The sequence below is a fragment of the Agromyces sp. P2_B3 genome, from assembly GCF_056404815.1.
Map to the genome: position 1 here is coordinate 56210 of NZ_JBFUDH010000001.1, position 55361 is coordinate 111570.

The window sequence follows — 55361 nt, forward strand, 5'->3', positions numbered from 1 at the left end:
CGCGACCTCCGAATCGCTGATGCGCTCCTTGAGGAGCGTCACCGACTGGTTGTCGCAGACCGCGTCGCGACCGTCGCGCTGCCGCAGGACCGTGCCGTCCGCGCCGTACACCGTGACGACGGCCGGCACGCTCACCCACGTCGGGCAGAGGTCGGCGGAGAAGATCGGCGAGGCCTGTTCGTCGCTCGGCATCGGGTAGTACGGGGTGTCGCCGAAGCATCCGACACCCGTGTCGTAGTCGCCGTCGGCGTCCAGCTCGACCTCGGACGCCGAGATGAGGCAGTCCGAGTAGTCGGTGACCGTGCGCACGTCGTCGGCGTCGGTCTCGAGCTCGCCCTGGTCGAGCTGCTCGAGCACGTTGCCGAGGCCGTCGTAGGTGAAGCTCACGCGCGTCTCGTTGCCGGCTCCGATGCCATCGGGGGTGAAGTAGCGCTCCTCGCTGTCGACCACGAGCGGCGCGTACGACCAGGTGAGCGACTCGGTTCCGGTGAGCGCGGGGATCGCCGTCTGCACGTCGACCAGGTCGGCCTCGGCGAGCGGGTCGAAGCCGGCGGGGACGCCCTGCACGTCGCGGATGCCCCAGTCCAGGCTCGCCGCACGGAGCGCCTTGCCGTTCAGGGCGTCACGGACGACCATCGACGTCTGCAGGCCCGCGACGAACACGTCGTCGTTGAGGTACTCGGTCTCGGTCGTGCGCTTGGCGATGCCCTGCGGGTCGAGCTCCTGCTCGGTGACCTTCGCGAAGCCGAGCGACTGGCGGAACAGCCGGTCGAACCGCAGGTCGTCGTACGAGAACGTCGACACCGAGACGTCCGCGCCGTCGCCGGGCCTGCCGTCGTCGACGGCGACGCGGCTGAGCGCCCAGGCCGAGCCGGGGTGGGCGACCGTGTTGCCGTAGCGCTCGTAGTCGAGGCTGACGTTGCCGCCGAGCGGGTTCGTGTACGAAGAGAGCAAGTTGGTCCGGCCCGTCGTGTTGCGCTGCACCCGCACCTCGTCGTCGTCGGTCGAGGCGAGCGAGTCGACGAATCCGTCGCCGTCGATGTCCTCGAGCGTGACCTCGGAGAAGCTCACCGAGTTCTGGTACGAGGCGCCCGGGTTGATGACGAGGTAGCACGCGACGAGGCACAGCGGCCCGGCGTAGACGGTGAAGTCGACGCCCCCGCCGATGCCCTGCGAACGGTCGTACGACACCTGCGGCGCGTTGCCGAGGTTGGCCGCGCCGACGCCCGCGGCCGTCGCGAAGTCGCCGAAGTGGACGGCCGGGGCCAGGCCCGAGCCGGTGCCGAACTCGACCGTGGGCTGCTCGCCCGCGGACGGCTTGTGCAGGCGGTCGGGGATCCCGTCGCCGTTCACGTCGACCCAGGCGAAGCGGGCCATGTCGTAGTTCCAGTTGAACGAGAGGCCGCCCGAGAACTCGCCCCACGGGGTGGCGAAGCCGGCCGAGGCGTGGCCGCCGATCGACTCCTGGGTGTTGAAGCCGCCGGTCGCGAGCGGCAGCACCGCCTCGGCGAACGCGTAGCCGAGGTTGTAGCGCACGAAGACCCCGCTCGGGTTCGTGTACACGACGTCGGGCAGGCCGTCGCCGTTGACGTCGGCGAGCTCCTGCGACATCTGCGCCGTGTCGCCGCCGCTCGTCGGCACGTCGGAGAGCTCGTCGGGCGGGCCGTAGTCGGCCGAGAGCGGTCCGCCCGACGGACCGGACTCGTTCGGGTTCGTGAACGACAGGTCGAACCCGCCGCCGATGCTCACGCCGAAGCCGGCGCCGAGGCCCGGGTCGCTGTCGGCGGCCTTGCCGCCCTTCGATGCCGCATTGCCCTGCGTCGTGTTCGTCTTGCCCTTGTTGTTCGCGGCGATGTCCACGAGGCCGGCGTCGAGGCCGCCCGAGGCGTTCACCGTGAAGTCCTGGTTGACGAGCCCCTTCCTCGGATCCGGATCGTCGACGGTCTTCTGGAAGATGCCGCGCTGGCTCGTGTACTGCACGTCGCCGGGGGTGATCACGTCGGGGTAGCCGTCGCCGTTGAGGTCTTCGTAGTCGACGAGGCTCCAGCTCGGGCCGACGCCGACCGAGCCGCCGAGGGGGCCGAAGCCGAAGGCGAGCGAGAGGCTCGGGCCGGTGACCGAGATGCGGGTCACGCCGCTCTTCGAGGCGCCGTCGTCGATGCCGAGCGAGACCGTGTCGCTCGAGAGGCGCGACGAGCGCATCCGTTCGGCCGACGCGGCGAGGTTGTCGCGCGTGCCGCGCCACTGCGGGGCGTCGAGCGGCGACGCCTCGGCGCCGAGCGAGTCGGGGTCGAGCAGCGGCACGTACGCGTAGGCGGGGTCGATGTCGGGCTCGGCCTCGCATTCGGTCACCGGACCGGTGCACAGGTCGTCGAAGCCGTCGGCGGGCTCCGCGGCCTGCGCGGCGGCCTCGTCGATCACGAACGCGTCCTCGTCGATGGGCGCGGTCGCCTTGTCGCCGCTCGCCGTGTAGCCGGCGACGCCCCAGCCGCGGTACGCGAGCGGGTAGATGCCCTGCCGGCCCGTCCAGGTGCGCACGACCGGGGGCGTGACCTCCTCGGGCACGGCCTCGGCGGTGCGGAGGGTCACCGAGAAGTCGTCGGACGAGAGCGCGTCGGCGAGCGCCGGCTCGCGCACGCTGAGCTCGAACCAGTACTCCTCGCCGTCGACGAGGCCGAACGACTGGTCGGGCGGCGTCGCGGTCGGATCGGTGAGGTCCACCGAGGTCTGGTCGACCGAGGCGCCGAGCGTCACCTGCTTCTTCCAGACCAGGCCGTCACGGCTCTTGATGCTGAGCATGACGTCGCGATTCGGCAGTTCGTCGGCGATCGACGAGAGCACGGCGTGCTCGATCCGCAGCTCGCCGTAATCCTCCGTGTCGTCGGCCGTCCACGGCTCGAGCGCCTCGGCGGTCGAGCGGTTCGGGTACTGCTCGATCTCGGGCGTGAGGTCGACGCGCTTGGTGTCGGTGAGCACGCCGTCGATCTCCTGCTGCACCTCGATCGGGTCGCCGTTCACGTCGGTCGCGTCGGTGTAGTGGATCGCCGGGTTCCACGAGATCGCGGTGAGGTCGATCGACGAGTCCACCGCCAGGTGCGCGTGCAGCGTGTCGGTCTCGGGCTGGTCGTCTGCGACGTCCGGGTCGGCCGCCACCGGACCCGACACCGGCACCTCCGCCGCGAAGGCGATGGTGCCGACGAAGTCCCCGGGGATCACCCCGTCGGTGATCGTGACGTCGGCCGAGCCGTCGTCGGGCGTGCCGATCGTGTCGGGGATCGCAACGGGCAGCACGGTCTCGGGGTCGGCATCCGTGCGGTCCAGCGCGACCCGCAGGTCGTCGCTCGTCGCCCGCGACTTCACGACGGTCGCGGTGAAGCGCACGGTGCCGTCGTACGGCATCACGACGCGCGTGTTCGGGCGGCCGGCGAGCGTGAAGTCGTCGGCGATCGCGTAGATCGTCTGCGAGAGTCCGTTGACGTCGAGCGGCACCTCGGTGGTGTCGTCGGGCACGGGGTCGACCGAACCCTCGTCGACGACCGCGTCGCCGCCGATCGCGGTGTAGGTGACGGTCGGCGACCAGGCGACCTCGTCGTGCGCGCCGTCGTCGATCGAGCCGACGCGGAAGTAGACGCGGTCGCCCGCGTGCACCTCGAGCACGGTGGGCGCGTCGAACGCGACCGACTCGTCGTCGGGCGTGGCCGGGACGTCGGCGACGAGGGCTTCGAAGACCTCGCTCGCCTCGTTCAGCTGGATCGCGACGCGCACGCCGTCGTCACTCGCGGCGGCCTCAGGGGAGTCGAGCCGGGCCGCGCCCTCGATCGAGACGGTGCCGTCGAACGGGGCGATCCAGCGCCTGACCGTGTCGACCGGCGGCGAGGCCGACTGCAGGCGCTGCTGTAGCGCATCGAGTTCGGTGCTGTCGACCTGCGGGGTCTGCCCGCCCGTCGCGAGCGGCACCGGGGTGCCGGTGCTTCCGGCCTCGAAGCTCGGCACGCCGGCCTTCAGACGGTTGAAGTACACGTTCCCCTCGTGCACGAGGTCGGGCAGGCCGTCGGCGTTCACGTCGGTGAAGTACACATCGCTCCAGGCCACGGCGCCGCCGACGCCGAACGAGGCGGTGACGACGATGTGCGATTCGGCGGCGATCTGCAGTTGGAACTCGTGGTCGCGCGAGAGCCCCTTGCCGCTGAGGGTGGTGAGCTCGATCCGCTCGCCGAACTTCGGCTCGCCGCGGGGTCCGCCGAGGTTCAGGCGGTACGAGACCGTGCTCGCGGTCGCCTGCCCGTCCTTCTTGAAGACCTTGTCGGGCAGGCCGTCGCCGTTGAGGTCGATGAACTCGGCGATGCCATCGGTCTGGCCGCCGCCGATCTGGATCGAACCGCCGAACGAGCCGACCTTCTGGGGAATCGCCGGGTTGAAGCCGATGTACACGTGGCCCTCGCCCGAGTTCGACTCCGCGCCGCCGAGCGCGCCCGCCGTGACGTTCTCGTCCAGGAACGCACGGTCGCCCATGTCGTCCTCGTTGATGAGGGACGTGGACGGGTCGTCGACGTCGCCCGAGTCCCAGGTCGGATCGGTCGCGAACCCGGCGTAGCCGGTGCCGGAGTAGTCGACGTCGTTGTAGTACTCGAACGTGTGGGTGACGGCCGCCGCCGTGCCCGCGCCCTGGGTGACGCTCGACAGCAGGGTCTTGCCGAACGGTCCGGTCGCGTAGTCGAGGTCGTACTGCGTCGCGAGCCGGTCGTAGACGCGTCCGCCGTCCACCTCGAGGTCGCCGTACCAGACCTCGACGCTCGCGAGCTGCTCGGCCAGCAGGTCGAGGTAACGTCCGGTTCCGTCGAGGGTGCTGTCGGCGCGCAGCCCGTAGAGCGCGTTGGTCGCGGGATCGACGCGTTCGGTCCGCCGCACGAAGCGGATCTCGTAGGGCGGCTGCTCGTGGTAGCCCGGGACCGGGTGGTTCTCGTCGGAGGCCTCGGCGGCCTCGGTGTAGAAGATGCTGCGCAGGTAGGTGTGGCGCGAGCAGAGCGTGTCGGCGTCGTCCTGGCACGTGGCGTCTGCGACCCAACCGCCGTCGACCGAGGGGTCGTAGCGGTACCGCAGGGTGTCGTACTCGTACCGGAACATGTTGACGCCGACGTCGCGCTGGGCGGAGAGCAGCCACTTGACGATGTTGCCGTCATCGTCCTTGACGATCGAGTCCGGGTCGAGCGCGCCGGTGTTCGGACCCGGCTCCACGAAGCCGCGGGTGACCCCGAGCGGCCCCCCCATCGGCCCGCCCGCGTCGGGCTTGGCGCCGTACCAGCGGATGGCCCCCATCTTGTCGCGGACCTCCCACCAGTAGTTCTTCGGGCTGTCGCCGTGGCGGATGATCTGCTCGTACTCGGTCTCGACCTGGCGCGTGAAGTCCTGCCGGTCGGCGATGCGGTCCTGCCACACGTCGCCGAGCGCGTTCGGCACGAGCATCGCTCCGTCGAGCGAGTACGACTCCGACTCCTTCGTGGCGTCGAAGTACGGCACGCCGTAGCTCGTGTCGACCTCGACGGTGCCGACGCCGAGATCCCAGCCGAGACCCGCCCAGCTCGATTCGGTCGCCGAGGTGTACTCGAGCGAGATCTCGGGCGTCATGCCCCGCCCCTGCGGGACGATGATCGGGTACGACAACTGGGCACTGCCGTCGCTGGATGCCTCGGGCGCGTCGATGAGCGCGAGGCCCTCGGCCGGGTCGGCGTACTGGAGCCCGTCGAAGGAGCCGTCGCCGAGATCGTCTGGCGTGAGCAGCGATTCGCGCGCCAGCACCTCGCCGGGATCCACGCTGGGACCGAACCCACCCGTCACCGCAACGGCGCCGGTGGCGATGAGCCCGAGCGCGGCCACGACCGCGGTCGTCTGCAGGATGATCCGCCGCTTCGACATGGTGCCTCCGTCGTTGGGGGCCTCGTCGACTCGCCGATCCTCGTCGATGCGAAGGCGCCACGCCCATCCGACCCCAGAACGGGTGCCGTGTCCTGACGGAGTTCTTCAAATATCCTTCAAGCACCCGGCCCCTCACGGGGCAGCACCGTGCGGCGATTACCCGAGCCGATGAACGGATGGCGCATGTTCGGTCAACCGAGCGATTTCGTGCCGTTCCCCCTGCCCGCGGCCTACTACTTCGACGGCGGCCGTTTCGAGCCGCACACGGGCATCCTCGCCGTCGGCGGAGGGCAGCTTCGCCTGCGCCCGAAGACCGCCGGCGTGCTGTCGGCGCTGCTCGATCGAGCGGGCGACCTGGTGACGAAGGCGGAGCTCGTCGACCTGGTCTGGGGCGGCGCGGCCGGCGATGATTCGCTCGCGGTCTGCGTCGCGGAACTCCGCCGCGCGCTGCATGACGATCCCAGAAGGCCGCGGCTCCTCGCCACGGTCCACCGCCGGGGGTACTGCTTCATCGCCGCGGTGTCGACCTCGCCGCAGCCGGCGGAGCCGCCACCACCGCCCGACCTCATCGGCAGGGAGGCCGATCTCGCAGAGCTGACGGAATGGTGGCGGTCCGCCCGATCCGGCTCGCGCACGCTCGGCTTCGTGGCCGCTGAGGCCGGGGCCGGCCGCACGGCACTCGTGCGGACGTTCCTCGCCGACGTGCAGCGGGGGGAACCGGCCGCGATCGGAGAGGGCCGCTGCGTCGAGCGCGACGGCGGCGAGCCCGACCTCCCGATCCTGGACGTGCTCGTCTCGCTGTGTCGCGGACGCAACGGCGGCTCCCGGTTCCGCGAGCTGCTCAGGGACCTCGCGCCGTCCTGGCTGGTTCGGCTCCCCGGGCTCGTCGACGGCGCGATGGCCGAGGAATTGCAGCGGCGATCGGACCGCTTCCCGGACCGGAGGCTGCACGAGCTGGCCGATGCGCTGGACGCGCTCTCGTCGGCGATGCCCGTGCTGGTGGTGCTCGAGGACCTTCACGTCGCCGACCCCGCGACGGCGGAGATGCTCGCCTACCTCGCGCAGCGTCCCACCTCTGCCCGTCTTCTCGTCCTGGCCACCTACCGGCGCGGCGATGTCCGCTGGCCGGGCCGCGGACTCGGCGATGTCGTCGGCGATCTCCGCGCGCTCCGCCGATGCGAGCACCGCGAGCTGGCTCCGCTCGACGAGGTCGCGATCGCGGCGCTGCTCGAACTGCGGTTGGCCCCGGCGGTGCCCGAGGGGCAGCTGGTTCGGCAGGTGCTCGAGCGCACCGAGGGGAACGCGCTGTTCGCGACGGCATTGATCGACGGCCTGATCGCCGATGACGCGCTCGCCGTGGTCGAGGGCTCGGTCCGGCCGCGCCTGCCGATCGCCGAATCCGCGATTCCTCGCGACGTCCGGCAGCTCGTCGCGCAGCAGGTGGCCGCCTTCGACGAGGCGGACCGCGTGCTCCTGCTCGCCGCGGCCGCCGCCGGTGTGGAGTTCACCGCCGTGGAGGCGGCCGCCGGAGTCGGCCCCCTGACGGAATCCGTCGGTCGCCCCGACGACCTCGGGAATGTCGAACGACGACTGTCCGCGCTCGCGATGCGGTCCGGCCTCCTCGCCGAGGTCGAGCCGGCCCCGTCGGCCGATGGGCGGGTCTCCACGAGATTCAGGTTCCGGCATGTCCTCGTCCGCGAGGTGCTCCACGAGCAGCTGGGGGGCGCGAAGCGCGTGCTGGTGCATCGCGCGATCGGAGCCATGCTCGAGGCGGCCGCACCGGATGCCCGCGCGGCCGCGAGCATCGCGACGCACTTCGAGCTGGGTCACGATCCCGCTCGTGCGGCGGTCAACTACGCCCGTGCGGCGGCCGTGGCGTGGAACGGCCTCGCGCCGTCGGAGGCGCTCGACCTCGCTCGCCGCGGGGTGGCGCTCGCCGCCGCGTCGCCCTCCGCGGTCGGCCCCGATGTGCGGTTGGGCCTGCAGCTCAGCCTCGTGGGCGCGACGCTCGCGGTGCACGGGGTCGGCTCGAGCGAGCTCGCGGCGGCGGTCGATGACGCCGAGGATGCCGTCGACGCGGCAGCCGGTGCGGACCCCGGCCTGGTCGGCCAGGCGCGGTACCTCTTCTGGAGCATCGCGTTCATGGCCGGTGAGATCTCGGTCGCCGGTGCTCGCATCCGCCCCCTCGAGGCCGCGGTGGCGACCGCCGGCGGAGGCCTGCTCGCGCACCAGCTCGCGAGCGCCAGGTCGGTGACGAGTTTCGCGTCGGGGGCGCCAGTGGTGGCGCTCGAGCAGGCGTCGCCGCTGCACGAGCTGGAGGCCGGCTTCGAGGCGCCCGGCGACGCCAGCCGCACGTGGCGCGAGATCGCGATGCTCAACCGGTGGAGCGTGGCACTGGCGAGCTGGCTCGTCGGCCGTCCCGACGACGCCCGTCGCCTCGCCCACGACGGCCTGCGGATCGCCCGCGAACTCGGCGAGGCGCGACTGCTCTGCGCGAGCCTGTGGCCGGTCGCCGCGGTCCACCAGCTGCGTGGTGAACGGCGACGGGTGACGTGGACGGTCGAGGAGATCCGTCGTGCAGCGGAGCCGGACGGCCGCTCGCATTGGCGTCTCGTCGGTGGCGTGTTCGAGGGGTGGGCCTCGGCCACCGGCGACGACGCCGACGGCCGGTCGCACGCGCTCCAGGTGCGCGCGTGCCTCGACGGCCTGGTCGGCAGCCTGGGTTTCGGCACGCCGTACCACCTCGCGCTGCTCGCTGAGGCCGCGACGGCGGGCGGCGACGGCGAGGCCGCGCGCGCCGCGATCGACGAGGGCCTGCAGGCCGTCGAGGCGACCGGCGACCGGTGGTACCTCGCCGAGCTCCTGCGCCTGCTGGGGGAGTCGATGCTCCACTCCGCCATCGGCGAGTCGATGGCGCACCGCGGTGCGTTGCGGAGGGCGGCCGCGGAGGTCTTCACCGAGGCTGTGACGGTCGCTCGGACGCAGGGCGCCACGGCACTCGAGCTTCGGGCCATCGCCTCGCGAGAGCGAGCGAGCCGGGGGATCGCCGACGTGGGGAACGTGCTGCAACGGGTCTGAGCCCTGCCGACCGGCACCGCGTGTTGTTTTGACTCATTCAAAACAACTGTTACGGTCGAGGACATGAGCAGCGCATCCGACCGTGAGCAGGCCGAGGCGCACCTGCGCACGGCGGGGCTCAAGGTCACGGTGCCACGCATCGCGGTGCTCGACGCGGTCACGGGACATGGCCACCTCGATGCCGACGCCGTGCACGCGCGCGTCGCCGCCGATCACCCGAGCGTGTCGCTGCAATCGATCTACAACGTGCTCGGAGACCTCTCGAACGCCGGGCTGCTGCGCCGCATCGCGCCCGCGGGCTCGCCCGCGCTCTACGAGAGCCGCATCGGCGACAACCACCACCACGTCGTCTGCACCCGCTGCCACGCCGTGGCCGACGTCGACTGCGTGATCGGCGAGCCGCCCTGCCTCGTGCCGGCCGACACCGGCGGCTTCGCCATCCACACGGCGGAGGTCACCTTCTGGGGGCTCTGCGCCGACTGCCGGCAGGCCGTCGCCGAGCTCGAGCGACACGCTCCGGCCGAGTCCGGCTAGCCCGCGGCATCCGCACGGCCCTCACCGCCCGCCGAGCCGGCAGCGCCCTCGCCTCGTCGAGGCGGAGTTCGGCGCGCCTTCCCCGACCCCGCGCCACGACCCCCGCACCACCGATCCCGCACCACCACCTCAGAGAGAGAAGGACGACACATGTCGGAACCCACGACGACGCAGACCGGAACCCCGGTCGCGAGCGACGCGCACTCCCTCACGGCCGGCGCCGACGGCGCCACCGTGCTGCACGACCGGTACCTGGTCGAGAAGCTCGCCCAGTTCAACCGCGAGCGCATCCCCGAGCGCATCGTGCACGCGAAGGGCGGCGGCGCCTTCGGCCGCTTCGAGGTCACGGCGGATGTCACCGCGTACACGCGGGCCGCGGTGTTCCAGCCGGGCGTCGAGTCCGAGACCCTCCTGCGCTTCTCCAGCGTCGCCGGCGAGCAGGGTTCGCCCGACACCTGGCGCGACGTGCGCGGCTTCTCGGTGAAGTTCTACACGACCGAGGGCAACTACGACATCGTCGGCAACAACACGCCGGTGTTCTTCATCCGCGACGCGATCAAGTTCCCCGACTTCATCCACTCGCAGAAGCGCCTGCCCGGCTCGGGCCTGCGCGACGCGGACATGCAGTGGGACTTCTGGACCCTGTCGCCCGAGTCCGCGCACCAGGTCACGTACCTCATGGGTGACCGCGGCCTGCCGAAGTCGTGGCGCGAGATGCACGGCTTCGGTTCGCACACGTACCAGTGGATCAACGCCGAGGGCGAGCGCTTCTGGGTGAAGTACCACTTCCGTTCGCGACAGGGCGACCTGCACCTCGACGCCGAGACGGCCGAGGCGATCGCCGGCGCCGACGCCGACCACTACCGCCGCGACCTCTTCGACGCGATCGAGCGGGGCGAGTTCCCCAAGTGGGACCTGCACGTGCAGGTCATGCCCTACGAGGACGCGAAGACCTACCGCTTCAACCCGTTCGACCTCACCAAGGTGTGGCCGCACGCGGACTACCCGCTGATCCCGGTGGGCACGCTCACCCTGGACCGCAACCCGCAGAACTTCTTCGCCGAGATCGAGCAGGCCGCGTTCTCGCCGGCGAACACGGTGCCGGGCATCGGCATCAGCCCCGACAAGATGCTCATGGCCCGCGTCTTCAGCTATCCCGACGCGCAGCGCTACCGGGTCGGCACGAACTACAACCAGATTCCCGTGAACGCGCCGCACGCGGCATCCGTGCAGAACTACTCGCAGGACGGCGCCCAGCGCCACGCGTACAACGCGCCGACGACGCCGGTGTACGCGCCGAACTCGTTCGGCGGTCCGGTCGCCGATGCGGCGGCGGCGGGCGAGGGTAGCTGGGAGAGCGACGGCGAGCTGGTGCGGTCGGCGGCGACGCTGCACGCCGATGACAGCGACTTCGGCCAGGCCGGCACCCTCTACCGTGACGTGTTCTCGGCCGCGGCGAAGGAGCGGCTCGTCCAGACGCTCGCCGGCCAGGCGGCCGCGATCACGGTCGACGAGATCCGGGCGCGGTTCTTCGCGTACTGGACCAACGTCGACGCGGGACTCGGCGCGCAGCTGATCGCCGCCGCCTCCGTCGACGACGCCGCTGCATGACCCACGACGGCCGGGGTGCGTGGTGCGCCCCGGCCGTCGCGAGTAGAGTCCGTCGCACGCAGGATCCCCTGCGCCCGGTGGAAGGAACCGCCATGCACGCCGTGTGGACTCCCGTGCGGAGGGCGCTCTCGGCCTACCGCACGGAGTACGCGATCTACGGCACCGTGCTCGTCAGTTCCGTGATCGCCGTGGGGTGGGAGGACGACACCGACCTCGAGGTGCTGCTGTTCGTGCTCGGATCGGTCGGCGTGTTCTGGCTCGCGCACATCTACTCGGGCGTGCTCGCGCGTGAGGACGACACGGAGCCGCGGCTGCGCGCCGTCCTGATCGCCGCTCGCGATGCCATCCGGCACACCGCCGGACTGCTGTTGGCCATGGTGCTGCCCGCCGTGTTCCTGCTGCTCGCCGTCGTCGGGTGGGTCGACGAGTACGTGGCGTACTACGCCGCGCTCTGGGTCGGCGTGGCCGTGCTCGCGGTGCTCGGCTACCTCGCCTCCGCCCGCCGGGGCAGCCCCTGGTACCTGCGCGTCGTCAGCGCCGTGGTCACCGGGAGCCTCGGGCTGCTCGTCATCTGGCTCGGCTCGCTCGTGCACTGAGCGCGGCGCGCCCGGCCGCCCGGCCGCCCGGCACGACCGCCGCCCGGCACGCCCGCTGCCCGAGAGCGGATGCCGCCAGCCGCCCCTACTCCGCCCGCGAGAACGCCGACGCCCGCTCCACCTGATCGCGGGTGAGCGGCACGCCGGTGTAGCGCTCGAACTGCCGCGCGGCCTGCAGCGCGATCACCTCGGCTCCCGAGATCACGCGCTTCCCGGCCGCGCGGCCGGCCGCCACGAGCGGCGTCTCGGCGGGGAACGCCACCACGTCGAACACCGTGGTCGCCCGTTCGATGAACGCGGGCGGGAACGCCAGCGCCGCGGCATCCGCCCCGTGCATGCCGAGCGGAGTGACGTTCACGATGACGTCGAACGCGGGCGCGGGGTCCTCCGCCACCCAGGCGTAGCCGTACTTCGCGGCGAGCGCCGAGCCCGCGGCCTCGTTGCGCGCCACGACTGTGACCTCGCCGAAGCCGGCCCCGCGGAACGCCGCCACGACCGCCTTCGCCATGCCGCCCGAGCCGCGCACGAGCACCCGCTCGCCGGGGTCGATGCCGTACTCGGCGATGAGCATCGCGATGGCCTCGTAGTCGGTGTTCGACGCGGTGAGCACGCCGCCGTCGTTCACGATCGTGTTCACCGACTCGATCGCCGCGGCCGACTCCTCGAGCACGTCGACGAGGGGGATCACCGCCTCCTTGAACGGCATCGACACCGAGCACCCGCGGATGCCGAGGGCACGGATGCCGCGTACGGCGCCCTCGATGTCGTCGGTCGTGAAGGCCTTGTAGATGAAGTTGAGGCCCAGCTCGTCGTAGAGGAAGTTGTGGAAGCGCGTGCCGAGGTTCGACGGCCGGGCCGCGAGCGAGATGCAGACCGACATGTCCTTGTTGAGGATGGGCATGCCCTCAATGGTGCCGGATGCCGCGCGCGGGCGCTCGCGCGGAGCCGACTGCCGCGCAGGCCGCGGCCGCAGCCGGCTCAGGCCTCGCGGCCTCCGGGCGGCCCGACCACCAGCAGGGCCGCGAACACCGCGGCCACGCCGACGACGGCGAGCCCGGTGAGCAGCACCGGTCGCGCGAGGAACCAGCGCAGCATCCGGTTCACCCAGCTGCCGTCGGCCGGGTGCTCGCTCGACTCGCGGCGCCAGTCGCCGTCGAGGCGTCCGTGCCGCATGAGCCACATCTCGAACGGGACGGTGGCGTACGGCACGATCGCGGTGACCACGGCCAACGCGATGAGCCCGATGCTCCAGCGCTGGTTCACGCCGACGAGCACCGCCTGGAACGCGTAGGCCAGGAACACGAACCCGTGGATCGACCCGCCGACGAGCACGGCCGCCTCGATGCCGCCCGCGTACTTCAGGATCATGGCGACGATGAGGATCGTCCAGGTCACCGCCTCGGCGAAGGCGAGCGTGCGGAAGAGGCGTTTCGGTGACACGGGGGAGGCTCCAAGGGTCGGGATGCTTCCATGCTCGCAGTCGCAGCAGCGGGGACGCATCGAACGAACGGATGAACGCGGGTAGCCTGTTGCGGGTGACCGAGCCGACCGAGCCCACCGAGCCATCCGCCCGCGAGCTCGTCTCGAGCCTCATCCGATCGATCCCCGACTTCCCCGAGCCGGGCGTCACGTTCCGCGACCTCACGCCCGTCTTCGCCAGCGGTCCGGCGCTGCACGCGCTCGGCACCAGCCTCACCGAGCCCTTCGCCGGCCGGTTCGACGACATCGGCGGGGTGGAGGCGCGCGGGTTCCTCATCGCCGGTGCTGCGTCGGCCATCTGCGGCGCCGGCGTGCTGACCGTCCGCAAGGCCGGCAAGCTCCCGCGCGCGGTCCTGCGCGAGGAGTACTCCCTCGAATACGGCAGCGCCGCGCTCGAGGTGCACGAAGGCGAGCTCCCGCCCGGCGCGAGGGTGCTCATCGTCGACGACGTGCTCGCGACGGGCGGCACGGTCGGTGCCGCGGCACGCCTCGTGGAACGTGCCGGCTGGCAGGTCGCGGGCATCGCGGTCGCCCTCGAGCTCGAGGGGCTCGGCGGCCGCGAGGCGCTCGGCGACCGCTACGAGGTCTTCTCGCTGCTGCAGTACTGAGCGGATGCCGCGGGCGGCCCGCAGCGGGCAGGGGCCCGCCGCGGCATCCGACCCCCCGTCAGTCGCGGCTCGAGCCCGCGGTCATCCGCCACTCGGCGTCGAGGCCCGTGAGGTAGGCCGCGTTCCCCCGCAGCGCCGCTTCGTAGCGCACCACGTCGGCGGTGCGCACCGCGTCCGCCACCAGCGCGAGCAGCTCGCCGACGGCGCCGTCGCTCCGACCGGCTGCATGGAGGCCGAGCGCGTGGAACGCCCGCACCGACGGCGACTCCGGCCAGCCGGCGAGGGCCCGGTCGAGCACCGCGACGGATTCGTCGAGCCGGCCCAGCAGGCGAAGCGTGCTGCCGTACTGCAGCAGGCACTTGCGCAGCGTGTCCCCGCCGAGCCCGGCGGCGAGCGCGGACTCGTAGTAGCCGGCGGCGGTCTCCTCCTCGCCCGCGGTGTCGTAGGCGCCGCCGACTTCGTAGAGCACCTCGGGCTGGTCGGGATGCTCGGCCAGCAGGGCGAGGAACGCGTCGATCGTCGGCTGCATGTGCTCGCGATCGCGAGCCGCGAAGATCTCGGCGATGGTCGCCTCGAGCTCGGGGGTCAGTGGTTCGGGTCGATGCGCGTCGGTCATCGTCCCATCCTGCCGCGCTGTGCGGCCCGGAGTCAGCCCTGCTGCGAGCCGGAGTCGCCATCGCCGGGCATGAGCGGGAATCCCCCGTCGCCCCGCGAACCGTCGCCCGGCCGGAAGCCGTCGTCGGGGAAGCCCCGCCCGTCCTGCACCATGCCGCGGCCGGGGCCGCCGCCGAACCCGTCGAAGAGCGCCGCCGCGGTCCCGGCGACGAACCCGCTCGCGAAGCACAGCAGGGCGAGCAGCACCGCGCCGACGGCGAGCACCCACGCGCGCCGGTACCACGGCACGTGGTGGGCGTCCGCGGAGGGCGCGTTCGGCGGCACGCTCGCGGAGCCGGCGGGAGGCGGCGTACCGGGTTCGAAGGGCCGAGGTGCGACGGGCTGCGTTGGGGCGGTGGCACTCATGGGGAATCCTCCGTGACGAGGCGGGGCGTGGTCCCCGCACCTCACCGCAGGATGCGACCCGAGCCTATGCGGGTCCGCTCAGCAGTCCATGAATCCGCTCGGAATCGCGCCCGGGGCCACCCGCCCGCGAGCCGCGACTACGCCTCGACGAGTGCCCGGCGCACGACGCTGGTGAAGAACCCGAGGCCGTCGACCCCCGACCGCATCGCGGCGGCGGTGTCGGGGCCGAACCCGGGCTCGACCGCGTGCTCGGGGTGCGGCATGAGGCCGACCACGTTGCCGCGAGCGTTCGAGATGCCCGCGATGTCACGGAGCGAGCCGTTCGGGTTGACGTCGACGTAGCGGAACACCACGCGACCCTCGCCCTCGAGCCGGTCGAGGGTGTCGTCGTCGGCGATGAAGCCGCCCTCGCCGTTCTTCAGGGGGATGGTGATCTCCTGGCCTGCGTCGAAGCCGCTCGTCCAGTCGGTGGAGGTGTTCTCGACGCGCAGCACCTGGTCGCGGCAGATGAACGCGCCGTGGTCGTTGCGGATCAGGCCGCCCTCGAGCAGGTGCGCCTCGGTGAGCATCTGGAAGCCGTTGCAGATGCCGAGCACGGGCATGCCGGCGTTCGCGGCATCCACGACCTCGGTCATGATCGGGCTGAGCGAGGCGATCGCGCCGCAGCGCAGGTAGTCGCCGTAGCTGAAGCCGCCGGGCAGGATGAGCGCGTCGACGCCGTCGAGGTCGTGGGAGCCGTGCCAGAGGGCGACGGGCTCGGCGCCCGCGAGCCGCACGGCGCGCTGCGCGTCGCGGTCGTCGAGCGAGCCGGGGAACGTGATGACGCCGATGCGCATGTCAGCCCGCCTCAGTGCGTCTCGCCCGCGGGGGCGACGTATCCCGAGTCGGAGTGCTCGGCGGACTCGTGCGCGGCCTCCTCGGCGAGCTCGGCGTTGGACTGCTCGTAGTGGATGCCCACGACGTCCTCGATGACCGAGTTCGAGAGGATCTCCTCCGCGATCTGCTGCACGCTGGCCTTGAGGGCGTCGTCGACGGGGCCGTCGACGGTGAGCTCGAAGCGCTTGCCGATGCGCACGCCCGAGAACCCGCTGCGGCCCGTGCGGGCGAGGGCGCCGGCGACGGCCTTCCCCTGGGGGTCGAGCAACTCGGCCTTGGGCATCACTTCGACGACGATGGTGGGCACCGCGGTTCTCCGTCCGGTGTCGAGGGTGTGGATGCCTCGATTCTATCGGGAGACCGCGGATGCCCCTCGCCGGGCGTCAGCCCGGACGATCAGCGCCGTGCCGTCGCCGGGTGGTCAGGCGCCGTGTCAGCGTCGCGAGATCGCCCGCACGATGATGCCGACGGCCACGAGCGCGGCCACGGCCACGCCGATGACGAGGCCGGGGTTCTCGCGGTAGCGCGCCTTCACGTAGCCGACGCCCTCGTCCGCGGCGCTCCTGGCGTTCGCGTAGGCGTCCTTGGCCTGTGCGGTGACGGTCTCGGCGGCGTCGGCGGCCTTCTCCGCGACATCCGCGGCCTTGGCCTTGGCGCTGTCGATCACGTCGTTGACGGCGCCGGCCACCTGCTCCTTCGCGTCGTCAGCCGCCTCCGCGGCGTCGCGCGTGGTGTCGCGCACGCCGCCGGCGAGGTCCTCCGCCGTGCCGGCCGCCAGGTTGGCCGTGTGGTCTGCTGCGCTGCCTGCCGTCGTCGCGTCGGCGATGTTGCGGTCCGTGTCAGTCATGGTTCCACCTTCCGTCGTTGCGATGCCGTCATGCTACGCGCGCCACCTCGGGGCGGGCCGAAAGGGGGGCCGGGGTTGCAACGCGGCGAGGCGGGTGCTACTGGCTGGTGGCCTCCGCCGTCGCGTGCACGGATGCCCCGGGCCGAGGTTGCGGGCATGGAATTCCGCGCGTACTATTCCGCACGGAATATGTGCCGCGATCGAGCGAAGGGAGCGCGGATGTCTCGACTCACCCCATTGGCGCTCTCGACACTCGCGCTGCTCACCGAGCGCCCGATGCACCCCTACGAGATGTACCAGCTGATGCTCCAGCGTCGGGAGGACCGCGTCGTGAAGGTGAGCGCCGGTTCGCTCTACCGGGCCGTGGAACGCCTCGCGGCTGACGGGTACATCGCCGAGACCGGCGTGGAGCGCGAGGGCAACCGCCCCGAGCGCACGGTCTACGCCATCACCGACGCCGGACGCGACGCCGTGCGCTCGACCCTCGAGCAGATGCTCGGCGAGTTCGTCAACGAGTTCCCCGAGTTCCCCGTGGCGGTCGGCGAGGCCCACAACCTGCCGCCCGAGCGGGTCGCCGAGCTGCTCGCCGAACGCGCCGCGCGCATCCGGGAGTTCACCGCGTTCATCGACGCCGGCCTCGCGCACATCGCCGAGAAGGGCGTCGCGCGGCACTACGTGCTCAACGTGCACTACACCCGCGCCATGCTCACGGCCGAGCTCGACTGGCTCGAGCACACGATCGACGAGCTCCGCAGCGGCCGGCTGCACTGGACCGCCTCGACCGACTGACCCGCGCGCCGCCTGACGGCCGCGACCGACTGACGACAACTGAACGGAAACGAAGACACGATGGAACCGCAACGCAAGCCCTGGCCCGCCCTCTGGGCGCTCGTCATCGGCTTCTTCATGATCCTCGTCGACTCGACGATCGTCTCGATCGCCAACCCGGCGATCCTGCGCGACCTCGACGCCGACATCACCGCCGTGCTCTGGGTCACGAGCGCCTACCTGCTCGCCTACGCAGTGCCCCTGCTCATCACCGGCCGCCTCGGCGACCGGTTCGGGCCCAAGCGCGTCTACATGATCGGCCTCGTGGTCTTCACGCTGGCGTCGCTCTGGTGCGGGTTCTCGGGCGACATCACCATGCTCATCGCGGCCCGGGCCGTGCAGGGCCTCGGCGCGGCGCTCATGACGCCGCAGACGATGGCCGTGATCACCCGGATCTTCCCGCCCAACCAGCGCGGCGCCGCCATGGGCCTCTGGGGTGCCGTGGCGGGCGTGGCGACGCTCGTCGGGCCGATCCTCGGCGGCGTGCTCGTCGACTCGCTCGGCTGGGAGTGGATCTTCTTCGTCAACGTGCCCGTCGGCATCATCGCGTTCGTGCTCGCCTGGCGGCTCGTGCCGAACCTCGAGACCCATTCGCACCGCTTCGATTGGCTGGGCGTCGCGCTCAGCGCGGTCGGCATGTTCCTCGTCGTCTTCGGCATCCAGGAGGGCGAGACCTACGACTGGGGCACGATCGTCGGCCCCATCACGGTGTGGGGCCTCATCATCACCGGCATCGTCGTGCTCGTCGGGTTCGTGGTGTGGCAGAGGTTCAACCCCGCCGAGCCGCTGCTGCCGCTGCCGCTGTTCCGCGACCGCAACTTCTCGCTCTCCAACGTCGCGATCTCGCTCGTCGGCTTCGCCATCGTGGCCATGCCCCTGCCGCTCGCCTTCTACTACCAGGTCGCCCGTGGGCTCACGCCGACGCAGGCCGCGCTGATGCTGGTGCCGATGGCCCTCGTGACCGGTGTCGCCGCCCCCTTCGTCGGCCGCCTCATCGACCGCGTCGACCCCAAGTGGATCGCGTTCAGCGGGTTCGTGGTCACCGCGCTCGCGCTCTGGTGGACGTCGACGCTCCTCACCCCCGACCAGGAGCTGTGGGTGCTCCTCATCCCGTCGGGCCTGCTCGGCCTCGGCCTCTCGGGCATCTGGGCGCCGCTCGCCTCGTCGGCGACCCGCAACCTGCCGCCGTCGCAGGCCGGAGCCGGATCGGGCGTCTACAACACCACCCGCCAGGTCGGCTCGGTGCTCGGGAGCGCGGCCATCGCCGCCCTGCTGAACGCACGCCTCGCGGCAGAGCTGCCCGGGTTCGACACGCAGGCCGCCGAGCAGGCGAGCGCGGGCTCGAGCGGCATGCCGCCGCAGGTGCTCGAGGGCTTCACGGCCGCGATGTCGCAGTCGATGTGGCTGCCGATCATCGGCTTCGCGGTCGGTGCGATCGTCGTGCTGTTCTACGCCAAGCCGAAGCTGACGGTCGACTGGGGTGCCGCGGTTCGGTCCGGCGAGGCGATGGGCCAGCCGGCCGACGAGGCGGCCCGAGCCGAGTAGCCGAGCGGATGCCGCGGCGTCGCGCCGCGGCATCCGCCCCGCTCGTCGTGATCGGTCGGCGGCGCTAGGTCCGCCGCAGCGCGCGGACGACCACGATCACGAGGACGGCGAGGCACGCGAGGACTGCGGTGCCCACCGCGACGGGCCGCTCGCGGAGCATCCCGAGCACGCGGCCCGGGAGCCCCTCCGACCCGCCGACCGAGTCGACGGCGTCGCGGCGCTCGTCGCCGGTCCGGCCCGGGCCGGCGGGGGACTCCTGCCGGCCGCCGCTCCTCGCGGTGCCGCTGCTGCCGCTGCCGCTGGTGCCGGTGCCGCCCGCGGCCATCTGGCTCATGGTCGGACCGCCGTGCGCTTCCGCGTCGGCCGTCGCGGTCGTGCCGGTCGTCTCGCTCATGCGCGACCCCCAGCCGTCTGGGCGCGGACCTGGCGCCGGGCCTGGGCCCAGGCCTTCTCGCGGGCCTTGATGACCTTCGGGTTCGTCCAGAACGCCTCGCTCGCCGCCGAGTACTCCCGCAGCCGCGGTGCGAACCGCCGGCCGAGCGCGGCCACGATGCTGACGACCCCGAGGATGATCATGGTCGTTCGGATCTGCCGTGGCATGTCGCCCCTCTCCGCCGTCGACGGGCTCGACGGCTCCTGGGGCCAGCATGCGAGGGGCCGCCGTCGCGGTCGAGCCGATTGACAGCCCCGAACGCGGCGAGTAGAACCCGTCCCGCTCAGGCCAGTCCGGCCCGCTCGGTGAGCACCGTCCTCAGCGTGTCGCGCGTCGCCTCGAGGCCACGGTGCACCTCTTCGAAGCTCGTCGACAGTGGCGAGAGGCCGAGCCGCAGGCCGCCGGGGTCGCGGTAGTCGGGGATGACGTCCTGCTGCCAGAGCCGCGCGGTCACCTCCCGCATCGCGGGGTGGTTGAGCGTCACGTGCCCGCCGCGCTCCTCGGGGTCGAGCGGTGAGGCGAGCGTGACGCCCAGCGGGCCGAGCCACTCGTCGGCGACCGTGATGGCGAACGAGGTGAGCGCGACCGACTTCGCGCGCACCGCCGGCATGCCGGCCTCCTCGATCATCGCGAGGGTCTCCTCCATGGCGATCATGCCGACGATGGGCGGCGTGCCGCTGATGAAGCGACGGATGCCGGTGGCGGGCGTGTAGCCGGGACCCATCCTGAACACGTCGGCCGTGCCCATCCAGCCCTGGATCGGCTGGCTGAGGACGCCCTGCAGGTCGTCGCGCACGTAGGCGAAGGCCGGGGATCCCGGACCGCCGTTCAGGTACTTGTACGTGCAGCCCACTGCGAGGTCGAAGCCCCAGAGGTCGGACTTGATCGGCACCGATCCGGCCGAGTGGCACAGGTCCCAGAGGATGAGCGCCCCGGCGTCGTGCGCGATGCGCGTGAGCTCGGGCGCGTCGGCGAGGTAGGCCGAGCGGTAGGCGACGTGGCTGAGCACGACGAGTGCCGTCTCGGGGCCGGCCGCCTCGGCGAGCTGCTCGGGCGTCACGCCCGACGCGGGGTCGACCTCGATCCAGCGCAGTCGCATGCCGCGCTCGGCCGCGATGCCCTCGAGCACGTAGCGGTCGGTCGGGAAGTTGTCGCTGTCGACGATGATCTCGCGTCGTGCGGGGTCGCGGGCGAGCTGCGCGTCGACGGCGGCGCGGCAGAGCTTGTAGAGGAGCACGGTCGTGGAGTCGCCGATGACGGTCTGCCCGGGCTTGGCCTCGATGACGGCGCGGCCGATGCGGTCGCCGATCTCGAACGGCAGCTGCATCCATGACTCGTCCCAGCCGCGGATGAGCCGGCCGCCCCAGTCCTCGCGCAGGAAGCGCTCGACGCGTTCGATGGCCGACACCGGCGGGCGGCCGAGGGAGTTGCCGTCGAAGTACACGAGGTCGGTGTCTGTGCCGGCGAAGCGCTTGCGGTAATGGGCGAGACCGTCGGCGCGGTCCATGCGGCGGGCGTACGCGAGATGCGGGTCGAGGGTCACAGGAGCTCCAGGTCTTCGGTGGGCACGACGCACGCGGTCGAGAGCCACTCGGGCAGTTCGTGGATGGTCGCGGGCGGCGCCCCGGGCACGAAGGTCGCGATGCCCTCGGCGCGGGCCTCGCGCGGCCAGGGATCGGTGATCGCGGCGATCACGTGGGCGGCGTCGAGCCCGGCGGACGCCAGCAGGGCGAGCTCGGCCGGGTTCACGCCGAGCGGCTGGTCGCCGTTGCCGAGGTCGGTGCCGTACAGCACCCGGCCGCCCGCCGAGGCGAAGCGGCGCAGGTTGTCGGCGGCCCGCTCGGCGTCGGGCGTCGGCTCGCCGTAGCCGGCGACGTACAGCGTCGAGATCCAGCGCTGCCCGATGGCGACCGCCCGGGCGACGAGCCCGTCGTCGATCACCTCGGTGAAGGGCGTGTGCGCCAGCGTGTCGACGCCGGCGTCGACGGCGAGCCGGGTCATCCCGTCGCCCTCGACGTGGGCGACGACGGGCAGGCCGAGCCGACGGGCGGCCGCGACGATCGCGTCGAGCGTCGGCCGGTCGAACACCGGTCCCGCAGCCGCGTTGAGGGCCACCTTGATGACGGATGCCCCGAACGCGTGCTGCTCGCTCACCGCCGTCTCGGCGGCCGACGGCAGCGCCGACCGTCCGTCGCCGTGCTCGGCCGCGATCTCGCGCGCGCAGCCGGGCGCGGCCCACGCCCGCCCCACCGGATACCCGCCGGGAGCGGTGAGGAACGCCCCGGCGAAGTCGGCCCGCGGCAGGCCGCCCCGATGGCGTCGCGCGGCGACCAGGTCGGGCGGCGCGCCGAGGTCGACGAACCCGGCGATCGCCGTGTCGGCCAACGCGTCCTCGCCGATGATCATCAGGTGCACGTGGTGGTCGACGAGCGGCGGCAGCATCGTGCCCGTCTCGCCGGGGTGGTCGCCGTTCAGCGAACGACGCACCGCCGACGCCAGTGGGCCCAGGTCGAGCACGGCCTCGGTGCGGGTGTCATCGGGTCGTGGCATCCGTCAACCAGGGATCTCCGTGCGCACGGCGTACAGCTCGGGGAAGAACGTGAGCTCGAGGGCGCGGCGCAGGAAGGGCGCGCCGCTCGATCCACCCGTGCCGGTCTTCGAGCCGATGATGCGCTCGACGGTCTTCAGGTGCCGGAACCGCCAGAGCTGGAAGTTGTCCTCGAGGTCGACGAGTTCCTCGCACGTCTCGTAGGCGGCCCAGTGCTCCTCGGGGTTCGCGTAGATCGCGGCGAACACGGGCACCAGCTCGGGCTGGAACGTCCACGCGAGGGTCACGTCCCGCTCCAGGATCGCCGCGGGGATCGGGTACCCGGCGCGGGCGAGCAGCCGGAGGAACTCGTCGTAGATGCTGGGCGAGTCGAGTGCGTGGCGCAGGATGGCGCTCGCCGCGGCATCCGACTCGAAGACCTGCATCATCTTCGCGTTCTTGTTGCCGAGCACGAACTCGACCGCGCGGTACTGGTAGGACTGGAACCCGCTCGCGTTGCCGAGCACGCCGCGGAACTGTCCGTACTCGGTGGGCGTGAGCGTCGCGAGCACCGACCACTGCTCGGTGAGCGTGCGCTGGATGTGCTTGACCCGGGCGACGCACTTGAGGGCCGGGGCGAGCTCGTCGGCCCGCAGCAGGTCGCGCGCGGTCTCGAGCTCGTGCAGCACGAGCTTCAGCCACAGCTCGGTGGTCTGGTGCTGGATGATGAACAGCAGCTCGTCGTGGTGCTCGGGCCGCGAGATAGGCCGCTGCGCCGAGAGCAGCGTGGGCAGGTCGAGGTACCCGCCGTAGCTCATGCGGTCGCTGAAGTCGGTGACGACGGATGCCTCGATGCGGCGGGTGTTCGCCGCGACGGGCTGCTCGGGTTCGGCGTTCTCGGCGGATTCGGCCACGCAGCCAGCCTAGCCGCGCGCCTGCGCCCCGCTCGTTCCGGATGGGACGAGCGAGGCGCAGTGAGGGGTGGATGCGGGACGGATGCCGCGACTGCGCGTCAGTGCGTCGTGCCGGCGCCGGCGTCGGCGCCGCCACGTCCTCGGAGCACCAGCGCGATCACCGCGGCGACGACGGCGAGCCCGGCCGCGCCGAGGTACACGAGCGAGAACCCGCCGGCGAGGGCCGCCTCGGTCGTGGCGCCACCGGCGGCGAGTGACTCGGTGCGGGAGGCGGCGAGCGTGGCGAGCACCGCCATGCCCAGCGCGCCGCCGACCTGCTGGCTCGTGTTGACGAGTCCGCCGGCGAGGCCGGCTTCGCCGCCCTCGACCCCGTGCACGGCGAGCTGCGTCGCGGTGACGAAGGCGCCGCCGAGTCCGATGCCGATGAGCAGGGTCGGGCCGAGCACGTGCACGAGGAAGACGGCGCCGGCCGGCGCGGCGGCGAGCCAGCCCAGCCCGCCCGCGAACACCAGCAGCGAGACAGCAAGGGTCGGGCGCACGCCGAACCGGGCGACGAGGGGCGGCACGGCCGCGGCGACGACCACGAGCGCGATCGCGAGCGGCAGCTGGGTGAGCCCGGCGCCGAGGGAGTCGAGGTGCATGACCTCCTGCAGGTACACCGAGAGGGCGAAGAAGAGCGCCACCATCGCGCCGCCGAGCAGGAGCATCACGACGTTGCCCGCGCTGACCGAGCGGTTCGCGAAGGTCGACAGCGGCAGGAGCGGCTCCGCCGCGCGTCGTTCGACGACCACGAAGGCGGCACCGAGCACGACCGCCGCACCCAGCAGGCCGAGCACCACGGGGTTCGCGAAGCCGAGCTGCTCGGCGCTCGTGAGGCCTGCGACGAGGGCGACGAGCGCCCCGGTGACGGTCGCGGCGCCGGCGAGGTCGACTCGCATGCCTGCGCCCGGCTGGTCGCGGCGGATGAGGAACGGGATGGCGACGAGCACGATGACGCCCACCGGCAGGTTCACGAAGAACACGGCCTGCCAGCCGAAGGCGGCGGTGAGCACGCCGCCGAGCAGCACTCCGGCAGCGCTGCCGGCGCCGGCGACGGCACCCCAGATGCCGAGCGCCCGAGCCCGGTCGCGGGTCGACGTGAAGAGGCGGGTGACGAGGGCGAGCGACGCCGGGGCGAGCAATGCGGCGGACGCCCCCTGCAGCGCGCGGGCGGTGAGGAGCATCTCTCCCGACACCGCCAGGCCGGCGAGGGCGGATGCGGCGATGAACGATCCGGTGCCGATCAGGAAGATGCGGCGGTGCCCGAACCGGTCGGCCAGGCGGCCGCCGAACAGGAGCAGGCTGCCGAACGGCAGCACGTACGCCGTGATCACCCAGGCGAGCGCGCCCGGGCCGAGCCCGAGGTCGGCGCCGAGAGTGGGAATGGCGATGTTCACGATCGAGGCGTCGAGCACCACGAGGAACTGGGCGAGGGCGAGCGCGGCGAGCGCCCACCAGCGCCGGGAGGGCGGTGCGGTCGGTGCAGCGGGCGCCGATCCGGTGGGCGTCGGGGCAGTGGAGACGGAGACGGGAGTCATGAGCGTTGTTCCTCTTCTGCGCGGTCGTTGTCGCGCGGTGGGTGAGTGAGTGGTCAGTCACTTGGCAGGCCAAAGAATCGCCGACCGAGGCGGCCGGCGGCGGCGTCAGGGCACGAGGCCCGACGGTCTCACGAGTCGCCTCCTTCCGTGATCTCGGCGGGCGTGACGGCGCCGAACTCGGGGTGACGGATGCCGAGCGCGAGCGTGCGAGCCCAGGGCTCGGGTGCGTCGTCGAGGTCGAGCGTCACGACGAGGTGGCAGAGCTGCCCGAATGCGATGAAGCGCTGCACCGCGGCATCCGAGGCACCGGATCGCGTGGCGGCGAACTCGGTGACCCGGGCGTAGCCGCGGCGCAGGGCCGCGCCGATCTCGGGCACCTCGGCGGCCGACTGCGCGTGCACCTGCAGCATGAGGAGCGACCGATCGGCGATGAGCTCTGCGTAGGCGAGGCCCATTGCGTCGAGCACGCCCTCGGGAGTGTGGTCGGACGTCGCCTGTGCGCCGCGGCCCAGGGCGTCGACCACGTCGTCGAAGCAGGCGTCGAGCGCTCCGACGAAGAGCTGCTCCTTGCTCGGGAAGAGCTTGAAGACGTAGGCCGACGAGATGCCCGCCTCGCGCGCGACATCCGCGACGGTGGTGCCGCGGTAGCCCGTCCGCGCGAACGCGGCCACGGCTGCATTCGTGACGAGGGGGCGCCGTTCGTCGGCGGTGGAGAGCTTCGTTCGCATATGAGTGACTGTACACTCACTCATACGCGGTGCGCAAGGAGGTAGACCGACACGTGCGAGGTCGAGTCCGCCGTGAAGGGGGATCCCGCCCAGTCGGAGTGACGTGCCTCGAGCTCGAAGCCGGCGAGGCGTGCCATCAGGTCGAGCTCCGATGGCCAGATGTACCGGTGCGGACTGCGCTCGACGCGCGCCTCGCGGCCGTCTCCGAAGTGGAAGTGGTGCGAAACGACGCGCTGCTCGAGCACGTCGATGGTGTCGAGGCCGATGTAGCCCGGCTCGACCGCGAACACGGAGGCGCGCTGTCCCGGCGGCAGCACGCGCAGCTGCGGCACCCACAGCTCGATGACGAACCGGCCACCCGGCGACAGGTGGCGCGCCGCGTTCCGGAAGCACTCGACCTGCTCGTCCTGCGTCAACAGGTTCGAGATCGTGTTGAAGACGAGGTAGACGAGGGCGTGCTCGCCCGGGACGCGCGCCGTCGTCATGTCGCCCTGCATCACGGGTACGGTCTGCTCGTCGGCCTTCTCGCGGAGTCGCTCGATCATCGCCGTGGAGAGCTCGATGCCGGCCACGCGGATGCCGCGCTCGGCGAGTGGGATCGCCACGCGACCCGTGCCGACCGCGAACTCCACGACCGTGCCGCCCTCGGCCAGGGCCGCCAGGCGGTGGACCGCCGGATCGAGCACCTCAGGTGCGAACATTCCCACGCCGGGTGTGTCGTAGCGGCGCGCCGTGTCGGCATCCCAGATCTCGTCCTGGTCCATTCCGACATCATGCCAGCGGGCGGGAGCGGGCGGGAGCGGGCGGGAGCGGGCGGGAGCGGGCGCGGCGGGCAGCCCCGCCGGTCAGACCGGCCCATCGCCCGCCGCGCCGCATCCCTCTCCCCCAAGAGGAGCCGACTCCGAACCGCAAGGAAACGGAGTTGACTCTCCGAATGATAGCCCACCCAGGGCGTACAGTGAACTCGTGAACCCGACGGCGTCGCCGCGTCGCGACGCGCGACGCAACCACGAACGACTCCTCGCCGAGGCCCGGATCCTCTTCTCGGAGCGCGGCATCGACGCCCCGCTCGACGAGCTGGCCACGCGGGCCGGCGTCGGCGCGGGCACCGTCTACCGGCACTTCCCCAACCGCGATGCCCTCATCCGCGAGCTCTACGACACGGCCATCGGCGAGCTGCACGACTTCGCGCCCGAGATCCTCGGCGCCGAGACCGGATGGCGCTCGATCGAGCTCTGGCTCGAGCGGCTCGGCTCGTGGGTGGCCGAATCGCCGTACCTACCCGGTGTGATGCGGCGCGTCGCCGAACTCGACCCCGGCCATCAGCCCGGCGCGGAGTTCGCCGACGTGATCGACGGGATCGTCGCACGGGCCAAGGCGGAGGGCGCGCTGCGCCCCGACGTCACCGCAGTCGACATCAGCGTGCTCGTCGACATGCTCGGCTCGGTCGGACAGTACGGCGGCGCCTACCTGCCCTACTGGCGCCGGCAGCTCGCCGTGGTGCTCGACGGCCTGCGCGCGCGTCCCGACCTCACGCCGCTGCCGGGCGACGGCCAGGCGTTCGGCGAGTTCCACGACATGTCGCACGCGAAGGGTCCGCGCTCGGCGCCTCGCGAGTGACGCACGGCCCGACGCACTTCCTGCCTGCGCCGACCCGCCTCCTGCACGTCTTGGCGGATATATGATCCGCCACCCCGAGTGATCCGCGCGAACCGGGGCGCGCCCGATCGTATATCCGCTGATGCGTGCACTTCCGGCGCGCGGGTCGCGTGCGCGTGCGCGTGCGGATGCTGGTGCGGGGCCAGGGGGCCTCAGGCGCCGGATGCCGCGGCGGCCCGCACCTCGACGAGGTTGGCCCACGGGTCGTCGAAGGCGAGCACGCGACCGTCGTGGCGCACCGGGACGCCGTAGTGCGTCATCCGCTCGCCGAGCTCGCCGAGGTCGTCGCCGCCGGGGACGACGATCTCGACCTTCCCGAGCCCGAGCGCGAGGCCACGTCGGCCGGCGCCGGCACTGTTCCACGTGTTCATGGCCATGTGGTGGTGGTAGCCGCCGGCTGAGACGAACAGCGCCCCGGGCCATCCGTCGGCGGTGGTCTCGAAGCCCAGCCGGTGCACGTAGAACTCGCGAGCGCTCGGGATGTCTCCGACCGAGAGATGCACGTGCCCCACGACGGCGTCGCCGACGCCCAGGCCGGATGCCGCGGCATCCGCTGCCCCCTCGGTGAGGTGGTCGCGCAGATACGCGTTGGGGTCGAGGAAGATCGTGGCCATCTCGATCTGCCCGTGGGTCCAGCTCCACGTGGAGCGGTCGCGGTCGAAGTAGAGCTCGACGCCGTTGCCCTCGGGGTCGGTGAAGTAGAAGGCCTCGCTCACGAGGTGGTCGGCGCTGCCCGTGAAGGTGCCCGGGTACTTGGAGGCGACGGAGAAGATCGCGGTGGCGAGCGCCTCGCGGGTGTCGAAGAGGATCGCGGTGTGGAACAGGCCGGCCTCCCGCGGCGAAGCGTGCCGCAGCTCTGGCGCGTGCTGCAGGATCACCACCGGCGTGGTGCCCCGGCCGAGCACGGCGACGGGACCGTCATGGCTCAGGAGTTCGAGGGTCACGCCGTCGCGGTAGTAGCGGATCATGCCGTCGAGGTCGCCCACGCGCAGCGTCACGGCACCCATGCCGGTGTCGGCCGCGAGGAGTCCGGCGTTCGGCGCCGCGCCATTGGTTGTAGTCACAACTAATGATAACCCCGTGTTCGCGAGGCATATTCCGCCAGGTCACGGTGCGAGCCTTGTCGCCCCCTGCCTCACGCTCCTATCGTGGACGCATCGCCGCTCCCGGGGGCAGTCGACTGGGGAGCGCTCAACGAGGGGACGACTCATGGGAATGGACAACCTGGCGCTGTACGTGGCGACCTACGACACCGCCGACGCGGCCACCGAGGACTACAAGTCGCTGAAGGCGGCCGAATCCGACTCCGATCTCGAGGTCGTGTCGTCGGTCGTGATGCACCACGACGACGAAGGGCGGGTCAGCGTCGACGAGCACGGCACCGGACAGGTTGCGAAGGGCGCGTGGATCGGCGGCGCCGCGGGACTCGTGCTCGGCCTCTTCGCTCCTCCCCTGCTGGCGGCGACTGCCGTCGGCGCGGGCGTGGGCGCGATCGCCGGCAAGATCGCGAAGAAGCGCGACGAGAAGAAGGTCGGCCTCGAGCTCGAGGAGTACCTGCCGAAGGGCTCCTCCGCGATCATCGCCGTGATCGACGACCGCTACCTCGACCGCATCGACGCGGCCCTGGGCAAGGCCGTCAAGAAGGTGAACAAGGCCATCGACCGCGACGACTACGAGGAGCTCCAGAAGGCCATCAACGAGGGCGGCGACAAGATCGCCAAGGCCATCGCCTCCTAGCCCGACCGGATGTCGCGCCGGCGGCCTGGGTCGCCGGCGCGATCCGCTCGCACTCCACCAGCCAGACGCCGTCCACCCGGCGCAGGCCGAGCACCGTCTCGAAGCGCACGGTTCGCCGCCGTGACAGCGGTCCAGTCACGAGCGCATCGAGGCTGCGGCAGAACGCGAGGTCGCCGGCGACGCTCACGGTGAGGTCGAGCACGCGGTGGTCGATGGGATCCGGGAAGCGGCGGAACCAGGCGCGGATCCACGCGACCCGCCGTGCCTCGTCGGCGAACGGGCTCAGGGGCGGTGCCACGCCGAACGTCACCGCGTCGGGCGCGTAGCGCGACGCCAGGTACTCGGCGTCACGGGAACGGATCGCCGCAGCGCGCTTGCTCACGAGCCAGGCGACCTCGGCGGAGTCCACGGCCGATTCAGTGAGTTCCGGCGTCGTTCGCATGAGGCCTCCCCTGGCGCCCGGGTGGCGCCGTCACAGGGACGACGAACGGATGCCGCCGAGAACGACACTCCGTGCGATGCGCCGCGGCCGTCGCCGGCTCAGCCTCGGGCGGTGAGGCGCTCGAGCAGCTCGCGGTAGCGGCCCGCCGTCTGCTCCACGATCTCGCGCGGGAGCGTCGGCGGCGCCTCGAACGCGGCCTGGTCCCAGTTGACCGTCAGCCAGTCGCGCACGATCTGCTTGTCGAAGCTCGCCATGCGCTGCTCGGGCGTCGCGCCGGACTCGTACGCCGCCGCATCCCAGTACCGGCTCGAGTCGCTCGTGAGCACCTCGTCGGCCAGGGTCACGATGCCGGTGTCGCGATCGGCGCCGAACTCGAACTTCGTGTCGGCGAGGATCAGCCCCCGCGCCTCGGCGACGGCAGACGCGCGCTCGAAGATCTCGATCGACAGCTCGCGCAGCTGTGCCGCGACGGTCTCGCCGACGATCTCGGCCGTGCGCTCGTACGAGATGTTCTCGTCGTGCGAGCCCATGGGCGCCTTCCAGGCAGGGGTGAAGAGCGGCTCGGGCAGGCGGTCGCCGTTCGAGAGCCCCTCGGGCAGCGCGATGCCGCCGATCGCGCCCGTCGCCTGGTATTCCTTCCACCCGCCGCCGGTGATGAACCCGCGCACGACGCACTCGATGGGGAACATGTCGAGCGTGCGGCAGAGCGTCGCGCGGTCGGCCACCTCGTCGGGGATCGCCGGCACCTGCAGGCGGTCGTCCTCGGCATAGGCGAGGTGGTTCGGCACGTCGGGCAGCTGGTCGAACCACCAGCGCGTGAGCGAGGTGAGCATGGCGCCCTTGCCGGGGATCGCGGGTTCGAGCACCCGGTCGTAGGCGCTCACGCGGTCACTGGCCACGACCAGCACCACCCGCGAGGCGCGCAGCGGGTCGCCGGTCCAGGAGTCGTCGTCGTCCATCGCGGCCGTCGGTACGTAGAGGTCGCGCACCTTGCCCGAGTAGACATGCGTCCAGCCCGGCAGTTCCATCGCGTCGTCCATGCGTTCGGCTCCTTCACTGTGCGGCGCGCGAGGGGCGCGCCGCGGTCACTCCGCGACGCGCGCGGCGATGTCGGTGCGGTACTGGCCGCCCTCGAGGCGCAGGTGTCCGAGCGCCTCGTAGGCACGGCGTCGGGCATCGGCGAAGTCCGATCCGACGGCGACCACGTTGAGCACCCGGCCGCCCGTGGCGACGAGCGGCGCCGACCCCGTGTCGTCCGTTGCGCCGATCGCCGTGGCGGCGTGGGCCACGTGCACTCCCGCCACGGATGCCGCGGCGTCGAGTCCCTCGATCACGCGGCCGGTCTCGGGGGCCTCGGGATACCCCTCGCTCGCGAGCACGACCGTGACCGCGGCATCCGCCCGGAACTCGGGCCGGGGCAGCTCGCCGAGCCCGCCGGTGGCCGCCGCGAACAGCAGGCCCGACAGCGGCGTCGCGAGACGCGGCAGCACGACCTGCGTCTCGGGGTCGCCGAAGCGGGCGTTGAACTCGATGACGCGGATGCCCCGGGGCGTGAGGATGAGGCCCGCGTAGAGCAGCCCGATGAACGGGGTCTGCTCGACCGCGAGCTGCTTCACGGTGGGCAGCGCGATGGTCTCGATGACCTCGTCGACGAAGGCCTGCTCGCTGCCGAAGTCGTTCGCCAGCCACGGCAGCGGCGAGTAGGCGCCCATGCCGCCCGTGTTCGGTCCCTGGTCGCCGTCGCGCAGGCGCTTGTAGTCCTGCGCGGGGGAGAGCGGCAGCACGTTGGTGCCGTCGGCCAGGAAGAAGAGGGACACCTCCTGGCCGTCGAGGAACTCCTCGACGAGCACGGGGCCCTGCTGCAGGTAGTGGGTGGCGTGCGCGAGCGCGGCGTCGCGGTCGGTGGTGACGAGCACGCCCTTGCCGGCCGCGAGGCCGTCGGCCTTCACCACGTAGGGCTCGCCGAACTCGTCGAGCGTCGCCTGCACGTCGGCGAGCGTGTCGGCGAGGCGGGCGCGGCCGGTCGGGACGCCCGCCGACTCCATGATGCGCTTGGCGAACGTCTTCGAGCCCTCGAGTGCCGCGGCCGCCTTGCCCGGACCGAACACGGCGATGCCGCGGGTGCGCAGCGCGTCGGCGACGCCCGCGACGAGCGGGGCCTCGGGCCCGATCACGACGAGCTCGATGTCGTTGTCGATCGCGTAGTCGGCGACGATGACGGGGTCGGTCGGGTCGAGCGCGATGGTGGTCACGCTGCCCCGGCCCGACGAGGTGGCGGATGCCGCGATGCCGGCGTTGCCCGGAGCGGCGATGAGCTCGTGACCGGCCTCCTCGTCGAGGAGCGCGAGGATGATGGCGTGCTCGCGCGCGCCCGAGCCGAGGACGAGGATTCTCACCGGTTCAGGCTACCCGATGGGGCTCGGGCGCCTCGGGCCCGGGGCGCCCCGTGACGGCGCGACGGACGGGTTGCCTGACGGTGCCGTGCGGGAGGATGGGGGCATGGCACGAGCACGGATCGACGACGACCTCGGACGCGCGGCACTGACCACGATGCTGGCCATCGCCGAGGCGAACGGCATCGACCAGGCCGACGGGCCCGCGCTCGCGGCATCCGTCGACCGCTCGACCCTCGCGCTCGTCGTGCGCTACACCCTGCAGCTGCTGGCCGAGCAGGCGCCCGGCGGCACGGTCGAGGTGCGCGTGCCCCCCTATGCGGCGGTGCAGTGCGTCGAGGGTCCGAAGCACACCCGGGGCACGCCTCCGAACGTGATCGAGACGGATGCCGGCACCTGGATCGCGCTCGCCAGGGGCACGCTCTCGTGGGCCGACGCCAAGGCGTCGGGGCGGGTGCACGCCTCGGGGCAGCGGGCCGACCTGACGGGTCATCTCCCGGTGCTTCCGGCGTAGCGGCACCAAGGGCGCCGCCGAGCGCAGGCCGGCGGGCGGGCCGAGCGGCATCCGCCGGATGGGACAATGGAGGGGTGAGCGACCCTCAGAACCTTCCGCAGCCGTACGAGCCCGAGCGTGACCCCGAGACCGGGGCCGCACCCGAGGCCGACGCTGCACCCGCCCGGCGCGTGGAGCACATGGAGATCGACGAGCCCACCGAGACCGAGGTCACCGATGACGTCGTGACCGTGCGGCGCGCCCCCCGGTATGGACGGTTCATCACGCTCGGCGCGCTCCTCGGTGCCGTGGTCGCGCTCATCCTCACGTTCGCCTTCTCGGGCCAGCCGGTCGACGGGGTGGCGTCCCCCGGCTTCGACAAGGGCCAGGTGTTCGGCTTCCTGCTGCTGGGCTGCGCGGCGATCGGCGCGATGCTGGGCGCCCTGGTCGCCCTCGTGATCGACCGTGCCTCCGCCAGGAAGGCGAAGTCGGTGACGGCGCTGCACGAGTCGACCTACCGCGCGGACGACTAGTCGCACGTTCGGGACTGGCGCGCGTCCTGTGCCGGGCATATAGTAAGCGTACTTAGTAGATCGGGGCGCGTGATGTGGACGACGACGTATGAGGCCTCGACCTCGGCCGATGCCGGGGCCGTCTGGGCGGCATTGGCCGCCTTGCATTCCGGCACGAGGCTGGGCCCCGGCTCCGACGACTTCGAGCTGCACGGTCCGCTCGCCGTCGGAACGCGGCTGACCGTGACGCCCCAGGGGCAGGACGCGATGGAGTCGGTGATCACCGAACTCGAGCCCGAGCGCGTCTACGCCGACCAGACGGTGTTCGGCGGACTCGTGCTGACGTTCCGTCATCGGCTCGCTCCGGCGCCCGGCGGAGGCACGGCGGTCTCGCACACCCTCGAGATCACCGGCGACGACGCGGACGCGGCCGGGCCGGAGCTCGGACCGCAGATCAGCGGCGACTTCCCCGACGCGATGGCCGAGCTCCTCGCCGCCGCCGAGCAGCGGGCCGCGTGACGCACGAGCTGCAGACGGAGTTCCCGGATGCGTCCGACAGCCCCGGGCTGGCGCTCTGGCGGGTCACCCACAGTTGGCAGCGGGCGATCCGCGACGCCCTCGAGCCGTTCGAGCTCACCCATATGCAATTCGTGCTGCTCGCTTCGCTGACGTGGATCGACCGTTCCTCTCCAGTGACGCAGCGCGAGCTCGCCGACCACGTCGGCATCGACATCATGATGACGTCGCAGGTGCTGCGTGCGCTCGAGGGCAAGGGGCTGGTCGAGCGTGCACGGCATCCCTCCGACGGACGCGCCTTCGCGCTCGAGCCCAGGGCGACGGGGATCGCGCTGGCCAACCGGGCGAACGCCGCCGTCGAGCGCGCCGACCGGGCCTACTTCGCGCCGCTCGGCGCCTCGGTCGCTGGCTTCACGAGACAGCTGAACGCCCTCGACCGCCCCACGCCCGGCCGCACGAGACCGGTCGCTAGCGCCGGAGGCTGAGCACGGCGTCGGCGAACTCGCGCGGCGCCTCCTGCGGCAGGTCGTGGCCGATGCCGGGAAGCTCGCGGAACGCGTGGGCGCCCGTGAACTGCTCGCGGTCGCTCTCGCCGCCGGGCCCGCCGACGCCGTCGGCTCCGCTCTCGAGCACGACGGTCGGCACCGTGATGGGCGGCTCGGCGGAGGCCGCCGCCTCGAGGTCGGCGTAGCGCGGATCGCCCTCGGTGAGCCCGTACCGGTGCCGGTAGGAGTGGATCACGACATCGACGAAGTCGGGGTTGTCGAGACTGGGCGCGCTCGCGGCGAACGCCGCCGACGCGCCGGCCCACTGGGGCGACCACGTCGTCCACAGCAGCTCGCAGAGTTCGCGCCGGTACCGTTCGAGCCCGCGACGCCCGCGCTCGGAATGGAAGTAGTACTGGTACCAGTACGTGCGCTCCCACTCGGGCAGGGCCGGCTCCTGGCCGAAGCCGGCGCCGAACACGTTGTAGCCGCCGACCGTGACGAGGCCGCCGACACGGTCGGGGTGCACTGCCGCGATGATGCACGACGCGCGGCCGCCCCAGTCGTAGCCGCCGACGATCGGCCGGTCGACGCCGAGCGCGTCGATCAGGTCGAGGAGGTCCTGGGCGAGGGCCGCCTGCTCGCCCGAACGCATCGTCGCGGCATCCGTGAACCGCGTCGGGCCGTAGCCGCGCAGGTAGGGCGCGATCACGCGCATGCCGGATGCCGCGAGCAGGCCGGCGACCTCGTCGTAGGCGCGCACGTCGTAGGGGAACCCGTGCGAGAGCACCGCGACCGGCCCGTCGGGCGGACCCGCCTCCTCGTAGGCGATCTCGAGCACCGGGGTGCGCACGCTGCCGCGGCGAGTGAATCCCATGCGGCCAGTGTGGCGCAGGCCACCGACGTCATGCCCGGCTCGGCCGCGCCGCGCCGCGACGCGATGGCCGATGACACGCCGCCCGCGGCATCCGCTCAGCTGAGCTGGGTCTTCTCCACCCACTCGAGGTACTCCTCGGTGACCGTGCCGGTGACGTACTCGCCGGTGAAGCACGAGAGGTCGAGCTGGTCGATCGAGGTGCCCTGGGTGATCGCGGCCTGCAGGTCGGCGACCTCCTGGTAGATCATGTGGTCGGCGTTCAGCTCGCGGGCGATCTCGGGGATCTTGCGCCCGTGCGCGACGAGCTCCTGGCGGCTCGGCATGTTGATGCCGTACACGTGCGGGTAGCGCACCGGGGGAGCGGCCGACGTGAACGTGACCTTGTTGGCGCCGGCCGCGCGGGCCATCTCGACGATCTCCTTCGAGGTCGTGCCGCGCACGATCGAGTCGTCGACGATGAGGATGTTCTTGCCCTTGAACTCGGTGCCCATGGCGTTGAGCTTCTGGCGCACCGAGCGGCGGCGCTGCGCCTGCCCGGGCATGATGAACGTGCGGCCCACGTAGCGGTTCTTGTAGAACCCCTCGCGGTACTCGATGCCGAGCTTCTGGGCGACCTGCATCGCCGCGGGTCGCGACGAGTCGGGGATCGGCATGACGACGTCGATGTCGCCCTTGTCCATGTGGGTCTCGATGGTGGTCGCGAGCCGGTCGCCCATGCGCAGGCGCGCCTCGTACACCGAGATGCCGTTCATGACGGAGTCGGGGCGGGCGAGGTAGACGTACTCGAACGAGCACGGCACGAGCCGGGGGTTCTTCGCGCACTGGCGCGAGATCATCCGCCCGTCGAGGGTGATGAAGATCGCCTCGCCGGGGAGCACGTCGCGCACGATCTCGTAGTCGCCGTTCTCGAGCACGAGCGATTCGGAGGCCACGATCCACTCGTCCTTGCCGGCCTCGGTCACGCGCTTGCCGAGGATGAGCGGGCGGATGCCGTAGGGGTCGCGGAACGCGAGCAGGCCGTAGCCCGCGATGAGCGAGATGACCGCGTAGGAGCCCTCGACGCGCTCGTGCACCTGCTCGACGGCGGCGAACACCTGGTCGGGGTCGAGGTCGAGCCCGGTGATCTGCCCCTGCAGCTCGGTCGCGAGCACGTTGAGCAGCATCTCGGTGTCGCTCGTGGAGTTCACGTGGCGGCGGTCGATGTTGAACAGGTCGCTCGAGAGCTCACGCGTGTTCGTGAGGTTGCCGTTGTGCACGAGGATGATGCCGTACGGCGCGTTCACGTAGAACGGCTGCGCCTCCTCCTCGCGCTCTGCCGCGCCCTTCGTGGTGTAGCGAACGTGGCCGAGGCCCATGTTGCCGAGCAGCGAGCGCATGTCGCGCGTGCGGAAGGCCTCACGCACCTGGCCGCGCTGCTTCGTCATGTGGAAGACCGGTCCGTCCGCGGTCGCGATGCCGGTGGAGTCCTGCCCCCGGTGCTGCAGCAGCAGGAGGCTGTCGTAGATCTGCTGGTTGACGGGCTCGGTGGAGACGATGCCGACGATGCCGCACATGCGAGCTAGGGCTCCTCGTGGGGGTGGGTTGAGCGTCCGAGCAGGACGATCCATCCTCCCACACGCGCGCGTGTGAGCCGCCTGAACGGCACCTCCTGCTCAGCTGAGCGGATGCCGCTACCGGGCGTGACGCTCGACGAAGGCCCGCAGCATCCGGCTCGGATGCGACACCTCCGCACGACGCACCGCGGCGAGCGTCGGCTCGAGCTCGTCCGCCGCGAAGTACCCGTGGTTCGCATAGGCGTGGATGCGCACGGTGATCGCCTCGACGTCGAGCTCGGGGTGGAACTGCGTCGCGTACACGTTCGTCCCCACCCGGAACATCTGCACCGGGCAGGTCGGCGACGACCCGAGCAGGGTCGCCGAGGCCGGCAGCGAGCGGATCGCCTCCTTGTGCCCCACGAACGCGTTGAACGTCGCCGGCATCCCGGCGAGGATCGGGTCGGATGCCCCGGCGTCGGTCAGCGTGACCGGCACGACGCTGATCGGCTCGGCGTAGGTGCGGTCGATCGGCGCGCCCTGGTGCACGCCGAGGGTGCCGACGCCGTAGCAGGCGCCGAGGAACGGGAAGTCCCGGGCCACGACCTCGTCGAGGAGCGCGTCGAACTCGGCCTCGACCCGTCGCTGCACCGTCGACTTCCGCTCGGCAGGATCGGACGCGTTGAACGGGCCGCCGCCGACGAAGATGCCCGAGAGCCCGTCCAGGTCGAGGTCGGGCATTGGCCCCGCCTCGAGCCGCACCCGGATCAGGTCGCGCTCGTCGAGGCCCGAGTGGCGGAGGAACAGCGCGTACTCCTCGTCGGCGGGCTGGTCCTCGGCGCGCGTCGCGAGGAGGACGAAGGGCTTCACACGCCCACGATATTCCCGAGGCCCGCGGCGCGGGGCCTCAGTACTCCGACGGCTTGGGCAGCACGGCCATCGTGCAGCGCGAGACGCACACCAGCTTGCCAGCGGCATCCGTGATCCTGATGTCCCATACCTGGGTCGTGCGGCCGCGCGTGATCGGCGTGGCCTCGCCGTAGACCCAGCCCTCGGCGACCGGGCGAACGTGGTTCGCATTGATCTCCATGCCGACGCAGTAGCTCGTGGCCGGGTCGACCGTGAACGTGGAGCCCCAGCTCGCGAGGGTCTCGGCGAAGGCGACGGATGCCCCGCCGTGCAGTACCCCGCCAGGCTGGCGCGTGCGGCCGTCGACCGGCATCCGGCCCTTGAGCGAACCGTCGGTGAGTTCGGTCATCTCGATGCCGAGCTCGTTCAGGAGGGTGCCGTCGCGACGCGAGTTCGCCCAGTCGAGGGACGGCTCGCCGAACCAGATGCTCATGCGATCGAGTCTGGCATGCGCGCCGGCCACACGTCCGCGCCGGCCATGCCGCGCGCCCCGTGCACCGGCGCCGTCAGGCCAGCTCGGCGATGATCGGATGGATGGCGTCGTCGAACGCCGAGGCATCCGATCGCAGCGAGTCGGTGACCGCGACGGTCATCGCACCGATCCACCAGACGCCCGGCTGCGTGAACGGCACCACCTCGACGTTGAGCTCGAAGGAGTGCGCCCGGCGCCCCACTTCGCGCTCGTGCTCGGCGATCGTGCCGGCGTAGGCGCGGTAGGAGTCGCCGCGGCGTGCGGCCGAGGCGGTGCGGTAGCCCTGATGCGCCCACTCGGCCCAGGCCCGCGCGGCCTCGGCGTGCGGCACGATCGCCGCGGCCAGGATCTCCGCTTCGGAGACGGGCAGCGCCACCTCGGTGTCGTACGCCTCGACGAGTTCGAGCGGCACCGCCGACGGATGCGCCTCGGGCTCGACCGTCATCGCCCACCAGGCCCGCCACTGCCGCTCGAGCAGGTCGTGCTGGTCGATCTCGAGCCGGTCACCGATGGCGCCGACGTCGCGGAGCCTCGGCAACTCCACCGGCGACGCGATCGCGAGCACTTCGCGCAGGTAGAGGGCGAGGAGGACCGAGCGACTCGCGTTCTCGCGAATCACCCACGACGGAGTTCCGCCCGCGTGCATGCGTCCATTTTAGGGTGCGCTGCCCGCCGCGGCACGGATCGGCGCGCGGGCCGCGGGTACGCTTGACAGGTGACCTCGAACTCGTCCTACGCCGCCGCCGGAGTCGACACCCGGGCGGGCGATCTCGCCGTCGAGCTCATGAAGGAGGCCGTCGCCGCGACGCACGGCTCCAACGTGCTCGGCGGGGTCGGCGGTTTCGCCGGTCTCTTCGACCTCTCGTTCGCGAAGGACTACGCCCGGCCGCTCCTCGCGACCTCGACCGACGGCGTCGGCACGAAGATCGCGATCGCGCAGGCGCTCGACCGTCACGACACCATCGGGCAGGACCTCGTGGGCATGGTCGTCGACGACATCGTCGTGGTCGGGGCGAAGCCGCTCTTCATGACCGACTACATCGCCTGCGGCAAGGTCGTGCCCGAGCGCATCGCCGCGATCGTCACGGGCATCGCGAAGGCCTGCGCCGAGACGGGCACCGCGCTCGTCGGCGGCGAGACCGCCGAGCACCCCGGGCTCATGGGCGCCGACGACTACGACGTGGCCGGCGCCGCGGTCGGCGTGGTCGAGGCCGACCGGCTGCTCGGCGCCGAGCGGGTGCGCGACGGCGACGCGGTGATCGCGATCGCCTCGAGCGGCCTGCACTCCAACGGCTTCTCCCTCGTCCGGCACATCCTCGCGAACGCGGGGCTGTCGTACACGGATGCCGCCGCAGAGCTCGGCACCACGTGGGGCGAGGCGCTCCTCGAGCCGACGCGGCTCTACGCCGGGCCGCTCGTGCGCCTCCTCGAGCACGACCGGCTCGCGGCATCCGTGCACTCGCTGTCGCACGTGACGGGCGGCGGCATCGCGGCGAACCTCGCCCGCGTGCTGCCCCGCGGCTCGTGGGTGGAGCTCGACCGGTCGACCTGGTCGCCCGCCCCCGTCTTCCGGGTGCTCAACGACCTCGCGGGCACGACGCTCGAGTCCACCGAGGGCACCTGGAACCTCGGCATCGGCTTCTTCGCCGTGGTCGCCGCGGAGGACGCGGCCGCCGTGATCGACGAGCTCGACGCGCTCGGCCTGCCCTCGTGGCAGGCGGGCACCGTGGCCATCGGCGATCGCGACCTCGACGGATTCGAGCAGGGCGCGAAGGGCGTCGACGGCGGCGCCGTTCGCCTCGTGGGCGGCTACCGGGACTGAGCCGATGCACGCGGGCGTCTCGATCGGGATCATCGGCACGACGAGTGCCGAGGTGGTCCGCGAGCTGGCCCCGCGCGTCGAGCGGCTCGGCTTCTCGGCGCTCTGGATCAACGACGTGCCCGGCGGCGACTCCCTCGACGGGCTCCGCGCTGCTGCATCCGTGACCGACACGCTCCGCCTCGCGACCGGTGTCATCCCCCTCGACCGTCGGCCCGCCGACACGCTCGACCTGCGTGAACTCCCCGCGGCGCGTACGACCCTGGGGATCGGCTCGGGTCGGGCCGAGCATCCGGTTCGCCTGGTCAGCGAGGGCGTCCAGACGTTGCGTGCGTCGACGACCGCGTCGATCGTCGTGGGTGCGCTCGGCCCGCGGATGCGCCGGCTGGCCGCCGAACAGGCCGACGGCGTGCTGCTCAACTGGCTCACGCCGGACGCGGCGCGGGCGGCGGCCGAGGAAGCCCGCGCTACGGCGAGCGCCGCCGAGGCGCTCCGCCCGCGGGTCGTGCTCTACGTGCGCACGATCGCCGAGCAGCAGGCGCGGCCCGCGCTCGAGCAAGAGATCACCCGCTACGAGTCGGTGCCGTCGTACGCCGCGAACTTCGAACGCCTCGGCATCGCCGCGGCCGACGCGACGGTGACGGATGCCGCGGGGCTCGCCGCGTTCGACGTCGTCGACGAGCTCGTGCTGCGGGCGATCACGCCGACCAACTCGCTCGCCGAGCTCGAACGGTTCGTCGAGGAGACCGCGCGCTGGCGCACGCTCGCTTAGGCGGTCTCGGACCCGTCGTCAGCGCCGAGCGTTGAACGTCAGTCGCGACTAGGCGCGCTGTTGCTCGTCTCCAGTGACGTAGGTGTCGTCGTCGTCGGCAGCGTACTCCGACCACTTCGACGCCTCTTCGTTGTATTCGTCATGCTGCGAACCCGTGAGTTCGCGCTCAAGCGCCGTGTAGTCGGTGTTCGGACTGAAGTACTTCAGCTCCCGAGCGACCTTGGTGTGCTTGGCTTTCTGACGGCCGCGCCCCATGCGTGACCCCCTTACGACATCTGGCCGGGTGGGATGGTCTTCACCCGGCGCGCTCTGATAGAAGAAATTCGTCCGGCTGCCAGTTTAGCACCGCGAATCGGGGCCGGTCGGAGCCTTCCACAGCGAGTATGCAACCGCCCTGCCCGCCGCACCGTCGTTGTGCGCGAGCCCAGCAAGTCGTGCTGAGATTGTCGGGTGATGACGAGCCCTGAACGCGTGAAGGTCGTGGTGATCGGAGCCGGTCAGGCCGGGCTCTCCGTCGCCTACTACCTGCGCCGGTTCGAGCTCGTCGCCGACGACGATTTCGTCATGCTCGACCGCGCCCCCGGACCGGGCGGCGCGTGGCAGCACCGCTGGTCGTCGCTCCGCCTCGGCACCGCGCACCGCGTCAACGACCTGCCCGGAATGGCCGAGCTCGGCGTCAGCTTCGACACCGCCGACCGCACGCTTCCGGCGAAGGAGGTCGTCGCCGACTACTACGGGCGGTTCGAGCAGCACTTCGACCTGCGGGTGCGTCGCCCCATGAACGTGCGCACCGTCGCGAACGAGGGCGTCGACCTGCTCGTGCAGTACGAGGGCCTCACCCCGCAGCCCGTCGAGGAGGCCAAGGCCAAGGGCCTCTTCGGCCGCCGGCGCAAGACGTTCGAGGAGCCTCCTGCCCCGTCGGCTCCGCAGCACCAGCTCGCGACGCAGTTCCTCGTGAACGCCACGGGCACCTGGGGCTCTCCCTTCGTGCCCTACTACCCCGGCATGGCCGACTTCGCGGGCCGGCACCTGCACACCTCCGACTACGTCGACGCGGCGGACTTCCGCGGCCAGCACGTCGTGGTCGTCGGGGGCGGCACGTCGGCGATCGGCTTCATGCTCGAGCTCGAGGAGGTCGCCGCCGGGCTCACCTGGGTCTCCCGACGCCCGATCGACTGGCTCGATCGCCAGGAACTCGACCTCGAGGGCGCCTCGGCCGCGGTCGCCCTGCAGGACGAGGCCGCCAGGTCGGGCCGCGCGCTTCCCTCGGTCGTCAGCGGCACGGGCGTGCCGAGGAGCCGCAGGATCGCGGCGGGGATCGAGCGGGGCCTGCTCGTCGCGCGGCCCATGTTCGATCGGATCGAACCCGATCGCGTGGTCTGGGACGGCGACGACGGCGGCATGGCGCGCGCCGACGCGATCATCTGGGCCACGGGCTTCCGGCCCGACCTGCGGCACCTGTCGCCGCTCAAGCTGCGCGAGAAGGCCGGCGGCATCACGGTGGGCCAGGGCGCCTCGTGGAACGACCCGCGCATCTTCCTCGCCGGGTACGGCCCGCAGGCCTCCACCATCGGCGCCAACCGGGCGGGCCGCATGATCGCCCGCCAGATCATGGCGATGCTCTAGCGAGCGGATGCCGCGGCGCTCAGTCCGACGAGCTCCCGCCGTCGCGCGCCCGCTGTCCGAACGTCCCGGCGGTGACCGTCGCATACGACGCCGCCACCACCCGCTCCAGCACGTCGAGGTCGATCTTCGCGAGGTCCTTCACGTAGAGGCATCCGACGCCCGTGGTGTGCGGGCCGAGGCGCCCGAGCGCGTCGGAGTGGGCCGCGACGCCGTCGGGCAGGTAGATCGTCGTCGACGGCCTGCGCGGGGCGAAGGCCGCGGCGGCCGCATCGCCCTGCCGCCCGCTCTCGTAGTGGTAGTGGTACGTGCCGAAGCCGATGATGCCCCGATACGCGATGCGGGGCGGCTCGCCGGTGACGCGTGACATGAGCTCGACGAGCGTCTCGGCGTCCCGCCGGCGCACCGCCGGCTCGATCGAGTCGATCAACCCCCGCACGTCGTCGTCGACCACCATGGGCGGCAGCCTAGCGACCGCGCTTGGATCCCGTCGTGGTCGGATGCGGCGCTTCGGCGATCGGCCGGCGCGGCAGCGGGCGTACCGGCTCGCCGCGGCGGTCCTGACCGGGCAGCGGGCGCGAACGGCGGCCGTAGATGAGGTCGGAGGAGTCGAGCAGCCACGGCACGAGCGCCACGGTGACGCCGTGCACCAGCAGCAGCTTCTGCCGGATGCGCCGGGCCTTGTGGTTGTGCAGGATGTTCTCCCACCAGTGGCCCACGATGAACTGCGGCATGTACACGGTCACGACCTCGGAGCCGTGCTCGGCCCTCCGGTTCTTGATGTACTGGATCAGCGGATGGCTGAGGTCGCGGTACGGCGACGACAGGATGCGCAGCTTCACGTGGATGTTCTGCTTCACCCAGTCCTTCTTCAGGCGCTTCGTCGACTCGTCGTCGATCGACACGTGCACGGCCTCGAGGGAGTCGTGGCGCGCCGCGATCGCGTAGTCGAGCGCCTTCAGGGTGGGCTTCTGCATGCGGCCGACGAGCACGATCGCGTGGTCGCCCGTCGCGCCGAACGTCGTGGTCGGGTCGACCTCGATCTCCTTCTCGACGTCGCGGTAGTACCGGTTCACGCCCATCATGAGGAAGAAGAGGATGGGCATCATCACGAACACGATCCACGCGCCGTGGGTGAACTTCGTGATGGTCACGACGATGAGCACGACTGCGGTCATGCCCGCGCCGATGGCGTTGATCACGAGGGCGCGCATCACGGCGCCCTGGGAGAGCGGCTTCGCATCGGCATCCGCCGCCGCCGCCGTTCGCTGCTGCTTCGCCTTCGACGACGGGTGCCGCCGCAGCGAGAGCTCGCGCAGCCAGTGCCGCACCATGCCGGTCTGCCCGAGCGTGAACGACACGAACACGCCGATGATGTAGAGCTGGATCAGCACCGTCAGGTTCGCCTGGAACACCACGAGGATGAACGAGGCCGCGAGCGCGAGGATCACGACGCCGTTCGAGTAGATGAGACGGTCGCCGCGGGTGGAGAGCGACTTGGGCGCGTAGCCGTCCTGCGCGAGCACCGAGCCGAGCAGCGGGAACCCGTTGAACGCCGTGTTGGCCGCGAGGAGCAGCACGAGCGCGGTCGTCGCCTGGATCAGGTAGAAGAAGACGGAGTTGTCGCCGAAGGTGGCGCCCGCGACCTGCGCGATGAGGCTCTTCTGCGGCTCGGTGGCGCACTCCGTCCAGCCGATCAGGTTGCACGGATTCTCGGCGTAGTGCACGTTCGAGATGAGCGCGAGCGCCGTGAGCCCGGCGAAGAGCACGATCGCGATGCCGCCCATGAGCACGAGGGTGCGCTGCGCGTTGCGGACCTTGGGGCGGCGGAACGCGGGCACGCCGTTCGAGATGGCCTCCACGCCCGTCAGGGCGGAGCATCCGCTCGCGAAGGAGCGCAGCAGCAGGAGGATGATGCCCGCCTGCGTCAGCGACTCGGGGTCGACGCCGTAGATCGACGACTCGGCCACGGGCGGATCGCCGAGCAGCGTGCGGGTGAGGCCGACCACGACCATGACGAACACGCTGCCGATGAAGAGGTAGGTGGGCACGGCGAACGCCTTCGACGACTCGCTGACGCCGCGGAGGTTCACGGCGGCGAGCAGGATGACGAAGAGCACGGCCAGCTCGACCCGGAACCCGTTGAGCTCGGGGATCGCGGAGATGATGTTGTCGACGCCCGACGCGACGGACACGACGACGGTCATCACGTAGTCGACGAGCAGGGCGGATGCCACGACCAGGCCGGCCTTCTCGCCGAGGTTGCGGTGCGCCACCTCGTAGTCGCCGCCGCCCGAGGGGTATGCCCGGATGAGCTGCCGGTACGACGCCACGACCGTGACGAGGAGCACCACCACCGCGACGGCCACCCACGGCGCGAAGCTCAGGAAGGCGAGGCCGCCCACCATGAGGATCATGAGCAGCTCCTGCGGGGCGTACGCCACGGAGGACAGCGGGTCGCTCGCGAAGATCGGGAGCGCCAGGTGCTTCGGGAGCAGCTGCCCCTCGAGTTTCTCGGTCGGGAGGGGGTCGCCGATGATCCAGTTCTTCGGCGACTTCAGTTCTGCCGGCGGCTCGCCGACTTCATTCGTCACGGCGGACGACACTACACCCGACCGGTCGAGAGTCAAGTCAGCCGGCTCGAGAGTCAGGTCAGGACGAGGACGTACATGCCCGCCGCTGCGGCGAGCCCGAGCGCGAGGGTGACCACGACGTTGAGGATGGCGGCCCGCCAGCGGCCGCCGTCGATGAGCTCGACCGTCTCGACCGTCCACGTGCTGAACGTCGTGAGCCCGCCGCAGAACCCCGTGACCAGCACGAGGCGCAGGTCGCCGTCGAGGGCCGCGCGCTCCGCGAGTCCGATCAGCGCACCGGCGACGCCCGAGCCGACCACGTTCACGATGAGGATGCCGCCGGGCAGGTGTCCGGGCCGCACCGGCAGCGCCCGCGACAGCGCGTAGCGCAGCACGGCGCCCACGGCGCCCGCCACGAGCACGGAGACCACGACGAGCGGCGCGAGCGCGGCGGTCACAGGGTCTCCCCGGCATCGGTGATCTCGGTCGGCATGGGGCGGTGGGCGATGAGCGAGCCGATGCGGAGGCCGGCCGCGGCGAGGCCGAGCCCGCCGATCACCGAGGCCAGCAGGTAGGCGACCGCGACCCCGGCGTCGCCGCCGGCGGTGAGCAGGAGGAGCGAGGCCATCACCGCCGACAGCGTGGTGAACGACCCGAGCACGCCCGATCCCAGGCCCGCCTTGAGCCAGAACGGCGTGGCCGGTCGGGTCCACACCCCGCCGACCAGCCAGCCGAGCGCGAACGCTCCGACGAGGTTGACGACGAGGGTCTCGATGGGGAACTCGCCGTCGGCGTGCGGGAACGCGAGGTCGCAGGCGAGGCGCAGGCCCGTGCCGACGAGGCCGCCGAGGGCGACGGCGAGGTAGGCGAGCACCCCTCGAGGCTACGCCGTGGCGGGGGCAGGCTCGAAGACCCAGTCGTTCGTGTGCAGCACGCGGCCCGGCGTGACCTCGAAGTCCTTCTCACCGAGCAGCGTGAAGCCCGCCTTGCGGCACACCGCGTTGGAGGCGGGATTGTCGACGCGCGGAAAGGCGTGCACCGGCAGCGTGTCGCCATGAGCGCGCGCGACCTCGAGCATGGCGATCACCGCCGCGGGGGCGATGCCCTGCCCGCGGTACTCGGCCTCGACCGACCAGCCGGCCTCGAGCACCGGCTCGCCGTCTTCGTCGCGATGCCAGTAGCCCACGATGCCGACGCCCTCGGGGTGGCCGGGGATCATGATGCGGAACTGGAAGCCCGCGCCCTCGCGCCACAGCCGTAGGTATCGCTCGTGACGCTCGATGACCTGCTCGTCGGTCTCGACGCCGCCCATCTGGTCCATGAGCTCGGGGGTGTTCGCCCGGCGCAGCAGGTCGAGGTCGTCGTCGGACCAGGGCTGCAGTGCGACATCCGTCATGCCCCCAGACAACCACCGACCCCCGACACCCGCCGGATGACGGGTGCCGGGGGTCTCAGGCGGGGGTCAGTGGTCGGTGAGGGTCGCCAGCACGTCGGCGCGCACCTCGGCGAGGCGGGCGCGCAGGAGCGTCACGGCCTCGGACGACACGCGGCCGCCGTGCGCCCGGGTGCGCAGGTCGGTGCGCAGCTGCTGGCGGAACTCGTTGAGCACCAGGTCGGCCTCGTGCACGGCGCGGTTCGAGTCGGCGTGCGGGGCCGACGAGCCCGTGCCGCCCGTGCCGCCGGTCGCACCGCCCGCTCCCGTGCCGCTGCCGGCCGGCGCGCTCGACGCGGCACGCTTCGCCTCACGGGCGGCGCTGGCCAGCTCGGCCCGCAGCGTGCGCATCGCGTCGTTCACCTCGGCGCGCACGCCGTCGGCGAGACGGCGCACCGAGTCGGTGAGGTCGTCCTCGATGGCGTCGAGGTCGTGGCGGCGTGCCTCGAGCTCGGCTCGACCGGCATCCGTGATCTCGTAGACGGTCTTGCGGCCGTCCGTCGACTTCGTGACGAGGCCCTCCTCCTCGAGCTTGGAGAGGCGGGGATAGATGGTGCCGGCGCTCGGGCTGTAGGTGCCGCCGAAGCGATCCGACAGTGCCTGGATCAGCTCGTAGCCGTGCCGGGGCCGCTCGTCGAGCAGGGCGAGCAGGTAGAGGCGCAGGTTGCCGTGGGCGAAGACGGGGGGAGTCATGCCGAGGCCCCGGCGTCGCCCGCGCCGGTGCCGGCTGCGGCATCCGCCGTGCCCGCCTTCGCCGACGCCTCGCGGCGCATGATCGAGATGTTGCCCGACACGCTGTTCGCGCCGAGCTCGAGCCAGCGGCCGGCGAGCTCGCCGACGGTGCGCTCGAAGCCCTTGCCGAGCATCCCCTTGATGGTGGAGTCGTCGAGCAGCACCGTGCCGCCGACCGTGTTGACGCGGTAGCGAGCGCCGGTGCCGGGCTCGAAGCGCACGGTGAGGTCGCCCGAGACCGTGTTGGTGTCGATGCGGTGCGGCGTGCCCTCGGCGTCGACGATCATGTTGCCCGACACGGTGTCGGCGTTGAACGACACGATGTCGCCCGTCGCGACGATGTCGCCCGAGACCGAGTGCGCCGTGATGCGGCCCGTGTGGTTGCCGGCCGAGACCTCGCCCGAGACGCTGGACAGCTCGACGTCGCCCTCGTGGTTGTCGATCACCAGGTCGCCCGACACGGTGTTGAACCTCGCGTCGGTCGCGAAGCCCGAGATCAGCGCGTCACCCGACACGACGCCGAGCTTGATGGCGACGTGGCGCGGGGCGAGGATCGACACCTCCGCCTTGGCGCTGCCGACGAAACCCTTGAAGGCGTCGATGAAGTTGTCCCAGCGCAGCTGCGGGTGGTCGATCTCGAGCGAGTCGCCGTCGATCTGCACGAGCAGGTCCTTGCCGGTGACGCTCGAGATCTCGATGCGTGCGCCGGGCTCGTCGTGCGCGATGATGTCGACCTTGCCGCCGATGAGGCTCACCTTGAGCTTGCGCACGAGTTCCAGGTCGATGACCCGGGAGTCTCCGGGGGCGATGACCCACTTCTCGATGGCCATGGTGCTTCTCCCTCTGCGCCGAATCGGGATGCCGCGGCATCCGTCTCGTGCGCGTTCTCTATCGCGATATATCGCGTCTTGTCCTGCAACACGATATATCGCGTTTCCGCCGACTGCAAGTGCGGCGGATGCCGCGTGCTTGACCTTGACGCTGCGTCAACCTCTAGCGTGGAATCCATCGACGGAAGACGAGAAGGAAGGGAGGATCGCGATGGACTGGTCCATCCAGGAGATCGCGAAGCTGGCCGGCACCACGAGCCGCACGCTTCGCCACTACGACGACATCGGGCTGCTGCCGCCGAGCCGCATCGGCGGCAACGGCTACCGCTACTACGACGACGGGGCGCTCGTGCGACTGCAGCGCATCATGCTGCTGCGCGAGCTCGGCCTCGGCCTCCCCGCCATCGGCGAGGTGCTCGACCGAGAGGAGAGCGCCCCGCACGCCCTGCGCAGCCATCTCGAGTGGCTGCAGCAGGAGCAGGACCGGCTGACGCGGCAGATCGCGTCGGTCGAACGCACCATCGGAGCATTGGAAGGAGGTGAACGACTCATGGCAGAGCAGATGTTCGACGGCTTCGACCACACCCAGTACAAGGAGGAGGTCGAGGAGCGCTGGGGCAAGGACGCGTACGCGAGGAGCGACGCGTGGTGGCGCTCAATGAGCGCCGACGAGAAGGCGGTGTGGCAGCAGCGCGTGGCCCAACTCGCCAGCGACTGGATCTCGGCCCACGAGCGGGGCATCGACCCCGCTGGTGACGAGGCGCAGGCGCTCGCACAGCGCCAGTTCGACTGGCTGCGCGGCATCCCGGGCACGCCCGGCGGCGGCGCAGCCGGACCCACGAAGGAGTACTTCGTCGGGCTCGGCGAGATGTACGTGGCCGACGAGCGCTTCGGCGCGAACTACGGCGGCCAGGCCGGCGCCGAGTTCGTGCGGGACGCGATGACCGTCTACGCCGACCGCAACCTGTAGCGGGCGGGCGTCATCGCCCCCGAGGTGTCCCGCCTCGGGGGCGATCGCCGGTCATGAGGTGGCGGATGCCGCGCGAGTACGCCGGACGAGGGGGCGGCCCTGCGTGGGCGTCGCCCCCGAACGCCGGATGGCGAACAGCGGGATCGCGTAGCCGCACAGCGGTCCGATCAGGACGGCGAACGCCACGGTGCCGATGCCGACGTCGCCGCCGAGCGCCCAGCCGATGGCCAGCACGACGACCTCGATGCTGGTGCGGACGATCCAGATGCGCCATCCGGTGACCCGGTGCAGGCCGGTCATCAGGCCGTCGCGGGGGCCCGGGCCGAAGTGCGCGCCGATGTAGAGGCCGGTCGCGATCGCGAGCACGACGATGCCCGCGCCGAGCAGGAGGATGCGCGCCCAGAGGTCGAGGCCCGACGGGATGAGCCAGAGGCCGAGGTCGGCGAACGGCCCGACCAGCAGCGCGTTCATGATCGTGCCGAAGCCGGGCTTCTGGCGGATGGGGATCCACAGGAGCAGGACGATGCCGCTCGTGATGACGGTGATGAGCCCGAAGTTCAGCCCGGTCTGCTTCGCGATGCCCTGCGTCAGCACGTCCCACGGGGCGACGCCGAGCTCGCCGCGCACGATGAGCGCGATGGCGATGCCGTAGAGGAACAGCCCGAGGAAGAGCTGCACGAAGCGGCGGACGAGCACGGGCGCGGGGTCGGTCGGACGGCGAAGCATGATGCAATCCAATTCCATGATTGGCCTGTTCACAAAGAGCCAATCGGCCTAAAGTGGCCTGATGGCTGATCTGTCGCTCAGTGCGCGCTCGCTCGAACTCCTCCTCGGCGACTGGCGCGGACCTGGCAGCGCGTACGAGGGGCTCGCCGAACGCATCCGCCTGCTCATCGTCGACGGCCGCATCGGGGTCGACACGCGGCTGCCGGCCGAGCGCGACCTCGCGGAGCGGCTCTCCCTGAGCCGCACGACCGTCACCGCGGCCTACCGGCACCTGCGCGAGCAGGGCATGCTGCACAGCGTGCGCGGGTCGGGCAGCGTGGCGCGCCTGCCCGGTGCGCCCGCGATCCTGCCCGCACCGCTCGAGAGCGAGTACATCGACTTCTCGAAGGCGGCGCCGCCCGCCCTGCCCTGGCTCGCGGACGTCGCTCGACAGGCCGTCGACGACCTTCCCGCGCACCTCGCCGATTCGGGCTTCGATCCCATCGGCACGCCGGCGCTGCGCCAGGCCATCGCCGACCGCTATGCCGTTCGCGGACTGCCCACCACGCCCGACCAGATCATGGTCACCATCGGTGCGCAGCACGCCATCGGCCTGCTCGCCCGGGCGCTCGTGGGTCGTGGCGACCGCGCCCTCACCGAGGTGCCGATCTACCCGCATGCCTACGAGGCGTTGCGCGCGGCCGGCGCTCGACTCGTGACCGTGCCCGTCGTGCCGGCCGGCACCGAGGGCGACGACGACCGCGAGCAGGCCGCCGGCCTGGTGCAGGCGATCCGGCACTCGAATCCGGTCGCGGCGTACCTCATCCCCGACTTCCAGAACCCCACCGGGCGCACCATGAGCCGCGAGACCCGCGCCCACGTGCTCGACGCGGCCGCACGGCAGGGCACCGTCGTCATCGCCGACGAGACCACCGCCGAGCTGTCCATCGACCGACCGGGCCACTTCCCGCCCATGGCGGCCGATGGGCCGGCCGTGCTGATCGGCTCGGTCGGCAAGACCGCGTGGGGCGGCATCCGCGTGGGCTGGATCCGTGCCGAGCGGCCGCTGATCCGCCGGCTGCTCGCCGTGCGCTCGCCGGGCGACCTCGGCACGCCCATCCTCGAGCAGCTCATCGTCACCCGGCTGCTCGGCCGCATGGACGAGATCCTCGAGCTGCGGCGCGAACAGCTCCGCGCCGGCCGGGACCGCCTCGAGCACCTCGTCGCCCGGCACCTGCCCGAGTGGGACGTGCCGCGCGTCACCGGCGGCATCGTCACCTGGGCCGGCCTCGGTGCGCCGGTGAGCTCGCAGCTCGCGCTCGGCGCCCGCCGCGAGGGACTCATCGTGGCCGCCGGCCCGAGGTTCGGGGTCGACGGGGCGTTCGAGCGGTTCCTCCGGCTGCCCATCTGCTACAGCCCCGAGACGACGGATGCCGCGGTGCTGGCGCTCGCGCGCGCCTGGCGGTCGCTCGCCCGCACCCCCGTGACCGAGCCCGAACCCGAGCTGCTGGCCTCGGTGGTCTGAGGGTCAGACGCCCGTCGCGATGACCGGCTCGTCGTCGGCCGGCGCGGTCTCGGTGCGCTCGCCGCGGGGCGCCGCGATGGAGGGGCCGTCCGTGCGACGTCGGAACAGGAGCGCCGCGATCACCGCGCCCACCGCGAACAGGCCGGCGCCCCACCAGTACGCGACCGCGTAGCTGTGGATCGCGGCATCCGACAGCACGGCCTCGGTCGGCGGCGTGTGCGACGCGATGTAGTCGGTGGCCGCGGTCGCCGCAAGGGTGTTCAGCAACGCGGTGCCGATGGATCCGCCCACCTGCTGGCTGGTGTTCACCATGGCCGACGCGACGCCCGCGAACGACCGCTCGACGCCGAACGTGGCCGTCTGCATGGACGCGGGCATGATCGAGCCCATGCCGAAGCCGAGGATCATGAGCGGCGCGAGCACGTCGGCGACGTAGGTGCTCTGCGCGTCGAGGTGGGTGAGGATGACCATGCCGGTCGCGGCGATGACCATGCCGATCGGCACCATGACCTTCGGGCCGAACCTGGGCACGAAGAGGTTGGTCGACAGCTGCGCGGCGAGCACGAGCATCAGGATCATCGGCAGGAACGCCAGCCCCGTCTGGATCGGCGAGTAGCCGAGCGACGTCTGCAGGTAGTACGTGACGAAGAGGAAGATGCCGAACATGCCGGCGCCCGCGATGAAGACCGACAGGTAGGCGGCGCCTCGGTTGCGGTCGAGCACGATCTGCAGCGGGAGCAGCGGGTGGGTCGCCCGGCGCTGCCAGAGCACGAACGCCACGAGCAGCACTGCGGATGCCGCGAGCATGCCCCACGTCATCGGCGAGTCCCAGCCCTCGGTCTCGGCGTTCGAGAACCCGTAGACGAGGAGGAACAGCGCGCCCGAGATGAGGATCGTGCCGGGCAGGTCGAGCTTCGGACGCGGGCCGGTGCGTGCCACGTGGCGCACGAACAGGGCGGCGCCGACGATCGCGACGGCCGCGATGAACACGTTGATGTAGAGGTTCCAGCGCCAGTTGAACTGCTCGGTGAGGAAGCCGCCGAGGAGCAGGCCGATGGCGCCGCCCGCTCCCGCGATCGCGCCGAAGACGCCGAACGCCCGGGCGCGTTCCTTGGGGATCGTGAACGTCGTCGTGAGCACCGCCAGGGCCGTGGGCGCGAGGAGCGCGGCGAAGGCGCCCTGCAGCGCGCGGCCGGTGACGAGCACGCCGAAGGTCGGTGCGGCGCCCGCGAGGGCCGAGGCGAGCGCGAAGCCGATGAGGCCGATGATGAAGGTGCGCTTGCGGCCCCAGAGGTCGGAGAGCCGGCCGCCGAGCAGCAGCAGGCTGCCGAAGGCGAGCGAGTAGGCCGTGACGACCCACTGGCGGTCGCCGTCGGAGAAGCCGAGGTCGGCCTGTGCGGCCGGAAGTGCGATGTTCACCACGGTGGCGTCGAGCACCACCATGAGCTGGGCCAGCGCGACGGTCGCGAGGGTCCACCAACGGCGGGAGGACGCCGCGACGGGCGTGGGAGTCGTGGTCGGAGCGGAGGTCATGGGCGCCACTCTATACGAGACTGGGCGGTTTCGGATATGAACAGTTCCTGAAGTAACATGGCAGCAACACGACCGCCACGCGAGAAGGGGAGAAGACCGCAATGGCGCAGTCCGACTCCACCGCCCAGCTCGAGTCCGACGCGCCCGCTCCCCGGCTCGGCCGCAAGCGCGACCACACCCGCGACCCCGAGATCCTCGACGCGGCCATCGACGTGCTCGCCGAGTCCGGGTTCGACGGCATGACGATCGACATGGTCGCCGCCCGGGCGAAGGCCGGCAAGGCCACCATCTATCGCCGATGGCCCTCGAAGGCCGACCTCGTGCTCGACGCCGTCGCGTGCATGAAGGCCGCCGACCTCGATCCCGAGCGGTTGCCCGACACGGGCACGCTGCGGGGCGATCTCGTCGCGATGATCCGCCCGCGCTCCATCGAGGAGGGCGAGCGCAAGCTGCGCATCATGGGCGGGCTGTTCGGCCTGATCTCCACGTCGCCCGAACTCGCCACCGCCGTGCACGAGGCGATCCTCGAGCCCAGGCTGGCGGTGAATCGGCTCTTCCTGCGGCGGGCCGTCGACCGGGGCGAGATCTCCGCAGACCGCGACATCGAGCTGCTGGCGAGGGTGGCCTCGGGCATGGCGGCGTTCCGCATGCTCGTCGAGCAGCAGCCGCTCGACGCCGAGTACCTGACGTCGCTCATCGACCACGTCATCCTGCCGGCCGCCGGGATCTCGCCCGAGGCGCGCACAATCTAGGTCGACCAGCGGCGGCCGATCGCATCCGGCCGTTCACCCTCCGGTCACCGGGACGTCGCCCATCCGGAGCACTGTTGCGGGGAATCATCCCTTCCCCCGACAGGAGCACACCCGCATGAAGCGAGCAACACTCGCGCGCTGCACGGCCGTGGCCGCGGCATCCGTCGTCGCCCTCGGTGTCGTGGGCGCGATGCCGGCCCTCGCGGCCGACGAGGCCTCGAGCTTCCACCGCACCGCCACCTACCCCGTCTTCCAGAACGTGCCCGCCGGGGTCGACCCGGCCGCGCCGACCGTCGCGGAGATCTCGGCGGTGTCGAAGGACGGCCGCACCGTCGTCTCGACCGATGCACTCGGCAAGCGCATCGGATTCCTCGACCTCACCGATCCCGCCGCGCCGGTCGGCCTCGGCACGGTGTCGCTCGCCGAGCTCGGGCACGCCGACGACCAGCCGACCTCGGTGTCGATCGTGGGCCAGTACGTCCTCGTCGTGATCGACGAGACCGGCGGCGACTTCACCGCGCCCAAGGGCCGCCTCGACGTGCTGCGGCTCTCCGACCGGCAGCGGGTCGCGAGCATCGACCTCGGCGGGCAGCCCGACTCGATCGCGATCTCGCCCGACCAGAAGTACGCGGCCATCGCGATCGAGAACCAGCGGGACGAGGACCTCGAGGTGGGCGGCGTCGAGGGCGGCCTGCCCCAGGCTCCGGGCGGCTTCGTGCAGGTCGTGAAGCTCACCGGCGCGAAGCCGGCGAACTGGAAGGCCAAGCCAGTCTCGTTCGGCTCGAAGCTCGCCACCGGCATCCTGCAGCACGCCGGCATCACCGCGCCCGGCGACCCCGAGCCCGAGTACGTCGCGTTCTCGCCCGACGGCCTGCTCGCCGTGACGCTCCAGGAGAACAACGGCATCGCCATCGTCGAGCCGCGCACCGGCCTGCTCGTGCGGGCGTTCTCGGCCGGAACGGTCACCGCCGACGGCTTCGACACGAAGAAGGACAAGGTCATCGACGCGAGCGGCTCGCTCGTCGACGTGCCCCGCGAGCCCGACGCGATCGCCTGGGTCGACCGGCGCCACGTCGCCGTCGCGAACGAGGGCGACCTCGTGGGCGGCACGCGCGGCTGGTCGATCTTCGACGTGGTCACGGGCGCCCCCGTGTGGGACGCCGGCAACACCTTCGAGCAGCTCGCCATCTCCCATGGCGTCTACAACGACGACCGCGCGGCGAAGAAGGGCCCAGAGCCCGAGGGGCTCGCCATCGCCGAGTTCGACGGCACGAGGTACGCCTTCGTGGCGAGCGAGCGCTCGAACTTCATCGCCGTCTACGACCTGACGGACCCGAGGGAGCCCGAGTTCGTGCAGACGCTCTTCGCGACCAACGGTCCCGAGGGCGTGCTGCCGATCCCCGGCCGTGACCTTCTCGTCGTCTCGAGCGAGGTCGACGACGCGTCCGTCGGCGTGCGCGCCAGCGTGAACGTCTATGAGTTCGGGCCCGGCGTCGACGACCAGACCGGCATCGTCTCGGACTCGGTCGACGGCAAGGCCATCGGCTGGCAGGCCCTCGGCGCCCTCTCGGCGGACCCCGCCGACACCGGTTCGCTCTTCGCCGCGAGCGACTCCGCCGTGAAGCCGAGCACGATCTACTCGGTCGACGTGACCGGCGCCCCCGCCCGCATCACCCGCTCCTTCGCGGTGACGAACGCGGGTGTGCCGGCGAACCTCGACATCGAAGGGCTGTTCGCCCGCCCGCAGGGCGGCTTCTGGCTCGCGGCCGAGGGCGCCGACGGCGCCGGCAACGCGCTCGTGCGCACGGATCCCGCGGGCGCGGTGCAGCAGACCATCGCCCTGCCGGCCGAGATCACGGCGCACATCGGCAAGTGGGGCCTCGAGGGGGTCACGGCGTCGACGGATGCCACGGGCGCCGAGCGCGTCTTCGTCGCGCTGCAGCGACCGCTGTGGACCGACCCGGCTGCGGCATCCGGCCCCATCGACGGCGACGGCGTGACCCGCATCGGCCGCTACGACGTGGCGACCGGTGCGTGGACCTGGTTCGGCTACCGGCTCGAGGGCACGACGGCACCCGGCGACTGGATGGGGCTCTCCGAGATCACGGCGGTCGACGCCGACACGCTCGCGGTCATCGAGCGTGACAAGCTCAACGGCCCGGTGGCCGCGGTGAAGCGCGTGTACACCGTCGAGCTCGGTGACGCCGCGGGCATCACGGGCCTCGGCGCGCCGGGCGAACTGCCCGTGCTCGACAAGGGGCTCGCGGTCGACGTGCTGCCGGCGCTGCGGGCCGGGAACGGATGGACGCAGGAGAAGCTCGAGGGGCTCGCCATCGGCGGCGACGGCCAGGTCTACGCCGTCACCGACAACGACGGGCTGAAGGATGCCACGGGCGAGACGGTGTTCCTCCGTCTCGGTGCGGCATCCGACGTCTTCACCTCGCGGTAGCAGGGTTGCGGGGCGGCGGTCGCCCCCCTGGGTATTTCGACCGCCGCCCCCGGACCACGGGATCGAACACCGTGGCCCACTGCGCCGCATCGGGTGGCGGCACAGGCTCTCGGGGGGATCGGCGCTGAGGGGCCGCGCCGATCCCCGTGGTCATCACCGTCGGATCGCGAACCTCCTGAATCCGACGAGCACGAGGCCCGCCAGCATCGCGAACGCCGCCAGCACCAGGCCCGTGAGGTCGGCACCGGTCGAGGCGAGCGTCGTCGACGCTGCCACGACGCGGGTCGTCCCGTTGGAGGCGACGGTGGTCGAACCGCCGTCACCCGGCGTTCCCGGGTCCACCGGAGTCGTCGGGTCCGTCGGGTCCGTGGGGTCCGTCGGGTCCGTCGGGTCCGTGGGATCCGTCGGGTCCGTGGGATCGGTCGGGTCCGTGGGATCGGTCGGGTCCGTCGGGTCGGTCGGGTCGGTCGGGTCGACGATGGTCGTCGCTCCGTCCGTCCGGCTG

The 55361-nt window shown here is 71.7% G+C and carries 55 protein-coding genes and 1 pseudogene (2 of these 56 running past the window's edge); 20 read left to right on the plus strand and 36 right to left on the minus strand.

Translation table 11 applies throughout. The annotated features are described in order from the left end of the window. Window positions 1-5913, minus strand: the 5' portion of a protein-coding gene (locus tag AC1DZA_RS00260; protein WP_476771230.1) for a SpvB/TcaC N-terminal domain-containing protein. Its footprint begins 3324 nt before the window's first position; only the first 5913 of its 9237 coding nucleotides appear in the window; its start codon is at window positions 5911-5913; its stop codon lies off the left edge, out of view. A gap of 183 nt (window positions 5914-6096) precedes the next feature. Between AC1DZA_RS00260 and AC1DZA_RS00265 the strand changes: the two genes are divergently transcribed. The 4 genes from AC1DZA_RS00265 (at window position 6097) to AC1DZA_RS00280 (ending at window position 11732) form a co-directional block, all read left to right on the plus strand. Then, complete coding sequence (locus AC1DZA_RS00265; RefSeq protein WP_476771231.1) at window positions 6097-8991, plus strand: ATP-binding protein; 2895 nt, start codon at window positions 6097-6099, stop codon at window positions 8989-8991. A gap of 63 nt (window positions 8992-9054) precedes the next feature. Beyond that, the gene (locus AC1DZA_RS00270) at window positions 9055-9525 is read left to right on the plus strand and encodes a Fur family transcriptional regulator (protein WP_476771232.1); all 471 of its coding nucleotides are present in this window, start codon (window positions 9055-9057) and stop codon (window positions 9523-9525) included. 150 nt (window positions 9526-9675) lie between these two features. Then, window positions 9676-11136: a catalase gene (locus tag AC1DZA_RS00275; RefSeq protein WP_476771233.1), complete on the plus strand. Its 1461-nt coding sequence runs from the start codon at window positions 9676-9678 to the stop codon at window positions 11134-11136. Between the two features lie 92 nt (window positions 11137-11228). Continuing rightward, entirely contained in the window at window positions 11229-11732 is a 504-nt protein-coding gene (locus AC1DZA_RS00280; protein WP_476771234.1) for a hypothetical protein, read from the plus strand. Window positions 11733-11817: 85 nt separating this feature from the next. Here AC1DZA_RS00280 and AC1DZA_RS00285 read toward each other — a convergent pair whose 3' ends face one another. Together AC1DZA_RS00285 and AC1DZA_RS00290 are read right to left on the minus strand one after the other, a co-directional pair. Beyond that, window positions 11818-12633, minus strand: a complete 816-nt coding sequence (locus AC1DZA_RS00285; protein ID WP_476771235.1) for a shikimate 5-dehydrogenase — start codon at window positions 12631-12633, stop codon at window positions 11818-11820. A 77-nt stretch (window positions 12634-12710) separates the two neighbouring features. Then, window positions 12711-13172 (minus strand): DUF3817 domain-containing protein, encoded by a 462-nt coding sequence (locus tag AC1DZA_RS00290; RefSeq protein WP_476771236.1) that lies wholly within the window; start codon window positions 13170-13172, stop codon window positions 12711-12713. Between the two features lie 71 nt (window positions 13173-13243). Here AC1DZA_RS00290 and AC1DZA_RS00295 point away from each other — a divergent pair, with 71 nt between their 5' ends. Next, window positions 13244-13819 (plus strand): adenine phosphoribosyltransferase, encoded by a 576-nt coding sequence (locus AC1DZA_RS00295; RefSeq protein WP_476771237.1) that lies wholly within the window; start codon window positions 13244-13246, stop codon window positions 13817-13819. A gap of 58 nt (window positions 13820-13877) precedes the next feature. On the opposite strand, the gene AC1DZA_RS00300 is transcribed toward AC1DZA_RS00295, so the two are convergent. The 5 genes and pseudogenes from AC1DZA_RS00300 to AC1DZA_RS00320 form a co-directional block, all read right to left on the minus strand. Further along, window positions 13878-14435, minus strand: a complete 558-nt coding sequence (locus tag AC1DZA_RS00300; protein ID WP_476763861.1) for a tetratricopeptide repeat protein — start codon at window positions 14433-14435, stop codon at window positions 13878-13880. Between the two features lie 32 nt (window positions 14436-14467). Then, window positions 14468-14839: a hypothetical protein gene (locus AC1DZA_RS00305; protein ID WP_476771238.1), complete on the minus strand. Its 372-nt coding sequence runs from the start codon at window positions 14837-14839 to the stop codon at window positions 14468-14470. A 137-nt stretch (window positions 14840-14976) separates the two neighbouring features. Next, complete coding sequence (purQ, locus tag AC1DZA_RS00310) at window positions 14977-15675, minus strand: phosphoribosylformylglycinamidine synthase subunit PurQ (protein ID WP_476771239.1); 699 nt, start codon at window positions 15673-15675, stop codon at window positions 14977-14979. Between the two features lie 113 nt (window positions 15676-15788). After that, a pseudogene (gene purS / locus AC1DZA_RS00315) lies at window positions 15789-16022 on the minus strand (phosphoribosylformylglycinamidine synthase subunit PurS); the annotation flags it as partial. 126 nt (window positions 16023-16148) lie between these two features. Beyond that, window positions 16149-16562 carry a hypothetical protein gene (locus AC1DZA_RS00320; protein WP_476771240.1) on the minus strand — a complete coding sequence of 138 codons (414 nt, stop codon included), beginning with the start codon at window positions 16560-16562 and terminating at the stop codon, window positions 16149-16151. 219 nt (window positions 16563-16781) lie between these two features. Here AC1DZA_RS00320 and AC1DZA_RS00325 point away from each other — a divergent pair, with 219 nt between their 5' ends. Beyond that, window positions 16782-17351: a PadR family transcriptional regulator gene (locus AC1DZA_RS00325; protein ID WP_476771241.1), complete on the plus strand. Its 570-nt coding sequence runs from the start codon at window positions 16782-16784 to the stop codon at window positions 17349-17351. A gap of 60 nt (window positions 17352-17411) precedes the next feature. Next, window positions 17412-18935, plus strand: a complete 1524-nt coding sequence (locus tag AC1DZA_RS00330; RefSeq protein WP_476771242.1) for a DHA2 family efflux MFS transporter permease subunit — start codon at window positions 17412-17414, stop codon at window positions 18933-18935. 64 nt (window positions 18936-18999) lie between these two features. Here AC1DZA_RS00330 and AC1DZA_RS00335 read toward each other — a convergent pair whose 3' ends face one another. The 8 genes from AC1DZA_RS00335 to AC1DZA_RS00370 form a co-directional block, all read right to left on the minus strand. Beyond that, the gene (locus AC1DZA_RS00335) at window positions 19000-19329 is read right to left on the minus strand and encodes a hypothetical protein (RefSeq protein WP_476771243.1); all 330 of its coding nucleotides are present in this window, start codon (window positions 19327-19329) and stop codon (window positions 19000-19002) included. Beyond that, complete coding sequence (locus AC1DZA_RS00340; protein ID WP_476761326.1) at window positions 19326-19535, minus strand: hypothetical protein; 210 nt, start codon at window positions 19533-19535, stop codon at window positions 19326-19328. Before AC1DZA_RS00340 ends, AC1DZA_RS00335 begins: the two co-directional genes overlap by 4 nt. A 116-nt stretch (window positions 19536-19651) precedes the next feature. Then, window positions 19652-20875, minus strand: coding sequence for a kynureninase (locus AC1DZA_RS00345; RefSeq protein ID WP_476771624.1), 1224 nt, complete (start codon window positions 20873-20875; stop codon window positions 19652-19654). A 32-nt stretch (window positions 20876-20907) separates the two neighbouring features. After that, window positions 20908-21918: an amidohydrolase family protein gene (locus tag AC1DZA_RS00350; protein WP_476771244.1), complete on the minus strand. Its 1011-nt coding sequence runs from the start codon at window positions 21916-21918 to the stop codon at window positions 20908-20910. Between the two features lie 3 nt (window positions 21919-21921). Next, window positions 21922-22809, minus strand: a complete 888-nt coding sequence (kynA, locus tag AC1DZA_RS00355; protein ID WP_309976405.1) for a tryptophan 2,3-dioxygenase — start codon at window positions 22807-22809, stop codon at window positions 21922-21924. A gap of 98 nt (window positions 22810-22907) precedes the next feature. After that, entirely contained in the window at window positions 22908-24386 is a 1479-nt protein-coding gene (locus AC1DZA_RS00360) for a DHA2 family efflux MFS transporter permease subunit (protein WP_476771245.1), read from the minus strand. A gap of 128 nt (window positions 24387-24514) precedes the next feature. Beyond that, entirely contained in the window at window positions 24515-25114 is a 600-nt protein-coding gene (locus AC1DZA_RS00365; protein WP_476771246.1) for a TetR/AcrR family transcriptional regulator, read from the minus strand. 20 nt (window positions 25115-25134) lie between these two features. Next, window positions 25135-25878 (minus strand): class I SAM-dependent methyltransferase, encoded by a 744-nt coding sequence (locus AC1DZA_RS00370; protein ID WP_476771247.1) that lies wholly within the window; start codon window positions 25876-25878, stop codon window positions 25135-25137. 202 nt (window positions 25879-26080) lie between these two features. Here AC1DZA_RS00370 and AC1DZA_RS00375 point away from each other — a divergent pair, with 202 nt between their 5' ends. Further along, window positions 26081-26734, plus strand: coding sequence for a TetR/AcrR family transcriptional regulator (locus AC1DZA_RS00375; RefSeq protein WP_476771248.1), 654 nt, complete (start codon window positions 26081-26083; stop codon window positions 26732-26734). Between the two features lie 191 nt (window positions 26735-26925). On the opposite strand, the gene AC1DZA_RS00380 is transcribed toward AC1DZA_RS00375, so the two are convergent. Then, window positions 26926-27780, minus strand: a complete 855-nt coding sequence (locus tag AC1DZA_RS00380) for a VOC family protein (protein ID WP_476771625.1) — start codon at window positions 27778-27780, stop codon at window positions 26926-26928. Window positions 27781-27982: 202 nt separating this feature from the next. Here AC1DZA_RS00380 and AC1DZA_RS00385 point away from each other — a divergent pair, with 202 nt between their 5' ends. Next, complete coding sequence (locus AC1DZA_RS00385; protein ID WP_476771249.1) at window positions 27983-28510, plus strand: DUF1269 domain-containing protein; 528 nt, start codon at window positions 27983-27985, stop codon at window positions 28508-28510. On the opposite strand, the gene AC1DZA_RS00390 is transcribed toward AC1DZA_RS00385, so the two are convergent. The 3 genes from AC1DZA_RS00390 to purD all read right to left on the minus strand — a co-directional run bounded on the left by AC1DZA_RS00390 (window position 28467) and on the right by purD (window position 31348). Then, window positions 28467-28952, minus strand: a complete 486-nt coding sequence (locus AC1DZA_RS00390; RefSeq protein ID WP_476771250.1) for a YybH family protein — start codon at window positions 28950-28952, stop codon at window positions 28467-28469. The two genes, AC1DZA_RS00385 and AC1DZA_RS00390, sit on opposite strands and share 44 nt — an antisense overlap. A 98-nt stretch (window positions 28953-29050) precedes the next feature. After that, window positions 29051-29992 (minus strand): phosphoribosylaminoimidazolesuccinocarboxamide synthase, encoded by a 942-nt coding sequence (locus AC1DZA_RS00395; RefSeq protein WP_476771251.1) that lies wholly within the window; start codon window positions 29990-29992, stop codon window positions 29051-29053. 45 nt (window positions 29993-30037) lie between these two features. Further along, the gene (purD, locus tag AC1DZA_RS00400; protein ID WP_476761335.1) at window positions 30038-31348 is read right to left on the minus strand and encodes a phosphoribosylamine--glycine ligase; all 1311 of its coding nucleotides are present in this window, start codon (window positions 31346-31348) and stop codon (window positions 30038-30040) included. Between the two features lie 103 nt (window positions 31349-31451). Here purD and AC1DZA_RS00405 point away from each other — a divergent pair, with 103 nt between their 5' ends. The 4 genes from AC1DZA_RS00405 to AC1DZA_RS00420 all read left to right on the plus strand — a co-directional run bounded on the left by AC1DZA_RS00405 (window position 31452) and on the right by AC1DZA_RS00420 (window position 33351). Then, window positions 31452-31859, plus strand: a complete 408-nt coding sequence (locus tag AC1DZA_RS00405; protein WP_476761336.1) for a sterol carrier family protein — start codon at window positions 31452-31454, stop codon at window positions 31857-31859. 74 nt (window positions 31860-31933) lie between these two features. Next, window positions 31934-32371 (plus strand): LapA family protein, encoded by a 438-nt coding sequence (locus tag AC1DZA_RS00410; RefSeq protein ID WP_476761337.1) that lies wholly within the window; start codon window positions 31934-31936, stop codon window positions 32369-32371. A 72-nt stretch (window positions 32372-32443) separates the two neighbouring features. After that, entirely contained in the window at window positions 32444-32869 is a 426-nt protein-coding gene (locus tag AC1DZA_RS00415; protein WP_476761338.1) for an SRPBCC family protein, read from the plus strand. Then, a complete protein-coding gene (locus AC1DZA_RS00420) occupies window positions 32866-33351 on the plus strand; it encodes a MarR family winged helix-turn-helix transcriptional regulator (RefSeq protein ID WP_476771252.1) in 486 nt (161 codons plus the stop codon). Before AC1DZA_RS00415 ends, AC1DZA_RS00420 begins: the two co-directional genes overlap by 4 nt. On the opposite strand, the gene AC1DZA_RS00425 is transcribed toward AC1DZA_RS00420, so the two are convergent. The 5 genes from AC1DZA_RS00425 to AC1DZA_RS00445 form a co-directional block, all read right to left on the minus strand. Then, entirely contained in the window at window positions 33335-34228 is an 894-nt protein-coding gene (locus AC1DZA_RS00425) for an alpha/beta fold hydrolase (RefSeq protein WP_476771253.1), read from the minus strand. The two genes, AC1DZA_RS00420 and AC1DZA_RS00425, sit on opposite strands and share 17 nt — an antisense overlap. A gap of 95 nt (window positions 34229-34323) precedes the next feature. After that, window positions 34324-35781: an amidophosphoribosyltransferase gene (purF, locus tag AC1DZA_RS00430; protein ID WP_159601879.1), complete on the minus strand. Its 1458-nt coding sequence runs from the start codon at window positions 35779-35781 to the stop codon at window positions 34324-34326. Between the two features lie 117 nt (window positions 35782-35898). Then, a complete protein-coding gene (locus AC1DZA_RS00435; RefSeq protein WP_476771254.1) occupies window positions 35899-36630 on the minus strand; it encodes a glutamine amidotransferase in 732 nt (243 codons plus the stop codon). 37 nt (window positions 36631-36667) lie between these two features. Then, window positions 36668-37102, minus strand: coding sequence for a hotdog fold thioesterase (locus tag AC1DZA_RS00440; protein WP_476771255.1), 435 nt, complete (start codon window positions 37100-37102; stop codon window positions 36668-36670). 73 nt (window positions 37103-37175) lie between these two features. Next, entirely contained in the window at window positions 37176-37787 is a 612-nt protein-coding gene (locus tag AC1DZA_RS00445) for a zinc-binding alcohol dehydrogenase (protein WP_476771256.1), read from the minus strand. A 69-nt stretch (window positions 37788-37856) separates the two neighbouring features. Between AC1DZA_RS00445 and purM the strand changes: the two genes are divergently transcribed. Then, window positions 37857-38963: a phosphoribosylformylglycinamidine cyclo-ligase gene (purM, locus tag AC1DZA_RS00450; protein ID WP_476771257.1), complete on the plus strand. Its 1107-nt coding sequence runs from the start codon at window positions 37857-37859 to the stop codon at window positions 38961-38963. A gap of 4 nt (window positions 38964-38967) precedes the next feature. Then, window positions 38968-39732 carry an LLM class flavin-dependent oxidoreductase gene (locus AC1DZA_RS00455; RefSeq protein WP_476771258.1) on the plus strand — a complete coding sequence of 255 codons (765 nt, stop codon included), beginning with the start codon at window positions 38968-38970 and terminating at the stop codon, window positions 39730-39732. 48 nt (window positions 39733-39780) lie between these two features. Here AC1DZA_RS00455 and AC1DZA_RS00460 read toward each other — a convergent pair whose 3' ends face one another. Further along, on the minus strand, window positions 39781-39987 hold the full coding sequence (locus tag AC1DZA_RS00460) for a DUF3073 domain-containing protein (protein WP_159601863.1): 207 nt from the start codon (window positions 39985-39987) through the stop codon (window positions 39781-39783). Window positions 39988-40185: 198 nt separating this feature from the next. Here AC1DZA_RS00460 and AC1DZA_RS00465 point away from each other — a divergent pair, with 198 nt between their 5' ends. Next, window positions 40186-41358 (plus strand): NAD(P)-binding domain-containing protein, encoded by a 1173-nt coding sequence (locus AC1DZA_RS00465; protein ID WP_476771259.1) that lies wholly within the window; start codon window positions 40186-40188, stop codon window positions 41356-41358. 19 nt (window positions 41359-41377) lie between these two features. Here the strand turns inward: AC1DZA_RS00465 and AC1DZA_RS00470 are convergent, their stop codons facing one another. The 7 genes from AC1DZA_RS00470 to AC1DZA_RS00500 form a co-directional block, all read right to left on the minus strand. Next, complete coding sequence (locus tag AC1DZA_RS00470; RefSeq protein WP_476771260.1) at window positions 41378-41812, minus strand: DUF1801 domain-containing protein; 435 nt, start codon at window positions 41810-41812, stop codon at window positions 41378-41380. Between the two features lie 10 nt (window positions 41813-41822). After that, the gene (locus AC1DZA_RS00475; protein WP_476771261.1) at window positions 41823-43949 is read right to left on the minus strand and encodes an APC family permease; all 2127 of its coding nucleotides are present in this window, start codon (window positions 43947-43949) and stop codon (window positions 41823-41825) included. 53 nt (window positions 43950-44002) lie between these two features. After that, complete coding sequence (crcB, locus tag AC1DZA_RS00480; RefSeq protein WP_476761829.1) at window positions 44003-44386, minus strand: fluoride efflux transporter CrcB; 384 nt, start codon at window positions 44384-44386, stop codon at window positions 44003-44005. Then, window positions 44383-44802: a fluoride efflux transporter FluC gene (locus AC1DZA_RS00485; protein ID WP_476771262.1), complete on the minus strand. Its 420-nt coding sequence runs from the start codon at window positions 44800-44802 to the stop codon at window positions 44383-44385. Before AC1DZA_RS00485 ends, crcB begins: the two co-directional genes overlap by 4 nt. Window positions 44803-44811: 9 nt before the next feature. Continuing rightward, window positions 44812-45324, minus strand: coding sequence for a GNAT family N-acetyltransferase (locus AC1DZA_RS00490; protein ID WP_476771263.1), 513 nt, complete (start codon window positions 45322-45324; stop codon window positions 44812-44814). A 66-nt stretch (window positions 45325-45390) separates the two neighbouring features. After that, a complete protein-coding gene (locus tag AC1DZA_RS00495) occupies window positions 45391-46053 on the minus strand; it encodes a PadR family transcriptional regulator (RefSeq protein WP_476761831.1) in 663 nt (220 codons plus the stop codon). Further along, window positions 46050-46922 carry a DUF4097 family beta strand repeat-containing protein gene (locus AC1DZA_RS00500; RefSeq protein WP_476761832.1) on the minus strand — a complete coding sequence of 291 codons (873 nt, stop codon included), beginning with the start codon at window positions 46920-46922 and terminating at the stop codon, window positions 46050-46052. Before AC1DZA_RS00500 ends, AC1DZA_RS00495 begins: the two co-directional genes overlap by 4 nt. Before the next feature lie 211 nt (window positions 46923-47133). On the opposite strand from AC1DZA_RS00500, the gene AC1DZA_RS00505 reads away from it, so the two are divergent. Next, window positions 47134-47892: a MerR family transcriptional regulator gene (locus AC1DZA_RS00505; RefSeq protein ID WP_476771264.1), complete on the plus strand. Its 759-nt coding sequence runs from the start codon at window positions 47134-47136 to the stop codon at window positions 47890-47892. A gap of 51 nt (window positions 47893-47943) precedes the next feature. Here AC1DZA_RS00505 and yczE read toward each other — a convergent pair whose 3' ends face one another. Then, the gene (gene yczE, locus AC1DZA_RS00510; protein WP_476771265.1) at window positions 47944-48618 is read right to left on the minus strand and encodes a membrane protein YczE; all 675 of its coding nucleotides are present in this window, start codon (window positions 48616-48618) and stop codon (window positions 47944-47946) included. A 61-nt stretch (window positions 48619-48679) separates the two neighbouring features. Here yczE and yczR point away from each other — a divergent pair, with 61 nt between their 5' ends. Next, a complete protein-coding gene (gene yczR, locus AC1DZA_RS00515; RefSeq protein WP_476771266.1) occupies window positions 48680-50122 on the plus strand; it encodes a MocR-like transcription factor YczR in 1443 nt (480 codons plus the stop codon). Window positions 50123-50125: 3 nt separating this feature from the next. Here yczR and AC1DZA_RS00520 read toward each other — a convergent pair whose 3' ends face one another. Then, entirely contained in the window at window positions 50126-51655 is a 1530-nt protein-coding gene (locus tag AC1DZA_RS00520) for an MFS transporter (protein ID WP_476771267.1), read from the minus strand. Between the two features lie 101 nt (window positions 51656-51756). On the opposite strand from AC1DZA_RS00520, the gene AC1DZA_RS00525 reads away from it, so the two are divergent. Both AC1DZA_RS00525 and AC1DZA_RS00530 read left to right on the plus strand, forming a co-directional pair. Further along, the gene (locus AC1DZA_RS00525) at window positions 51757-52407 is read left to right on the plus strand and encodes a TetR/AcrR family transcriptional regulator (protein ID WP_476771268.1); all 651 of its coding nucleotides are present in this window, start codon (window positions 51757-51759) and stop codon (window positions 52405-52407) included. 115 nt (window positions 52408-52522) lie between these two features. Beyond that, window positions 52523-54856, plus strand: coding sequence for an esterase-like activity of phytase family protein (locus AC1DZA_RS00530; RefSeq protein ID WP_476771269.1), 2334 nt, complete (start codon window positions 52523-52525; stop codon window positions 54854-54856). Window positions 54857-55009: 153 nt separating this feature from the next. On the opposite strand, the gene AC1DZA_RS00535 is transcribed toward AC1DZA_RS00530, so the two are convergent. Further along, window positions 55010-55361: the 3' end of a beta strand repeat-containing protein gene (locus tag AC1DZA_RS00535; protein ID WP_476771270.1), read on the minus strand. The gene runs 1202 nt beyond the window's last position; the window shows 352 of its 1554 coding nt (coding positions 1203-1554); its start codon lies off the right edge, out of view; its stop codon occupies window positions 55010-55012.

Bases quoted from the DNA above. Each gene is read 5' to 3' on its own strand.
- AC1DZA_RS00440 (WP_476771255.1), bottom strand. From the start codon at position 37,102: ATGAGCATCTGGTTCGGCGAGCCGTCCCTCGACTGGGCGAACTCGCGT.
- AC1DZA_RS00415 (WP_476761338.1), top strand. From the start codon at position 32,444: ATGTGGACGACGACGTATGAGGCCTCGACCTCGGCCGATGCCGGGGCC.
- AC1DZA_RS00405 (WP_476761336.1), top strand. From the start codon at position 31,452: ATGGCACGAGCACGGATCGACGACGACCTCGGACGCGCGGCACTGACC.
- AC1DZA_RS00470 (WP_476771260.1), bottom strand. From the start codon at position 41,812: ATGGTGGTCGACGACGACGTGCGGGGGTTGATCGACTCGATCGAGCCG.
- AC1DZA_RS00460 (WP_159601863.1), bottom strand. From the start codon at position 39,987: ATGGGGCGCGGCCGTCAGAAAGCCAAGCACACCAAGGTCGCTCGGGAG.
- AC1DZA_RS00395 (WP_476771251.1), bottom strand. From the start codon at position 29,992: ATGGACGACGCGATGGAACTGCCGGGCTGGACGCATGTCTACTCGGGC.
- AC1DZA_RS00500 (WP_476761832.1), bottom strand. From the start codon at position 46,922: ATGGCCATCGAGAAGTGGGTCATCGCCCCCGGAGACTCCCGGGTCATC.
- AC1DZA_RS00280 (WP_476771234.1), top strand. From the start codon at position 11,229: ATGCACGCCGTGTGGACTCCCGTGCGGAGGGCGCTCTCGGCCTACCGC.
- AC1DZA_RS00305 (WP_476771238.1), bottom strand. From the start codon at position 14,839: ATGAGTGCCACCGCCCCAACGCAGCCCGTCGCACCTCGGCCCTTCGAA.
- AC1DZA_RS00425 (WP_476771253.1), bottom strand. From the start codon at position 34,228: ATGGGATTCACTCGCCGCGGCAGCGTGCGCACCCCGGTGCTCGAGATC.
- AC1DZA_RS00385 (WP_476771249.1), top strand. From the start codon at position 27,983: ATGGGAATGGACAACCTGGCGCTGTACGTGGCGACCTACGACACCGCC.
- AC1DZA_RS00490 (WP_476771263.1), bottom strand. From the start codon at position 45,324: ATGACGGATGTCGCACTGCAGCCCTGGTCCGACGACGACCTCGACCTG.
- AC1DZA_RS00275 (WP_476771233.1), top strand. From the start codon at position 9,676: ATGTCGGAACCCACGACGACGCAGACCGGAACCCCGGTCGCGAGCGAC.
- AC1DZA_RS00455 (WP_476771258.1), top strand. From the start codon at position 38,968: ATGCACGCGGGCGTCTCGATCGGGATCATCGGCACGACGAGTGCCGAG.
- AC1DZA_RS00340 (WP_476761326.1), bottom strand. From the start codon at position 19,535: ATGCCACGGCAGATCCGAACGACCATGATCATCCTCGGGGTCGTCAGC.
- purQ (WP_476771239.1), bottom strand. From the start codon at position 15,675: ATGCGCATCGGCGTCATCACGTTCCCCGGCTCGCTCGACGACCGCGAC.
- AC1DZA_RS00520 (WP_476771267.1), bottom strand. From the start codon at position 51,655: ATGACCTCCGCTCCGACCACGACTCCCACGCCCGTCGCGGCGTCCTCC.
- AC1DZA_RS00330 (WP_476771242.1), top strand. From the start codon at position 17,412: ATGGAACCGCAACGCAAGCCCTGGCCCGCCCTCTGGGCGCTCGTCATC.
- AC1DZA_RS00345 (WP_476771624.1), bottom strand. From the start codon at position 20,875: ATGGACCGCGCCGACGGTCTCGCCCATTACCGCAAGCGCTTCGCCGGC.
- AC1DZA_RS00335 (WP_476771243.1), bottom strand. From the start codon at position 19,329: ATGAGCGAGACGACCGGCACGACCGCGACGGCCGACGCGGAAGCGCAC.
- yczE (WP_476771265.1), bottom strand. From the start codon at position 48,618: ATGCTTCGCCGTCCGACCGACCCCGCGCCCGTGCTCGTCCGCCGCTTC.
- AC1DZA_RS00285 (WP_476771235.1), bottom strand. From the start codon at position 12,633: ATGCCCATCCTCAACAAGGACATGTCGGTCTGCATCTCGCTCGCGGCC.
- AC1DZA_RS00465 (WP_476771259.1), top strand. From the start codon at position 40,186: ATGACGAGCCCTGAACGCGTGAAGGTCGTGGTGATCGGAGCCGGTCAG.
- AC1DZA_RS00505 (WP_476771264.1), top strand. From the start codon at position 47,134: ATGGACTGGTCCATCCAGGAGATCGCGAAGCTGGCCGGCACCACGAGC.
- AC1DZA_RS00530 (WP_476771269.1), top strand. From the start codon at position 52,523: ATGAAGCGAGCAACACTCGCGCGCTGCACGGCCGTGGCCGCGGCATCC.
- AC1DZA_RS00350 (WP_476771244.1), bottom strand. From the start codon at position 21,918: ATGCCACGACCCGATGACACCCGCACCGAGGCCGTGCTCGACCTGGGC.
- AC1DZA_RS00380 (WP_476771625.1), bottom strand. From the start codon at position 27,780: ATGGGTGCCGTGACGCTGCGCGTGGGCGACCTCGACGGCATGATCCGC.
- AC1DZA_RS00265 (WP_476771231.1), top strand. From the start codon at position 6,097: ATGTTCGGTCAACCGAGCGATTTCGTGCCGTTCCCCCTGCCCGCGGCC.
- AC1DZA_RS00525 (WP_476771268.1), top strand. From the start codon at position 51,757: ATGGCGCAGTCCGACTCCACCGCCCAGCTCGAGTCCGACGCGCCCGCT.
- AC1DZA_RS00495 (WP_476761831.1), bottom strand. From the start codon at position 46,053: ATGACTCCCCCCGTCTTCGCCCACGGCAACCTGCGCCTCTACCTGCTC.
- AC1DZA_RS00300 (WP_476763861.1), bottom strand. From the start codon at position 14,435: ATGACCGACGCGCATCGACCCGAACCACTGACCCCCGAGCTCGAGGCG.
- AC1DZA_RS00445 (WP_476771256.1), bottom strand. From the start codon at position 37,787: ATGCACGCGGGCGGAACTCCGTCGTGGGTGATTCGCGAGAACGCGAGT.
- AC1DZA_RS00295 (WP_476771237.1), top strand. From the start codon at position 13,244: ATGAACGCGGGTAGCCTGTTGCGGGTGACCGAGCCGACCGAGCCCACC.
- AC1DZA_RS00325 (WP_476771241.1), top strand. From the start codon at position 16,782: ATGTCTCGACTCACCCCATTGGCGCTCTCGACACTCGCGCTGCTCACC.
- AC1DZA_RS00390 (WP_476771250.1), bottom strand. From the start codon at position 28,952: ATGCGAACGACGCCGGAACTCACTGAATCGGCCGTGGACTCCGCCGAG.
- AC1DZA_RS00270 (WP_476771232.1), top strand. From the start codon at position 9,055: ATGAGCAGCGCATCCGACCGTGAGCAGGCCGAGGCGCACCTGCGCACG.
- AC1DZA_RS00320 (WP_476771240.1), bottom strand. From the start codon at position 16,562: ATGACTGACACGGACCGCAACATCGCCGACGCGACGACGGCAGGCAGC.
- yczR (WP_476771266.1), top strand. From the start codon at position 48,680: ATGGCTGATCTGTCGCTCAGTGCGCGCTCGCTCGAACTCCTCCTCGGC.
- AC1DZA_RS00365 (WP_476771246.1), bottom strand. From the start codon at position 25,114: ATGCGAACGAAGCTCTCCACCGCCGACGAACGGCGCCCCCTCGTCACG.
- AC1DZA_RS00360 (WP_476771245.1), bottom strand. From the start codon at position 24,386: ATGACTCCCGTCTCCGTCTCCACTGCCCCGACGCCCACCGGATCGGCG.
- AC1DZA_RS00370 (WP_476771247.1), bottom strand. From the start codon at position 25,878: ATGGACCAGGACGAGATCTGGGATGCCGACACGGCGCGCCGCTACGAC.
- purF (WP_159601879.1), bottom strand. From the start codon at position 35,781: ATGTGCGGCATCGTCGGCATCGTCTCCACCGAGCCCGTCAACCAGCAG.